Origin of the sequence: Streptomyces sp. NPDC020996 (assembly GCF_040641355.1) — a bacterium.
Lineage (GTDB): Bacteria > Actinomycetota > Actinomycetes > Streptomycetales > Streptomycetaceae > Streptomyces.
Map to the genome: position 1 here is coordinate 1 of NZ_JBFADM010000024.1, position 56,070 is coordinate 56,070.

Sequence of the window (56,070 nt, forward strand, 5' to 3'; positions counted from 1 at the left end):
GAACTCGCCCGGGAGGCACGCGCCTCCGGCGCCCTCGCCAACGTCGCCCGGCTGGTGGCCGCCGCGCACACCGCCGGGTCACAGCTCGTCAGAAGCCCCGGGCGTGTCGAGGCGGCGGTCCGTGCTCAGGCGGCGGCTCTGCGCGTGCGGCCGTGCAGCTTCAGATAGAACAGCTGGAGGGACTCCTCCGGGCTGCCCGTCTCGAACCGGTTGCGGACCTTGCCGAGCGGGTTCCACACCCGTCCGTCGGCCATCCGCACCCCGACCGGCTGCCCGGACCAGGCGCGCTGCCGGTCGTCGAAGTCCACCCAGTGCGCGCCCGCGCGGCGCACGAGCACCTCGCCGACGTACGCGCCGAGTCCGAGGAGCGTGTCGTGGGCCCGCTCCGGGCCGGCGCCGCCCTTGCGCAGTCCGTCGATCAGGAAGTCGACGACCCGCAGGCTGCGTTCGGAATAGTCCAGCGGCAGCCGGCCGCGGGCGGTCACCCGCGCGACGAGAGACGCCGCACACGACCGCATCTCGTCCGCGCACGGAACGCGCTCGTCCACCTCGGTCATGGAACCCCCACCTGGCTCGGCTCGCGGGAGGGACTGCACCCCTCCCCCTGAACCAGCGGATCGCCCGCCGTGAGCATCACGGGCTCGCCGCGTGTCGATCGACACACGGCTGATCCGCAGCCCGCGCACAACCTTTCCGCCGCTCGCGCGTCCCCCGGGCTCCGCGGCCGTGCAGTGACGTTCGTCCTGGACGCTGCGCTGTGTGTAGGTGCCACCTGTCGTGACGGGTGGGGCAGTTGAGCTTCTCGAACCGGTTTCCTTCCAGGGGTGGGACAAGTGAGTCCTCGCGGGACGCGTGCGTACAGGCCGCTGAGCATGAAACGACGGGCGTGGCTGACGCTCGGCGCGGTGCTCCTGGGCGGCGGGGGCGTGGTCACCTACGCCGTCGCCAGCCCGTCCGGCGACGGCGGGGCCGCGGGGCGGGCCAAGCGGCCGGTGCGCGTCCACGACCTGCCGCTGAGGGCCACCGCGGGCGGGGAGCGGGAGCTGCCGCGCACGCGGACCGAGCAGTTCTCGATGCTCGGCGTCTCCTGGGCGGACGCCGGCCAGCGGCTGCACGGCACGGCCCAGGTGCGCACCCGCGCCCTGGGGACCGGCGAGTGGAGTGCCTGGCAGGACCTGGAGACGGACGCCGACCCGCTGGAGGACCCGCGGGCGCGGGCCCGTGCGCGCGGCGCGTCCGAGCCGCTGTGGGTCGGCCCCTCCGACGGCGTGCAGGTGCGGGTCGTCCAGCGGGACGGCTCCGCCGGCTCCGCTCTGCCCAAGGGGATCGAGGTCAGCCTCGTGGACCCCGGGGTGGTGACGGACGCCGAGGCGAAGGCCGCCGAGCCGGCCGCGTTCGTGGCGGCCGGGACACCCACCGACAGCGCCGCGCCCACCGACAGCGCCGCACCGACGGACAGCGCCGCGCCCACGGACAGCGCCGCCCCGTCCGACTCGGCGCCGGCCTCCGACTCCGCGTCGCCGTCCGCGTCCGCGTCCGCGTCCGAGAGCCCGTCGAGCACCGCGCCCACCGCGCCCACCGCGCCGCCGTCCACCGTGCCCGAGCCGCCGATCGTCCCGCGCGCCGACTGGGGCGCCGACGAGTCGCTCAGCCCCGACCCGTCGGAGTACAACGCCGACGTGAAGGCCGTCTTCGTCCACCACACCGACGGCGCGAACGACTACGCGTGCTCCGACTCGGCGGCCATCGTGCGGGGCGTCTACGCGTACCACACGCAGACCAACGGCTGGAACGACATCGGCTACAACTTCCTGGTCGACAAGTGCGGCACCGTCTTCGAGGGCCGCAAGGGCGGCGTCGACCTGCCGGTGCTCGGCGCGCACACCTACGGCTGGAACCGGGAGTCCGCGGGCATCGCGGTGCTCGGCGACTACACCACCACCGGCGCCACCAACGCGGCCCTGGCCTCGGTCGCCCGCGTCGCGGCCTGGAAGCTCGGCCAGTACGGCGCCGACCCCGCCACCAGCGTGCAGCTGAAGGCGGGCGCGAGCCAGACGAACCACTCCGGCACGAGCTTCACCGCGGGCAGCTCGTACACCTTCCAGCGGATCTCCGGCCACCGGGACGGCTACAACACCCAGTGCCCCGGCGGCTCGCTGTACGCGCAGCTGCCGACCGTCCGCGCCTGGGCGTCCGGCCCGGTGCAGGACCTGAAGGTCACCTCGCTGTCCGGCGCGGGCCTGTCCGGCTCGACGTACTACACCAAGGGCGCCGTGACCGCCCACTGGTCCACCGCCACGCCGGGCTCGCTGATCTCCGGGTTCGAGCTGCTGGTCGACGGCAAGGCCGTCACCTCCGTCGCCGGCACCGCCACGTCCGCGAGCGCCACACTCCCGCCGGGCGGCCACACCGTCGCCGTGCGCGCCGTGCACCAGTCCGGCAGGGCCACCACCTCGGCCGCGCTGAACGTCGTGGCGGAGACCACCGCGCCGGCGTTCACCACGACCCCGAAGATCTCGCTGCGCACCGGCACCGTCGACACGAGCGCCGTCCCGGTCACCCTCGGCTGGAAGGCCACCGACAACACCGCGCTGAAGTCCGTGAAGCTGCTGTCGCCGACGACCGCCACCTACGGCCCGACGACCACCGCCTCCAGCCGCACGGCCCCGTCCGGCACCGCCACGACGTGGCAGATGCGGGCGTACGACCACGCCGGCAACTACCGCACGTCCTCGCCCTCGTACACGCCGGTGATCCTCCAGGAGACCTCCGCGGTCAAGTCCGGCAGCTGGACGGCCCGTTCCTCCACCGGCTACCTCGGCGGCAAGTCGTACTCCAGCGGTTCCACGGGCGCGAGCCTGAGCTGGACCTTCACCGGCCGCTCCGCCTCCTGGGTGGTCTCCCGGGCGTCGAGCTCCGGTCAGGCGTACGTCTACGTCGACGGCGTCAGGACCGCCACGGTCGACCTGAAGTCGTCGACCACGCTGTACCGCCAGGCGATCTGGACGAAGACCTGGTCCGGCAGCGCCCAGCGCACGGTGAAGATCGTGGTCGTCGGCACCAGCGGCCGGCCCACGATCACCACGGACGGCCTGGTCTACGTCAAGTAGCCGTCCGCCCGCCGGTCCACCGGGGCGGGCGCCCGGCCCTCGGGGCGGGCGCCCGGCCCGTCGTCACGCCTGACCGGCGGCGCCGGTCGCGTCGCGGCACAGCAGCCGCAGCGAGCCCTGGCCGGCGAAGCAGCGCCGGGCCTCGTCGATGGGGTCCCACAGCCGCCCGTCCGGCGTGCGGATCCAGTGGTCGCCGCCGGACGCCCACCACTCGGCGCCGGTCTGCCGCACGATCACCTCACCGGCGTACGCGCCGAAGCCGCGCAGTACCTGGTCCACGGCGGCGTACGGCGGCTGCTCCCGGCGTATCTCGTCGATCATCCGGTCCACCCGCCACAGGCTCTGCGCCGAGTAGTCGAGACGCACCCGCGCCCCCTCCCGCATGGCCGCCACCGCGTCCGCCGCCCACCGCACCGGCTTCACCGCGGCCGAGGGCCTCGTGTCCTGCTGCGTCTCCCGCTGTGTCATCGTCGTCACATCACCAAGAGCGTGGTGGTGCCACGAATCGTCACGCCGATCAAGGCCCCGGGAGTGTGACGGTCGGGCCTCCCGCTGCGCTCTGCTCACTGATGAGCATGCACTTCCACCTCCGCGCGGTGCCGCCCCCGGCCCTGCGCAACAGCGCCGCGTGGATGGCGCAGCCGTATCGGGCAACCCGTGCCCCAGCGGGCCGGCCCGGGCGGACCGAACCCGGCCGGTCAGCCCAGGCGGTCGGCCAGCGCCTTGAACCGCGCCCAGCTCTGCTTCGGCGGTCCGGGGTTCCACAGCTTCTGCACCGTCGCCCGCAGCGGCATCCGGATCCCGGCCGCGACCTGGGCCTCGCTCTGCGAGTTCGCGAGGTCGCACCACACCGCGAAGGACCCGCCGAGGATCTGCCCGTCGTACTTCGCCGGCACCGCCTGGGTGCCGCGCAGGACGCGCGGGGTCCACGCCTCGTAGATGCGCTGCCCGGTCGGGTAGACGAAGGCGTTCGGCTGCCCGAGGACGTAGTAGAGGAACTCGTCGTTGTAGTTGACGACCTCGCGGCCCGCGCTCAGGTACTCCAGCGGCTGCCGCGCGCCGTACTCCTTGCCGGTCCAGTACCCGACCCGGAGGTCCGCCGCGGGCCGCACGGACGAGCTGCGGAAGAAGCCGTCGTTCCACGCGCGCATCGTGCGGCCGTGCGCGCGGACGGTGTCGGCGCGGTCGTTGAGCCAGCCGGTGGTCAGGTCGGCGACGTTCGCGCCGGAGCCGTACCGCTGCCGGGCGGCCGCGGCCAGCTGCGGGTAGGCGGTCTCCGGGCTGGACGCCATCAGCGCCCGGTACTCGTCGCCGCCGAGGTTCCACTGATCGCCGGGGAAGAGGTCGGCGTACTCGTCGAGCAGGTCGTCGACGAGCCGGGCGGCGGCGGGCTTGGAGATGTCGACGGCCCCGCTCGCCGCCACGCCCTGCGCGTTGCGCAGCTGCAGCTCGGGGTGCGCGGCGATCACCGCGCCGAGGTGGCCGGGCGAGTCGATCTCGGGCACGACGGTGATGTGCCGGCTCCGGGCCAGCGCCACGATCTTCCTGACCTGCGCCTTCGTCAGGTGCTCGCGGGAGACGACCTCCGGGTGCGTGCCGGACTCGATCCGGAACCCCTGGTCGTCGGAGAAGTGCAGCCCCAGCTGGTTGAACTTCAGGTCGCCCAGCTCCCGGACCCGGGCCTCGATCCAGCCGGCCGTGAAGTGCTTGCGGGCGATGTCCAGCATGAACCCGCGCACCGGCTTGGCGGGCTCGTCCCGCACCACGCCCTCGGGCGCCGCGGAACCGCCGCGCACCTCCTGCTTGAGCGTGCGCGTGCCGTAGAAGACGCCCGCGTCCGCCGGGGCGCTGATGGTCACCCGCCCGCCGCGCACGGTCATGGTGTACGACTCCGGGTCCGCGCCGCCGCCGCGGTTCAGCTCGAGGCGCACGTCGCCGGGGCGCGCGTCGCCCTTCTCGCCCGCGTACGTCAGCCCCAGCTCGGAGGCGATCAGCCGGCCCTCGTCCGCGAGGCCCGCGGCGTTCACCACCACCCGCTGCCCGCGCGCCGGACGCCAGCCCGGCCCGTGGGCCGCGGTGTGGGAGCGGACGGCGGGAATGGTGCGCGGGGCCTGCGAGAGGGGATACGTGCGGCTCGGGCTCGGGGCCCGGCCGCCGCTGCCGGAGACAGTGGACGCGCCCGCGTTCCCGGCGTCCGACGGCTGCCCCGCCGCGCCCGCCGGCCCGCCGTCGTCGCCGGAGGCCCAGAGACCCAGGCCCGCCGCGAGCCCGACCGTCCCGGCGAACGCGCCCGCGACGATCATCCGCCTGTGCTTGACTGTCCGCGCCGGTGGGCGGCGCCTGTGCTGACTCACAGCGCCAAACCTAAGTCCCTCCGGGGGCGGCATGCGTCCACAAGGCGTTCCCAAATTTACCCGTGCGGGTGAAATTCGGGCATCCGTCGGACACGTCACGCCCCCTCTCGATAACGTTGCGCCACTCCCCTCACAGATTCCCCTGCCGAAACACGTGACGCCCACACACCTTCCCGGCCGGACCGCCATACCGGCGCTGCCCGAGCAGACCCGCATCCCGTCGTCCGCGACCGCGCTGGACGACTTCAATTCCGCGTCCGCGGACGAGGCACGGCGGCTCCTCCTCGCCTGCCTCCACAGCCCGCCCTGGGCCCGCCGCCTGACCGACCACCGGCCCTACCCGGACGCCGGGTCCCTGCTGGCCGCGGCCGACGAGGCGGCGTACGACCTGGCCCCCGACGATCTGGCGGCGGCCCTGGCCGCGGAGACGCCGGCCGCCCTCCCCGACGACACGTACTCCGCGGCCCACACCGCGCTGAGCGCGGCGTACGCCGCCTACCAGGCCCGGTTCGGCCACACCTTCGTCATCTGCCTGGCCGGTCTCGGTCCGGACGAGACGCTGGATCACGTGTTGGAGGGCATCCGGTCACGGTTGGCGAACGATCCGGAGGAGGAACGGACCGTCGCGGCGGACGAGCTGCGGCGGCTGGCCGGGCAACGGCTGGCGCAGTCCCTGGGGAACACCGGGCGGTGACCGGCGCGCGGCCCCGCCGCGCCGGCACGACCTGCCACAACGGCACAGCTTGCGACACCCGACAGCACAGGCCGCACCACAAGCCGTCGGCGCTCGCCCATCCGCGTGCCACTTCGATCACACCAGTAGACCCGGAGTAAGCACCGCGGCGAACGGTGGCTACGATGCTGGGGGCCGGTGGACCGTACCCGGCCGGGCCCGACCGACAGCACAAGCCGGCGCGGCCCCAATCCCCGCTCCCGGAGGGAATTCCGTGCCGGCTGGAACGCTGTACCGCGGCCGGGAAGGAATGTGGTCCTGGGTGGCTCACCGAGTCACCGGCGTCCTCATCTTCTTCTTCCTGTTCGTTCACGTGCTGGACACCGCTCTCGTCCGTGTCTCCCCCGAGGACTACGACAAGGTCGTAGCCACCTACAAGACCCCGATCGTCGCCGCGCTGGAGTACGGCCTCGTGGCCGCCATCCTCTTCCACGCGCTCAACGGCCTGCGCGTCATCGCCGTCGACTTCTGGTCGAAGGGCCCGCGCTACCAGAAGCAGATGCTCTGGTCCGTCGTCGGCATCTGGGTCGTGCTGATGCTCGGGGCGGTCTACCCCGTCCTCGGCCACGCCGCTCGTGAACTGTTCGGGAGCTGAGATCCATGGCGACCACTGAATCCACCGCTTCGGGCATCGGCCCCGTCGAGGGCGGCTCCGTCTACGGCGTCGACAACCCGGCGCCGCTCATCGAGGCGCCGCGCAAGCGCACCAAGAAGACCCCCAAGTCCACCCGGGGCAACTTCGAGCTGGCGGCGTGGCTGTTCATGCGCCTGTCGGGCGTCGTCCTCGTCGTCCTGGTCCTGGGCCACCTGCTGATCCAGCTCGTGCTGGACGGCGGCGTCTCCAAGATCGGCTTCGCCTTCGTGGCCGGCCGCTGGGCCTCCCCGTTCTGGCAGGTCTGGGACCTGCTGATGCTGTGGCTGGCGATGCTGCACGGCGCCAACGGCCTGCGCACGGTCATCAACGACTACGCGGAGCGCGCGAACACCCGGCTGTGGCTGAAGGGCCTGCTCTACACCGCCACGGTGTTCACCATCCTGCTGGGCACGCTGGTGATCTTCACCTTCGACCCGAACATCCGCTAGGCACGGGGCTGCGAGAATCATGAAGATCCACAAGTACGACACCGTAATCGTCGGCGCCGGCGGTGCCGGCATGCGCGCCGCCATCGAGGCCACCAAGCGCAGCCGCACCGCCGTGCTCACCAAGCTCTACCCGACCCGCTCCCACACGGGCGCCGCGCAGGGCGGCATGGCCGCCGCGCTCGCCAACGTGGAGGAGGACAACTGGGAGTGGCACACCTTCGACACGGTCAAGGGCGGTGACTACCTGGTCGACCAGGACGCCGCCGAGATCCTGGCGAAGGAGGCCATCGACTCCGTCCTCGACCTGGAGAAGATGGGCCTGCCGTTCAACCGGACCCCGGACGGCACCATCGACCAGCGCCGCTTCGGCGGTCACTCCCGCAACCACGGCGAGGCCCCGGTCCGCCGGTCCTGCTACGCGGCCGACCGCACCGGCCACATGATCCTCCAGACGCTGTACCAGAACTGCGTCAAGGAGGGCGTGGAGTTCTTCAACGAGTTCTACGTCCTGGACCAGCTGATCACCGAGGTCGACGGCGTCAAGAAGTCGGCCGGTGTGGTCGCCTACGAGCTGGCGACCGGCGAGATCCACGTCTTCCAGGCGAAGGCCGTGATCTACGCCTCCGGCGGCTGCGGCAAGTTCTTCAAGGTGACGTCGAACGCGCACACGCTGACCGGTGACGGCCAGGCGGCCGTGTACCGGCGGGGCATCCCGCTGGAGGACATGGAGTTCTTCCAGTTCCACCCGACCGGCATCTGGCGCATGGGCATCCTGCTGACGGAGGGCGCCCGCGGTGAGGGCGGCATCCTGCGCAACAAGGACGGCGAGCGTTTCATGGAGAAGTACGCGCCGGTCATGAAGGACCTCGCCTCCCGCGACGTCGTCTCCCGCTCCATCTACACGGAGATCCGCGAAGGCCGCGGCTGCGGTCCCGAGGGCGACCACGTCTACCTCGACCTCACCCACCTCCCGCCGGAGCAGCTGGACGCGAAGCTGCCCGACATCACCGAGTTCGCGCGGACCTACCTCGGCATCGAGCCCTACACGGACCCGATCCCGATCCAGCCGACCGCGCACTACGCGATGGGCGGCATCCCGACCAACGTCGAGGGCGAGGTCCTGGCGGACAACACCACCGTCGTCCCCGGCCTGTACGCGGCCGGCGAGGTCGCCTGCGTGTCGGTGCACGGCGCCAACCGCCTGGGCACCAACAGCCTGCTCGACATCAACGTCTTCGGGCGCCGGGCCGGCATCGCCGCGGCGGACTACAGCCGGCAGGCCGACTACGTCGAACTGCCGGAGAACCCGGCCGAGTTCGTCGTCTCGCAGATCGAGCGGCTGCGCGAGTCCACGGGCACCGAGCGGGTGTCGGTGATCCGCCGCGAGCTGCAGGAGACCATGGACGCCAACGTCATGGTGTTCCGCACCGAGCAGACGATCAAGACGGCGGTCGAGAAGATCGCCGAGCTGCGCGAGCGCTACAAGAACGTGGCGATCCAGGACAAGGGCAAGCGGTTCAACACGGACCTCCTGGAGGCGATCGAGCTGGGCAACCTGCTCGACCTGGCCGAGGTCATGGCGGTGTCCGCGCTGGCCCGCAAGGAGTCCCGCGGCGGTCACTACCGCGAGGACTACCCCAACCGCGACGACGTCAACTTCATGCGCCACACCATGGCGTACCGCGAGGTCGGCGCCGACGGGTCGGAAACCGTCCGTCTCGACTACAAGCCGGTCGTCCAGACCCGCTACCAGCCGATGGAGCGTAAGTACTGATGGCAACCCCTGTTCTGGACAAGGTGGAGGCGGGCGCGGCCGCGTCGCCCTACATCACGGTCACCTTCCGGATCCGCCGGTTCAACCCGGAGATCTCGGCCGAGGCGACCTGGGAAGACTTCCAGCTGGAGATCGACCCCAAGGAGCGCGTCCTCGACGGTCTCCACAAGATCAAGTGGGAACTGGACGGCACGCTGACCTTCCGCCGTTCCTGCGCCCACGGCATCTGCGGCTCGGACGCGATGCGGATCAACGGCAAGAACCGCCTGGCGTGCAAGACGCTGATCAAGGACATCAACCCCGAGAAGCCGATCACGGTCGAGCCCATAAAAGGCCTGACGGTCCAGAAGGACCTGGTCGTCGACATGGAGCCGTTCTTCCAGGCGTACCGGGACGTGATGCCCTTCCTGATCACGAAGGACACCAACGAGCCGACGCGCGAGCGTCTGCAGTCGGCCGAGGACCGCGAGCGCTTCGACGACACCACGAAGTGCATCCTGTGCGCCGCCTGCACCTCCTCGTGCCCGGTGTTCTGGAGCGACGGCCAGTACTTCGGCCCGGCCGCCATCGTCAACGCGCACCGCTTCATCTTCGACTCGCGTGACGAGGCCGCCGAGCAGCGGCTGGAGATCCTCAACGACCGCGACGGCGTCTGGCGCTGCCGCACGATCTTCAACTGCACGGACGCCTGCCCGCGCGGCATCGAGGTCACGAAGGCGATCGCGGAGGTCAAGCGAGCGCTGATCACGCGCCGCTACTGAGCCACCCCTGCGCCGTCCCCGCCACGGCGACACGGGCCCTGCCCCCGGTGACACACCGGGGGCAGGGCCTTTTCCGGCTGCGCCTCCCGACGGTGTTGCCCGGCGGCTACCGCGGACAGCCCGAGGGGCCGCGCCCATGCGGTGGCATGCGGTGGGAGCGGCCCCTCGGGCACGGAAACGACGGCGGTCAGCCGCGGAGCACGCGGCCCTGCGAGTCGGTGCGGTCGTTGCTGGTGAGGAACATGATGCCGTCGATCAGCGCCCAGACGCCCAGGCCGCCGCAGGTGAACAGCTGGGCGATCGCCACGCCGGTGTTGCCGACGTAGAAGCGTCCGGCACCGAAGCCGCCCAGGACGATCTGCAGGACACCCGCGACGATCTTGGACTTCTCGGAGTAGGGGCGGCCCTGCGGGTCGTTGCCGTAGGGGGACTGGGGAGTGGGGACGGTCATGGCACTGCTCCTGGCGTGTAAGTCGAGATGAGAGAACCGGATGGGATAGGTCCGGTCTTGACCCAGGAGGGATCACGTCACGACGTCACGATGCCCCCGCGCCGTTATTCCCCCCGTGACCAGCGAGCTTAGAGAGGCGGGAGCGCAAGAGGGGAGTGGTGGCGAAAATTCGTTCTTGTTCCGTGATCAAATTCCGTCACTGGCCTGGACCAGGCTCAGACGACGTTGCGCGCCACCGTCCACGCCACCGCCACCGCGAGGACCAGCAGTTGCGCCCGGCGGCTCAGGGCCGGCTGCCAGCGGCGGCCGCGCAGGCCCTCCAGGATCCAGCGGGCCAGCAGGGCGAGGGCGAAGGGCGAGGCGAGCAGGAGCGCCCTGTTGTCCAGCCAGGCCGCCGCGAAGTCACCGTGCATCAGGTCGTACGCCATGCGGGTCCCCCCGCAGGCGGGGCAGAGCAGACCCGTGACGAGACGGAAGGGGCAGCGGGGCAGCAGGTGGCCGGGCTGGTGCGGATCCACGCCGTAGAGGTAGGCGGCACCGGCCGCGCCCGCGACGAGCACCGCGAGCGGCGCCGTCGCCGGCGCGCGCAGCACGGATAGCGGGGCGGACGGTGTTTCAGCCACGCAGAACGCGTCCCTGGGCGTCGGTCTGACCCTCGCTCACCAGCAGCATGATGCCGTCGATCAGTGCCCAGATCCCCAGGCCGCCGCAGGTGAACAGCTGCGCGAGGCCCATGCCGACGTTGCCGATGTAGAACCGGCCGACCCCGAGGGTGCCCAGGGTGAGCTGGAGGACACCGGCGATGATCTTCGACTTGTCGGAGTACGGGCGCCCGTAGGGGTCGTAGCCGTACGGGGCGTTCGGGTCGAACGGGGCGGCGGCGCCGTAGGGCGGCTGGCCGTAGGCGTACGCGCCCGGCTGGCCGTACCCGGCCGCGCCGGGCTGGCCGTACCCGGCAGGACCGGGTCCGTAGGGGCCCTGGGGACCCGGTCCGTAGGGACCCGGTCCGTGCGGGCCCTGGGGGCCGGAGTCCTGCGGGCCCGGTGCGGGCGGCGTTTCACTCAAGGGAACTGCTCCTGTGGCGGGCGTGTCGTCCGGGGACACGCGAAGATACGATGACCTACCCGATCATCATGCCCGAGCGGCGCGCGGCACAGAAGCCGTGGTTAGGCTCTCCTACCGTGCCCGCGAAGAACGAGGGCCCCGAAGCGGGTCCGACGCCGTCCACCAAGTCCGAGCAGACCCGCACGCTCATCCTCGAGACCGCGATGCGGCTGTTCCGGGAACGCGGTTACGACCGGACGACGATGCGGGCCATCGCCCAGGAGGCCGGGGTCTCCGTCGGCAACGCGTACTACTACTTCGCGGGCAAGGAGCACCTGATCCAGGGCTTCTACGACCGGATCGCCGCCGAGCACCAGGTGGCGGTGCGGGAGGTGCTGGCGCGGGAGACCGACCTGGAGGCACGGCTCGCCGGCGTGCTGAAGGCGTGGCTGGACATCGCCACGCCGTACCACGAGTTCGCGGTGCAGTTCTTCAAGAACGCCGCCGATCCCGACAGCCCGCTCAGCCCCTTCTCCCCCGAGTCGGAGCACGCGCGCGTGGAGGCGGTCTCCGTCCACCGGCAGGTCCTGGCCGGCGCGACCAGGACCAAGGTGCCGGAGGACCTGCGGGACGTCCTGCCCGAGCTGATGTGGCTCTCCCAGATGGGGCTCGTGCTGTACTGGATCTTCGACCGGACGGAGGGCCGCGAGCGCAGTTACCGGCTGGCGGAGCGGGGCGCGCGGCTGACGGCCCGCGGGGTGTCGCTGTCCCGGTTCCGGGTGCTGCGGCCGCTGGTGCGGGAGGTGCACGAGCTGTTCACGGACTTCCTGCCGGGGATGACGAAGGTGATGCCGGATCCGGCGGTCAAGGCGCGGCAGGGCGAGTGATCACTTTCGGGTGAAGCGGTTCGAACGGGACGCCCGGTGCCGCGCCTGCCTACGATGATGTTCTCGACACCAGCCCCTAGGAGGCACGCGATGTCCGCTGCATCCGTCGAGCAGCCCTTCGACGACGACGAGCCGTTCTCGCTCACGGCCCTCGCCGACGAGATCATGGAGCGCCATCCGGGCTACCGCGTCGAGATCATCGGAGGCCACCTCCTCGTGACCCCATCCCCGGATGCCCCCCACGCCCGCGCCCTGACCGGCCTCATGATCCCCTTCATCGACGCCGGACTGCACGGCGCTGAGACCGAGGTCCTGCAGAACGTCGGGCTCTGGCTGCCGACCGGTGCCGAGGACTACGCCATCCCCGACCTCGTGGTCGTCGACGCCGACATCGACGACCACTACATCGAGAACAACGCGTACGACCCGGTCTGCTTCCGTCTCGTCCTGGAGGTCACCTCCGGAAACTGGAAGGACGACCTCAAGACGAAGGTCGCCGCCTACGCGGAGGCCGAGGTGCCGGTCTACGTCGTCGTCGACCGCAAACACCAGCGTCTTCACGTGCTCGCGGAACCCGTCGGGGGGGCGTACCAGTACCACCGCCCGCACGCCCCCGGGGACCTCGTAACCCTGCCCGACTCCATCGGCGCCAAGGTCACCCTCGACGTCGACCAGATCCTCAAGGCCGGGCAGAAGAAAGCTAGTTGACCGCGTCCACCTCGCCCTCGGTCAACTCCACGTCGTACACCAATGGTCCCTCCGTGACCACCACGTGCCTCGCCCGCGTCCCGTGCGAAGACGCCGTCACCGCGAGCAGGTACGCCCCCGGACCCGGCACCGACACGATGTACGAGCCGTCCGCCAGGGACGTCACGCGGTCCAGCTGACGGCCGCCCTTCGACATCAGCGTCACCGAGGCGTCCTCCACCGGCTCACCGTCCGGCGTGCGGACGAAGCCGTGGATCACCGAGGCGGGGCCCGGCTCGGCCGCCGCTTCCACGTCCTCCTCCTTGGGCTCCACCGCCAGGTGCGGCAGCCGCTTCTCCAGCCAGCCCGGCAGCCACCAGTTGGACGTGCCCACCAGGTGCATCACGGCCGGCACCAGCGCCGTACGCAGCACGAAGGCGTCGAGCGCCACCGCGGCGGCCAGGCCCACGCCCGCCATCGCCGCGCCCGAGTTGCCGCTGAGGACGAACGCCAGGAACACGCAGACCATGATCAGGGCCGCGGAGTTGATCACGCGGCTGGTCTCGGCCAGGCCGACGCGGACCGCCCGCGCGTTGTCGCGGGTGTGCACCCACTCCTCGTGCATGCGGCTCACCAGGAACACCTGGTAGTCCATGGACAGGCCGAACAGCAGCGACAGCATGATGACCGGCAGGAAGGCGTTGATCGGGCCCTCCTTGCCGAGGCCGAGCAGGTCCAGGCCCCAGCCCCACTGGTAGACCGCGACCAGCACGCCGAAGGAGGACGCCGCGGCGATCAGGTTCATCAGCGCGGCCGTCAGCGGCACCACCAGGGAACGGAAGGCGATCAGGAGCAGCAGGAAGCCCAGCCCGATGATCGTCGCGATGAAGAGGGGCAGACGGTCGCCGGTCACCGACGCGAAGTCCTTCGACACGGCCGTCACACCGCCCACGTGCGCCTGTGCGCCCGCCCGCGGGATCACGTCGTCGCGCAGGGTGTCGATCAGCCGGTCGGTCTCCTTGGACTGCGGTGACGTGGTCGGCATGACCTGGATCACCGTCACGCCCTTCGCGGGCGGCAGCGCGGTGACCCGGGCGACCCCGGCCGTGTCCTGGATGTCCTTGACCAGCGTGGCGGTGTCGCCGCTGACGGCGACCACCTGGAGCGGGCCGTTGAAGCCGGGCCCGAAGCCCTCGGCGAGCAGGTCGTACGCCTTCCTGGTGGTGCTGGACGCTTCGTCGTTTCCCTGGTCGGTGGCGCCGAGGCGCAGCGACAGCACGGGGACGGCGAGGACGGCCATCACGACCAGCGCGAGCACGGCGATGCCGACGGGGCGCTTCTCGACCTTCGACGACCAGCGGGCCGCGAGTCCGCTCGCCTTCTCCGGCTCGGCGGTTCCCTCGGCGGCGAGCCGGCGGCGCTGGCGGCGGCTGAGGACCCGCGGGCCGAGGAAGCCGAGCAGGGCCGGGAGCAGGGTGGTGGCCGCCAGCACGCTCAGCACCACCGTCAGCGAAGTGCCGACGACCACGCCGTCCAGAAACCGCAGACGCGTCACCAGCATGCCCGCCAGCGCGATGCACACCGTGCCGCCCGCGAACAGCACCGCGCGGCCGGAGGTGTTGAGGGCCGTGACCGCGGCGTCCTCGGGATCCATGCCGCGCAGGATGCCGCGGCGGTGCCGGGTGACGATGAACAGGGCGTAGTCGATGCCGACGCCGAGGCCGATCAGGGAGGCGAGCAGCGGGGCGATGTCGGGGATCTCGAACGTGTGGCTGAGGAGCTGGGTGGAGAACAGGCCCGTGCCGACGCCGAACACCGCGATCGCGATCGGCAGCAGCATCGCCACCAGCGAGCCGAAGGCCAGGAACAGCACCACGGCCGCCGCGACGATGCCGACCATCTCCGACAGGCCCTGCGGCGGCTCCTGCACGCGCCAGATCGCCTGGCCCCCCAACTCGACCTGGAGGCCGTCGCGCCGGGCCTCCTGCGCGGTGTCGACCACGTCCTGGACGAGTTCCTTGGGCACCTCGTTCGCGCGCTTGGCGAAGGTCACCTGGGCGTAGGCGATCTTCCCGTCGCGGCTGATCTGCGCCGCGCCCCGGGGCCCGGTGTACGGGCCGGTCACCGCGCCGACGCCGGGCATCTTCGCGATGTCGTCGAGGGCGGGCTGGATCCGGGACCGTACCGCCTGGTCCCTCACCGTGCCCTCGTCGACCTTCCACACCACCGTGTCGGTGTCGCCGGCGGTGTCCGGGAACGCCTTCTGCATCAGGTCGAAGGCGCTCTTGGAGTCCGTGTCGGGGAGGGAGAAGACGTTCGCGTAGTCCGTGCCCGCGGCCGAGGCCGAGAAGCCCAGCCCGAACAGCGTCCCCACCCACAGCAAAAGGACCACCAGCCGGTGCCGGTAGCACCAGCGTGCCAATGCCGCCAACTTCAACAGCTCCTCAGTCGCTCGGTCCGTCCCCCGGGGTCAGGGCAACAGCATCGGCGCCGCCACGCGCGCGTGGGCGCCGGCCCGCTCGACTCTCAAGGAACTCCAAAGAGGTATCACGCCCGGCCCCCGGCGCCCCGCCCGATACTGGTGGGCATGACGACGGTTCCCGGCACGGTACTGGTGGTGGAGGACGAGCCGAGCATCGCGGACGTCCTTGCCATCGCCCTGCGCTACCACCGCTTCGAGGTGCTGACGGCGGGCAGCGTCCGGGAGGCGCTCGCGCTCGTCGAGCGGGCCGGCTCCCCCGCCCGGCCGGGCCCGCGCGGAGCGGCCCCGATCGACGCCGCCCTGCTCGACGTCATGCTCCCGGACGGCGACGGCCGCGCCCTGGGCCGCCGCCTGCGCGCCGAGCGGCCCGAGCTGGCGCTGGTGTTCCTCACCGCACGCGACGCGCCCGCCGACATCGTCGGCGCGCTGGGCTTCGGCGACGACTACATCACCAAGCCGTTCAACATCGACGAGGTGGTCGCCCGGATCAGTGCGGTGCTGCGGCGCACCCGGCCCGCCGACGTGCTGCCGCAGCGGCCGCCGCTCCGGTACGGCGACCTGGAGCTGGACGAGACGACGTACAGCGTCCACCGCGCGGGACGCACCGTCGAGCTCACCCCCACCGAGTACGCGCTGCTGCGCTTCCTGGTGCGCAACGGCGGCCGGACCGTCTCCAAGGAGCAACTGCTGCGCCATGTCTGGCAGTACGAGCACGCCCCGACCGAGTCGACGGTCGTGGAGACCTACATCAGCTATCTGCGGCGCAAGCTGGACACCCTGGGGGCGCCGGTGATCACCACCCGGCGCGGGGTGGGATACGGGCTCGCGTGAGGGTCCCGCGGCCGCGCTGCAGACGGGGCCTGCACTCGCTGCGGGCCAAGCTGACCATGGCGAACGTGGCGCTGCTCGCGCTCGGCATCGTCGCGGCGACCGCGGTCAGCCTGATGGGCATGCGGTACTACCTGCTCGACCAGGTCGACACCGAGCTGACCAAGACCCGTGATTCGCTGGGCGGTTCGCAGCTGACGCTGCGCGAGATCGACTCTCTGAGCGTGCTGGGGTTCGTCCGTGAGCGGCTGGCGCCGGAGCACACCGACGAACGGTCGACGCCGGACTCGATCTTCGCGGCGGTCGACGGGCACGGGGAGCCGCTGAGCGTCATGGGGTTCAGGCCGACCGGGGCGCAGCGGGCCCTCGCGGAGGCCGTCCGCGACCCGGGCGGCCTGGCGCGGGGCGCCGGGCCGCACTCGGTGACCGTGCACGGCGCCTCCTACCGCGCCACCGCGACCCCGCTCGCCGACGGCACGTTCGTGCTGATGGCCAGCTCCACGGAGGCCCTGCACCGGGGCATCGCCAAGGCCCTCAAGCTCGACCTCACCATCGGCACGCTGCTGCTGATGCTGCTGGCCTGGCTGACGATGGTGTCGGTGAGCCGCCGGATGCGGCCGCTGGAGGACATGGTGGAGACCTCGTCGGCGATCGCCGAGGGCGACCTGACCCGGCGGGTGCCCTCCAGCCACCATCCGACGCAGGAGGTGGAACAGCTGCGGCTCGCCCTGAACTCGATGCTGCACCAGGTCGAGTCGGCGTACCGCACGCGCGAGGACAGCGCGGCCCAGCTGCGCCGCTTCGTCGCGGACGCCTCGCACGAGCTGCGCACCCCGCTGTCCGCGATCCGCGGCTACCTCCAGCTGTACGACAAGGGCATGCTGAGCGATCCGGCGGAGCGGCGGCGGGCCTGGGACCGGGTGCTGGCGGAGACCGACCGCATGGGGCGGCTGGTCGACGAGCTGCTCACGCTGGCCCGCCTCGACCAGCGGCCCGAGCTGCGGTTCCGCAACGTCGACGTCAGCCGCCTGATGCGGGAAGCGGCCGAGGACCTGCGGGTGCAGCAGCCGGAGCGGCCGATCTCGGTCGGCGCCGACGGCTCCCTGCTGGTGCGCGCCGACGAGTCGGGGCTGCGGCAGGTGCTCGGCAACCTGGTGGGCAACGTGCGCACGCACACGCCCGCCGACGTGCCGGTGCGGCTGGGGGTGGAGCGGACGGACGGGCTCGTACGGCTGTGTGTCGCGGACGAGGGTCCGGGGCTGGCGGAGGAGGACGCGGCCCGCGTCTTCGACCGGTTCTTCCGCGCCGGAGGGGGCGCGGGCAGCGGGCTGGGCATGGCGATCGTGCAGGGCGTGGTCCAGGCGCACGGCGGCGAGGTGACGGTGTCCACGGCCCCGGGCAGGGGCCTGACGGTGACGGTCACCCTGCCGGCCCAGGCGACGGCCCGGTCGTAGGGCTGTGGGGCTGTGGGGCCGTGGGGCCGTAGGGCTGTGGGGCCGTAGGGCTGTGGGGCCGTAGGGCTGTGGGGCCGTAGGGCTGTGGGGCTGTGAGGCTGTGAGGCTGTGAGGCCGTAGCGCCGTGGGGCTCGTCGCGGAGCAGGGCCTCAGACGCCGCCGCGCAGGCTGCGGGACAGGCCCAGGGCCGCTGTTCTCACGGCTGGGGCCAGTTGGGCGGGGCGGAAGCGGGAGCGGGGGACGGCGACCGAGAGGGCGGCCACGGCCGTGCCGCCGGCGAACACCGGTGCCGCGATGCAGCTCACGCCGAGGGCGGCCTCCTGCTCCTCGTAGGCCAGGCCGGAGACCTGGATCTTCTCCAGCGTCATGCGCAGCCGCGCCGGGTCGGTGATCGAGTGCGGGGTGAGGCTCGGCAGCGGGCTGGAGAAGACCTCGTCGGCGAGTTCGGCGCCGGAGAAGGCGAGCAGGGCCTTGCCCACTCCGGTGCAGGTCAGCGGGAGGCTGCCGCCGATGCGGGAGGGCAGTTGCAGGGCCTCGTGGCCGTGGATGCGCTCCAGGTAGACCACCTCCAGGCCCTCCCGGACGCCGAGGTGGACGGTCTCGCGGGTGGCCTCGAAGAGGTCCTGCAGGAACGGCAACGCCGCCTCCCGCAGATCACGCCGGTGCGGGACCAGCGAGCCGAGTTCGAACAGCTTCGCGCCGAGCCGGTAGTGGGCGCCCGAGCGCTCCAGCCAGCCGAGGGCCACCAGGTCCGCGGCGAGCCGGTGGACGGTCGGCTTGGGCAGGCCCGACCGTTCGGCGAGTTCCGTCAGACGGTACGGGCCACCGGTCGGCGGGAAGCATTCCAAGATCCGGGCCGCCTTCTCCAGCATGCTGCCGCCCATGTTGTTCCGTGTCACGGAACAAAGTTTGTCGCGACGGCGCCGCACTGTCTATACCGGTCGGCAGACACCGGGGCGCCGAGCCCCACCCGGTCCCATCACTCCCCTCCTGGAGGTAGCCCGTGCCGACCGTCCCCGACAGCGTCCTGGCGGACGCCGCGCCACCGGACGTGGCCAAGGCCGCCGACGCGCTCGCCGAGGCCGCCCGTACCGGTGCCGCCTGTCCGCCCGTGCGCACCCTCTTCGCGGACGGCGACATCGACGCCGCCTACGCCGTGCAGCGGCTGAACCTGCGCCGCGGCCAGGCCGCCGGCCGCCGCGTCGTCGGCCGCAAGATCGGCCTGACCTCCCCGGCCGTGCAGCGTCAGCTCGGCGTGGACCAGCCGGACTTCGGCGCCCTGTTCGCGGACATGGCCGTGCCGGACGGCGGCGAGGTGCCCGCCGGGCGGCTGCTGCAGCCCAAGGTGGAGGCCGAGGTCGCGCTCGTGCTCGGCCGTGACCTGCCGCACCGGGAGTGCACCGTCGTCGACGTGCTGCGCGCCGTGGACTTCGCGCTGCCCGCGCTGGAGATCGTGGACAGCCGCATCCAGGACTGGGACATCTCCATCGTCGACACCGTCGCCGACAACGCCTCCTGCGGGCTGTACGTCCTCGGCGGCACCCCGGTCCCGCTGACCGCGGTCGACCTGCGGGCGCTGCGGATGACCCTGACCCGCAACGGCGAACCGGCCTCGGAGGGGACCGGCGCCGACTGCCTCGGCGGCCCCCTCAACGCCGCCGTCTGGCTGGCCTCCGCCCTGGCCGCCATGGGCGACCCGCTGCGGGCGGGCGACCTGGTGCTGACCGGGGCCCTCGGCCCGATGGTCCCCGCCGCCCCGGGCGACGTGTTCGAGACCAGCATCCCCGGCCTGGGCTCCGCGCGGGTCGGGTTCGCCGCAGCAGGAGCAGCAGGAGCCGCAGCAGGAGCAGAAGGAGACGACAAGTGAGCAGCGAGACGAACGCCCGTACCAAGGTCGCCGTCATCGGATCGGGCAACATCGGCACCGACCTCCTGATCAAGGTGCTGCGGCTGTCCGACAGCCTGGAGATCGCGGCCATGGCGGGCATCGACCCCGACTCCGACGGACTGGCCCGCGCCCGCCGCCTGAAGGTGGCCACCACCCACGAGGGCGTCGACGGCCTGGTGGCGATGGACGAGTTCGCCGACATCGAGATCGTCTTCGACGCCACCTCCGCCGGCGCCCACAAGCGCCACGACGAGGTGCTGCGCCCCCTGGGCCGCACCCTCGTCGACCTCACCCCGGCCGCCATCGGCCCCTATGTGGTGCCCCCGGTCAACGGCGACGCCCACCTCGACGCGCCGAACGTCAACATGGTCACCTGCGGCGGCCAGGCCACGATCCCGATCGTGGCCGCGGTCTCCGCCGTCACCCCCGTCCACTACGGGGAGATCGTCGCCTCCATCGCCTCCCGCTCCGCGGGCCCCGGCACCCGGGCGAACATCGACGAGTTCACCGAGACCACGTCCTCCGCCGTCGAGCGGGTCGGCGGCGCCGCCCGCGGCAAGGCGATCATCATCCTCAACCCGGCCGAGCCGCCGCTGATCATGCGCGACACCGTGCACTGCCTCGTCTCCGACTGCGACACCGAGGCCGTCACGGCCTCCGTCGAGGAGATGGTCGGCCGCGTCCAGGCGTACGTGCCCGGCTACCGCCTCAAGCAGAAGGTGCAGTTCGACCGGGTGCCGGCCGACGACCCGCTGCGCGCCCTGCTGCCCGCCACGGCGCGCGGTGAAGGCGCCGAGGCGCTGAAGGTCTCGGTCTTCCTCGAGGTCGAGGGCGCCGCCCACTACCTCCCGGCCTACGCCGGAAATCTCGACATCATGACCTCGGCGGCGCTGCGCACCGCGGAGCGCATGGCCGCACACCGCTCCACCGAGGGGGCCGCACGATGACCACGACCCAGACCGACACGACCACCGGCGCCGGCGCGTCCGTCCCGCCCGCCCTGTACGTGCAGGACGTGACCCTGCGGGACGGCATGCACGCCGTACGCCACCGCTACACCGTCGAGCAGGCGTCGGCCATCGCCGCCGCGCTGGACGCGGCCGGCGTCTCCGCGATCGAGATCGCCCACGGCGACGGCCTGGCCGGCTCCAGCATCAACTACGGCGTCGGCGCCCACACCGACTGGGAGTGGATCGAGGCCGTCGTGGGCGCCGTGCGGCAGGCGGTGCCCACCACCCTGCTGCTGCCCGGCATCGGCACCCTGCACGACCTGCGGCAGGCGCACGCCCTCGGCATCCGCTCGGTGCGCGTCGCCACCCACTGCACCGAGGCCGACATCGCGGCCCAGCACATCGCCGCCGCCCGCGAGCTGGGCATGGACGTCGCCGGGTTCCTGATGATGTCCCACATGGCCGAGCCCGCCGAACTGGCCCGCCAGGCCAAGCTGATGGAGTCCTACGGCGCCAACTGCGTCTACGTCACCGACTCCGGCGGCCGGCTCACCATGGACGGCGTGCGCGACCGGTTCCGCGCCTACCGCGACGTCCTCGACCCGGCCACCGAGCTGGGCATCCACGCCCACCACAACCTGGCCCTGGGCGTGGCCAACACCGTCGTCGCCGTCGAGAGCGGCGCCGTGCGCGTCGACGCCTCCCTCGCCGGGCAGGGCGCGGGCGCGGGCAACTGCCCGCTGGAGGCGTTCATCGCCGTCGCCGACCTGTCGGGCTGGAAGCACGGCTGCGACCTGTTCCCGCTGATGGACGCAGCCGACGACCTCGTACGGCCGCTGCAGGACCGGGAGGTCCGGGTGGACCGCGAGACGCTGAGCCTCGGCTACGCGGGCGTGTACTCCAGCTTCCTGCGGCACGCGGAGACCGCCGCCGCCCGGTACGGCCTGGACACCCGCTCGATCCTGGTCGAGGCCGGCCGACGGGGCATGGTCGGCGGCCAGGAGGACATGATCACGGACATCGCCCTGGACCTGGTCGCGGCCACGAAGGGCTGACCCCAACCCCAGATGCCGCCGACCCCGGCCCACGGCGCCGATCCCGGCGCGTTGCCGATCCCGGCGGGTTGCCGATCCCGGCGCGTTGCCAATCCCGGCGGGTTGCCAATCCCGGCGGGTGTGCCGATCCTCCCCGGGGCCTGCCGGTCCGGCTCGCGCTGCCGGTCCCGATCCTGCGGGTCCCGGCTTGGGGTGGCGCCCCCGGTGGGGCCGGCCGATCCGGCTCGCGCTGCCGATCCTGACCGGGCCTGCCGGCCCCGGTCCAGGGACGGCGATCCTGGCTGGAGCTGCCGGGCCCGGTCAGGCCTGGCGATCCCGGCCAGGGCCACCGGTCCCGACGGGGCTACCGATCCAGCTGAGCCCGCCGATCCAGCTGGGCCCGCCGATCCGGCTGGGCCCGCCGGTCCGGCTTGGCCTGCCGCCCCTGGGCGGGGACCGCCGGTCCCGGGCAGGGGAGGGCAATCCCGGCTGGAGGCTGCCGGGCCCGGTCAGAGCCACCGGTCCCGACAGGGCTTCCGATCCAGCTGGGCCCGCCAGTCCGGCTTGGCCTGCCGATCTGGGCGGAGCCTGCCGGTCCCGACCCTGCTAATCCCAGCTTGGACTGGCGACCCCGGATGGGGCCGGCCGATCCGGCTCGCGCTGCCGATCCGGCTCGGGCTGCCAATCCGGCTCGGGCTGCCAATCCTGGACCTGCTGGCCCCGGCTTGGGCCAGCGATCCCGCCTGGAGCTGCCGATCCAGATAGGCCCGCCAGCCCGGCTCGGCCTGCCGACCCCAGGCGAGACTTGCTGGTCCCGGCCAGGTGCCGCCCCTCCCGAGCCGAGGCGGCAATCCCGCCTGGAGCTGCCGGTGCCAGTCAGGCCTGGCGACCCCGGCCAAGGCCACCGAGCCCGACAGAGCTGCCGATCCAGCTGGGCCCGCCAGTCGGGCTTGGGCTGCCGACCCCAGGTGGGACTGCCGATCCCGAGCTGGGACCTGCCGATCCCGGCCAAGGCCGCCGGACTCGACGGAGCTGCCGATCCCGGCCGGAGCCTGCCAGTCCGGCCTGGGCTGCCGGTCCCGGCCAGGGCCTGCCAGTCCGGCAAGGTGTCGCCGATCACGGGCCGGTGCCCGCCGTTCCCGGCGCGCTGGCTCAGGCCCGGGTCGAGGCCAGCTGGATCACCGTGATGTCGGAGGGGGCCGCCACTCGGGTGGGCGGTCCCCAGGCGCCCGCGCCGCGGGTGACGTACAGCTGGGTGTCGCCGTAGCGCTCCAGACCGGCCACGGTCGGGTTCGCGGCGGCCGCGAGGAAGTTGCCCGGCCAGAGCTGGCCGCCGTGCGTGTGGCCGGACAGTTGCAGGTCGACGCCGTGCCGGACGGCCTCGTGGATCTGCACCGGCTGGTGGGCCAGCAGCACGCACGCGCGGGACGGGTCCCGGTCCCCGAGCGCCTTGCCGAAGTCGGGGCCCCGGCCCTCCCGCTCGCCCTGGAGGTCGTTGACGCCGGCCAGGTCGAACCACGGCAGTTCGGTACGGGCGTTCTCCAGCGGGTGCAGGCCCAGCCGCCGCACCTCCTCGACCCACTGCTCGGCGCCGGAGAAGTACTCGTGGTTGCCGGTGACGAAGTAGGCGGGCGCCGTCAGCTGCCGCAGCGGGGCCGCCGCCGGGCCCAGGTCCCGCACGCTGCCGTCCACCAGGTCGCCGACGACGGCGACGAGGTCGGGCCGGGTCGCGTTGACCGTGTCGACGACCTTCTGGGCGAAGCCGCGGCCCAGCACCGGTCCCAGGTGGATGTCGCTGACGACCGCGATGCGGTAACCGTGCGCCGCGCGCGGGAGCTTGGCCAGCGGGACGGTGACCCGTTTCACCCGCGGTCCGCGCAGGACGCCGTACGTGCCGTAGCCGACGGTCCCGGCGGCGGCCGTGGCGGCGGCGCCCGCGACGACGCGGGAGACGAAGAGGCGGCGGGAGGGGCCGGCCGCCTCCGCCACAGGCTCGCAATCCCCGACTTCCCCGGGTGCCCCAGGTGCCCGCGCGGCCGGTGGCGCCCCCGCGGGCACCGGCTCCGCCTGCGGTACGGCCGCCGCGGTGCGCGCCCGCCGGGTGGGGAGACGGCGCAGCAGGGGCCGTACGGCCTCGCCCGCGACCACCGCCAGCAGCAGGTAGAGCGACAGCGGCAGCCACAGGAAGCCCGGCCAGGCCAGGGTGCGCTGGAGCCAGAAGGGCGCCCCGGCGCGCTCGGCGACGAGGGCGCCGACCGCCAGCAGCCAGCCGCCGGCGATCACCGCCGCGCCCGCCCGGCGGGCGAGGCCCGGGCCGCGCGTCGTGTCGCGGAACAGCCGGCGCCACAGGTACCAGTTGCCCGTCACCAGGACGCCGAGGACGAGCAGCGCGAAGACGATGCCGATGACCACCGTGCCGTGACCCCCGTTGCCGGTCGTGTCCGTCCCCGCGGGCCGGTGCGCGGGGCGGTGCTGCGGGTTGCTGCGTGCGGGTTGCGGGTCGGTGCGTGCGGGTTATGAGGTGCGGCGCAATGCGCGCAGTCCGCGCAACCCGATGCCCCCGATGACCGTCCCCAATACGAAGGAGACGACGGCCAGCGTCAGGTGCACCCAGAAGAACGCCGTCGGGTGGCCGTCGTCGAAGGCCTGCCCGCTGCTGTCCTTGATCAGGTTTTTGACGAAAGTGACCCAGATGACCCAGCTCCACACCCCGAAGGCGAGCAGGAACCAGGAGACCGGGCGGCTGAGCTTCATGCGTTCAGTATCGCCATACCGGTTCCGGTCCGGTGCGCGGGGTGGGCGGGGTGGTGGGACTTCACGGCGGACGGCCGGTACCTTCTCGGTCGTGCCCGCACCCATGAAGACCGCCCGGCGTTCCCTGCTGGCCGCCTCCGCCGTCCTGTCGTCCCTCGCGCTGACCGCGCCCGCCGCCCTGGCGGCGCCCAGCCCCTCCACGAGCCCGTCGGCCACTCCCCCGGCGAGCATGTCCAGCATGGGCGGCGCCCGGCTCGGGCGGCCCGGCACCCAGGCCGACCTGGGCAGCGACGCCCCGGTGCTGCCCAAGGGGCTGACCGCGCGCTCGTGGATCGTCGCGGACGCCGAGTCCGGCGAGGTGCTCGCCGCGCACAACGCGCACTGGCGGCTGCCCCCGGCGAGCACGATGAAGATGCTGTTCGCGGACACGGTGCTGCCGAGGTTCCCGAAGACGATGGAGCACAAGGTGGTCCCCACCGACCTGGCGGGCGTCGGAGCCGGTTCCAGCATGGTCGGGATAAAGGAGGGCGAGACCTACACCGTCCGGGACCTGTGGCTGGGGGTCTTCCTGCGCTCCGGCAACGACGCCGTGCACGTGCTGGCGGCGATGAACGACGGCGTCGACAACACCGTCGAGGAGATGAACGAGCACGCCGAGGAGTTGCAGGCCCTCGACACACACGTGGTGACGCCGGACGGCTACGACGCGCCGGGGCAGGTCTCCTCCGCCTACGACCTGACCCTGTTCGCCCGCTCCGGGCTGCAGAAGAAGGACTTCCGCGAGTACTGCTCGACCGTGCGGGCGCAGTTCCCGGGCGAGACGACGAAGAACAAGAAGGGCAAGAAGGTCCGCGGGTCCTTCGAGATCCAGAACACCAACCGGCTGCTGACCGGCGACTCGGACGTCTCCGTCTACCAGGGCATCGCCGGCGTCAAGAACGGCAACACCACGAACGCCGGCGCCACCTTCACCGGCGTCGCCGAGCGCGGCGGGAGGGTGCTGCTCGTCACCGTCATGCACCCGGAGAAGGAAGAGCACAACGAGGTCTACAAGGAGACCTCCCAGCTGTTCGACTGGGGCTTCAAGGCGGCCGGGAAGGTGCGGCCGGTCGGTGAGCTGGTGCCGCCGAGGAGCGCCGCGCAGGCCAGCGCGCAGCCGGGCGCCAACGCCACGCCCGGCCGGACGGGCGGGGCCGGCGCGGTACCGGCGACGCCGGCCGTGAACGCCTCGGCCGGGGGCCGCTCCGGCGGCATGGGGACGGCCCTGGCGATCGCCGGCGGGCTGCTGGTGCTGCTCGCGGGGGCCGCGTTCCTGGTCAACCGCCGCTGGCCGCTGCCGGACCTGGTGCGTCGCCGTCCGCGTCCGTGACCTCGGCGACCTCGGCGTCCTCGGCGTCCTCGGCGTTCTTGCTCCGCGTCGCGGTCCACGCGGCGCTGAACAGGACCAGCTTCGAGGTGAAGTTGATCCACAGCAGCAGGGCGACCGGCGTGCCGAAGGCGCCGTACATGCTCTTGGCCGCCACGCCCTGGAGGTAGCCGCTCATCAGCGCCTTCAGCACTTCGAAGCCGACCGCGCCGATCAGCGCGGCCACCAGCAGACGGTGGCGCGGCGGTTCGACGCCGGGCAGCAGGGTCAGGACGTACAGCAGGAGCAGGAAGTCGGCGAGCACCGCGACGGCGAACGCGGCGGCGTACAGCAGGACGCCTCCCCAGCCGCCCTCCCGGATGCCGAGCTGCCGGATGATCCAGCCGACCATCGCGGAGGCGACGGCGGAGGCGGCGAGCGTCACCAGGATCGCGCCGCCGAGGCCGAGCAGGATGCCCAGGTCCTTGGCCTTGCGCAGGAGGGCGTTCTCCTCCTCGTCCGGCAGCTCCCACACCGCCCGCAGGCAGTCCCGTGTCGCGCCCGCCCAGCCGATGCCGGTGAACAGCAGGAGGGCGCCCGCGATGAGGCCGACGGTGCCGGCGTTGCGGACCAGCCCCTCGATGTCGAGCTGGTCGGAGATGCCGGGCACCTGCTCGGCGAGCTTGTTCTGGATCTCCTTCTGCCGGCTCTCGCTGAGCGTGGCGGCGGCGACGGCGGCGGCCACGGTGAGCAGCGGGAACAGCGCGACGAAACTGGTGAAGGTCATCGCGGCGGCCAGCCGGGTCCACTTCACCCGGTCCAGGCGCTGGTACGAGCGCCACGCGTGCGTGGTCGTCAGCCATGCCATCAACGGCCCGACGACGGGGAGTTTCTTCAGCCAGTCCATGTCCCGACTCTGCCCTCGGTGGAGAAGACCAATGTCCGGGTGCCCCAGAAGCGCAGCACGGTGGCGAGCGCCATGCCGATCCCGGCGCCCGAGACGGTGTCCGCCCGCTGCGAGGTGAGACCGAGGCCGTAGTGGCTGACGGCGAGGCAGAGCAGCTGGACGAGGGCGCCGGCGGCGTTCACCGCGAAGAAGACGGCGCACGGGCGCGGGCCGCGGGGTCCGCGGCCCCGGTAGGTGCCGAGCGCGTTGCCCGCGTACGCCACCGCGCAGCCCGCGGCGAACGACAGCGCCTTGGCGGTGATCGGGCCGAGTCCCGCGGGGCCGCGCAGGCAGGTGAACACGGCGAGGTCGGCGGCGTAGGCGAGGAGGCCCACGGCGGCGAAGCCGGCGAGTTCGTGTCTCCACGCGCGCGTGGACGCCGCGGGGCGGCCGCGCGGGAACAGGCGTGCGCTCACCAGTTGGCCACCGCCAGGCCGTACATCGCCAGCCACACCACGCCGATGAGGGTGAGCGCGCGGTCGCGCAGCACGACCTCCTCGGGTTCGCCGGCGGTGCCGCGGTCGGCGAAGACCGCGTAGCGCAGGATCGCGAGGATGAAGGCGACCATGGACAGCTGGCGCCAGGGCAGCACGCTGGTGTTCGGGACGCCGCCCTCCTCCAGCGCCCACAGGCAGTAGCCGAGGACGGCGACGCCGGCCGCGAGCTGCCATACGAAGCGCAGGTAGCCGGTGGTGTACTCGGTGAGCAGCGCGCGCGTGGCGCCCCCCTTCCCGGCCATCTGGACGGCCTCGGAGTACCGCTTGGCCGACACCATGAACAGCGCGCCGAAGCCGGTGGTGATGAGGAACCAGCGGGAGAGCGGGATGCCGAGCGCGAGTCCGCCGACCATCGCCCGCATCAGGAATCCGGTCGTGACGACCACCAGGTCGACGACCAGGACGTGCTTGAGGCTGACGCAGTACGCCAGTTGCATGCCGAGGTAGGCCGTCAGCAGCGCCGCGACGGCCGGCGAGACCAGCAGGGCCGCGACGGCCGGCGCCAGCACGCCGAGGGCGGCACCGACGGCGTAGGCGACGGGCACCGGGACCTGTCCGGCGGCGACCGGGCGGCGGCGTTTGGTGGGGTGGGCGCGGTCGGCCGTCACGTCGCGGGCGTCGTTGATCAGGTAGACGGCCGCGGCGCAGGCGGTGAACAGCGCGAAGACGAACGCGAGTTCGGTGACGGCGTGCCACGAGAACAGCCTGCCCGCGGCGGCGGGAGCGGCGACGACCAGGACGTTCTTGACCCACTGCTTGGGGCGCGCGGTCCTCAGCAGTCCGCCGACGAGGGTGCCCTTCGGGGGTGGCTCGGGCCGGCGGTGGGGCGTGCGCTGTCCGTGCAGCGCCGGGCCGCGGGTGCGCGCGCCGCCCGTGAGGGGCGCTGTCTCAGTCATGAGCGCCTCCCCGCATCCAGCGCGCCCCGACGCAGGCCGTGAGCGCTCCGAGGAGGGCGCCCGCCGCCACGTCCGAGGGGTAGTGCACGCCGACGACCAGGCGGGAGAGGCACACCGCGGCGGCGAGCGGCGGGATCACGTACGCGCCGAGCGCGCCGTAGGCGACGGCGGCGGCCACCGCGGAGCTCGCGTGCGAGCTGGGGAAGGAGTGCCGGCCGGCGGTGCGCACGAGCGGTTCGACGTGCGCCGGGCGTGGGCGGCGCACCACCCTCTTCACCCCCATGCTGACGGCGTGCGCGCCAGCGGTGAGCGCCGTGCCGCGCAACCAGGCGCCGCGCCGCGCGCCGTCCACGGCGGCTCCCGCGAGGCCCGCCGCGAGCCAGACCGCGCCGTGCTCGCCGGCCCACGACAGGGCGCGCGCGGTGGCGGCGACGCGCGGGTCGCCGCCGCGGGCGCGGAGCGCCGTGAGCATCCGGTGGTCCATGCCGTGGGGTGCGCCGGGTGCGCCGGGTGCGTCGCTCGTGTCGGGACCGTCGCGGCGGCCGAGGTCGTCGTGCTCGTCCAGGTGGTCCAGGTGGTCCAGGTGGTCCATGACGACTCACTGTTCACGCCGACCCGGCCGGAACTCCGTCAATATTGAGCGACATCCCATTAATCACCCATTTCGGGGAGAGAATCCATGTTTCTGAACTAATGGGCCACATAGGGGCGATACGGTCACCGGCATGTCTGTCGAGACCGTTCCCGTCACCGGCTGGGGCCGCACCGCGCCCACCGCGGCCCGTCTGATCCGCCCACGGACGTACGAGGAGGCCGCCGCCGCCGTCCGGGAGTGCGGGGCCCGCGGGGGCATCGCCAGAGGTCTGGGGCGGGCTTACGGGGACGCGGCGCAGAACGCCGGCGGCGCCGTCCTCGACATGACGGCCCTGGACCGGATCCACGCCATCGACGCCGACGGCGGGACCGTGCTGTGCGACGCGGGCGTCTCCCTGCACCGCCTGATGGAGGTGCTGCTGCCGCTCGGCTGGTTCGTGCCGGTGACGCCCGGCACCCGGTACGTGACCGTCGGCGGCGCGATCGGCGCGGACATCCACGGCAAGAACCACCACGTGTCGGGCTCCTTCGCCCGGCACGTGCTGTCCTTCGAACTCCTCACCGCCGACGGCACGATCCGCACGGTGGGCCGCGGCACCCCGCTGTTCGACGCGACCGCCGGCGGCATGGGCCTGACCGGCGTGATCCTGACCGCGACCGTCCGTCTGCTGCCCGTGCGGACGTCCCTGATGGCGGTCGACACCGAACGCGCGGCGGACCTCGACGACCTGATGGCCCGGCTGACCGCCACCGACCACCGCTACCGCTACTCCGTCGCGTGGATCGACCTGCTCGCGCGCGGCGCGGCGACCGGCCGCGCGGTCCTCACCCGCGGCGACCACGCGCCGCTGGACGCGCTGCCGGCACGCGCGCGCAGCGCCCCGCTCGCCTTCCGCACCCCGCGCTTCCCGGCGGCGCCCGCCTTCCTGCCGGAGGGGCTGCTCAGCCGCACGACCGTGGGCCTGTTCAACGAGCTGTGGTACCGCAAGGCGCCCCGCGCGCGCACCGGCGAACTGCAGCGGATCTCCACCTTCTTCCACCCCCTCGACGGGGTCCCCCACTGGAACCGGATCTACGGCCGCGGCGGCTTCGTGCAGTACCAGTTCGTCGTCGGCCACGGCCGGGAGGACGCCCTGCGTTCCATCGTGCGGCGCATCTCCGAGCGCCGCTGCCCGTCCTTCCTGGCCGTACTCAAGCGGTTCGGCGAGGCCGACCCGGGCTGGCTGTCCTTCCCGGTGCCCGGCTGGACGCTCGCCCTGGACGTCCCGGCGAACCTGCCCGGCCTGGGCGCGTTCCTCGACGAGCTGGACGAGGAGGTGGCCGCGGCCGGCGGGCGCGTCTACCTCGCCAAGGACTCCCGGCTGCGCCCCGAACTGCTCGCCGCGATGTATCCGCGCCTGGACGACTTCCGCGCACTGCGCGCGGAGCTGGACCCGCGCGGGGTGTTCATCTCCGACCTCTCCCGCCGCCTCACCCTCTAGGAGTCGCTGTCGTGAAGGACGCCTTCGGCATCCCCCAGTCCCTGCTGGTCCTCGGCGGCACGTCCGACATCGGGCTCGCCACCGCACGCCGCATGATCGCGCGCCGCACCCGCACCGTCTGGCTGGCCGGACGCCCGTCGCCCGCGCTGGAACGGTCCGTGGACGGCCTGCGCGCGCTGGGCGCGGAGGTGCGCGCCGTCGCCTTCGACGCGCTCGACCCCGACTCCCACGAGACGGTGCTCGGCAAGGTCTTCGCCGAGGGCGACATCGACATGGTGCTGCTGGCCTTCGGGATCCTCGGCGACCAGGCGCACGACGAGCGCGACCCGTCCGCCGCGGTGCGCGTGGCGCAGACCAACTACACCGGCGCGGTGTCGGCGGGCCTGGTCAGCGCACGCGCCCTGCAGGCGCAGGGCCACGGCTCGCTGGTGGTGCTGTCCTCCGTCGCCGGGGAGCGGGCCCGCCGCGCCAACTTCATCTACGGCTCCAGCAAGGCGGGCCTGGACGCCTTCGCGCAGGGCCTGGGCGACGCGCTGCACGGCACCGGCGTGCACGTGATGGTCGTACGCCCCGGCTTCGTGCGGTCGAAGATGACCGCGGGCCTCGCCGAGGCGCCGCTCGCGACCACGCCGCAGGCGGTCGCCGCGGCCGTCGAACTGGGGCTGCGGCGGCGCTCGGAGACGGTGTGGGTGCCGGGGACCCTGCGCCTGGTGATGTCGGCGCTGCGGCACGTGCCGCGGGCGGTGTTCCGGCGGCTGCCCGTGTAGACGCGGTAGCCGCGGCAGACCCGGCGGACGCGGCTAACGGGTGGGCAGGGGCCCGTGCTCCACGTGTCCCGCCTGCGGGGGCACCACCGCGCCCTTGAAGGCGTACTCGCGCAGCTTGCGCCACACGCCGTCCGCGCCCTGCTCGTACAGCGCGAACCCGGTGCAGGGCCAGGCGGCCTCGTAGTCGGCGAGTTCCTCGAAGGCGCGGTCCATCGACGCGTCGTCGATGCCGTGCGCGACGGTGACGTGGGGGTGGTAGGGGAACTGGAGTTCCCGCGCCACGGGGCCGGAGGCGTCACGGACCTGCTTCTGCAGCCAGGCGCACGCCTCGGCGCCCTCGGCGACCCGCACGTAGACCACCGGCGAAAGGGGCCGGAAGGTGCCGGTGCCGGACAGCCGCATGGGGAACGGCCGGCCGGCCGCGGCGACCTCGGTCAGGTGCGCCTCTATGGCGGGCAGCGCCGCGCTGTCGACCTCCGTCGGCGGCAGCAGCGTGACGTGCGTGGGGATGCCGTGCGCCGCGGCGTCGCCGAAGCCCGCGCGCAGCTGTTGGAGCAGGCTGCCGTGAGGCTCCGGGACCGCGATCGACACACCGATCGTTACGGTCCCCACGTCGTCTCCTGTCGTCGTGACGGGTTGGTGTCTGAAGCCGTCCGGTTATCGACTGTACGGCCACGGCCGGGGTGCGGGCAGGCGCAACCGGAGTGATGTGCGGCGCTCTGGCGCGTGCCGCGTCCGCGCGGTGGTGCGCGTCAGTGCTTGGCGGGCAGGAAGCCCACCCGGTCGTACGCCCGGGCGAGTGTCTCCGCGGCGACCGTGCGCGCCTTGTCCGCGCCCTTGGCCAGGATCGAGTCCAGCGTCTCCGGGTCGTCCAGGTACTGCTGGGTGCGCTCCCGGAACGGCGTCACGAACTCGACCATGACCTCGGCGAGGTCCGTCTTGAGCGCACCGTAGCCCTTGCCCTCGTACTTCTGCTCCAGTTCGGTGATTCCCGTCCCGGTGAGCGTCGAGTAGATGGTGAGCAGGTTGCTGACGCCGGCCTTGTTCTCGGTGTCGTAGCGCACGACCGTGTCGGTGTCGGTGACGGCGCTCTTGACCTTCTTGGCGGTGGCCCGCGGCTCGTCCAGAAGGTTGATCAGACCCTTCGGCGTGGACGCCGACTTGCTCATCTTGATCGACGGGTCCTGAAGGTCGTAGATCTTCGCCGTCTCCTTGAGGATGTACGGCTTGGGGATGGTGAAGGTCTCGCCGAAGCGGCCGTTGAAGCGCTCGGCGAGGTCGCGGGTCAGCTCGATGTGCTGGCGCTGGTCCTCGCCGACCGGCACCTCGTGGGCCTGGTACAGCAGGATGTCCGCGACCTGGAGGATCGGGTACGTGAACAGGCCGACGGACGCGCGCTCGGCGCCGTGCCGGGCGGACTTGTCCTTGAACTGGGTCATGCGGGAGGCCTCGCCGAAGCCGGTGAGGCAGTTCATGACCCAGGCGAGCTGGGCGTGCTCGGGGACATGGCTCTGGACGAACAGGGTGCAGCGGTCCGGGTCGAGGCCGGCGGCCAGCAGCTGCGCGGCGGCCAGGCGCGTGTTGGCGCGCAGCTCGGCCGGGTCCTGCGGAACGGTGATCGCGTGCAGGTCGACGACCATGTAGAACGCGTCGTGGGTCTCCTGCAGGTCCACCCACTGGCGGACGGCGCCGAGGTAGTTGCCGAGGTGGAAGGAGCCTGCGGTGGGCTGGATTCCGGAGAGCACTCGCGGACTGCTCGGCATGGCGGAGCCATTCCCCTGAGGGTGGTGGTGGGCGACGGGCGGGCGGTCAGAAGCCATGCTCACCATTCTCTCAGGTACCGGGGGCTGATCCGGAACCGGCCGGAAACAGGTGTGATCCGGTTTCTTCCCGACGGTGTGACGACGGCGGCCCGGCACCGGGCCGGGCCGCCGTCGAGCGGATCACACGGTCGGGCGTCAGCCCAGGTCGATCTCCGGGTACAGCGGGAAACCGGCCACCAGGTCGGTGGCGCGGCGGGAGATCTCGTCGGCGGTCTTCGCGTCGAGGACGTGGGCGGCCTTGGACGGGGCGCCGGACTTGGTGGTGCCGGGCTCGGTCGTGGTCAGCACCCGGTCGATGAGGCCGGCGACCTCGTCCATCTCGGCGGTGCCCAGGCCGCGCGTGGTCAGGGCCGGGGTGCCGACGCGGATGCCGGAGGTGTACCAGGCGCCGTTCGGGTCGGCCGGGATGGCGTTGCGGTTGGTGACGATGCCGGAGTCGAGCAGCGCGGCCTCGGCCTGGCGGCCGGTGAGGCCGTAGGAGGTGGCGACGTCGATCAGGTTGAGGTGGTTGTCGGTGCCGCCGGTGACGAGGGTGGCGCCACGGCGCGTCAGGCCCTCGGCGAGGGCACGGGAGTTGTCGACGATGCGCTGGGCGTAGTCCTGGAAGGCGGGCTGCCGGGCCTCGGCGAGGGCGACCGCCTTCGCGGCCATGACGTGCGGGAGCGGGCCGCCCAGCACCATCGGGCAGCCGCGGTCGACCTGGTCCTTGAGGGAGTCGTCGCACAGGACCATGCCGCCGCGCGGACCGCGCAGCGACTTGTGCGTGGTGGTGGTGACGATCTGGGCGTGCGGAACCGGGTCGAAGTCGCCGGTGAGGACCTTGCCGGCGACGAGGCCGGCGAAGTGGGCCATGTCGACCATGAGCGTGGCGCCGGCCTCGTCGGCGATCTCGCGCATGATCCGGAAGTTCACCAGGCGCGGGTAGGCGGAGTAGCCGGCGACGATGATCAGCGGCTTGAACTCGCGGGCCTGGGCGCGCAGGGCGTCGTAGTCGATGAGGCCGGTCGCCGGGTCGGTGCCGTAGGAGCGCTGGTCGAACATCTTGCCGGAGATGTTCGGGCGGAAGCCGTGGGTGAGGTGGCCGCCGGCGTCCAGGGACATGCCGAGCATGCGCTGGTTGCCGAAGGCGTGGCGCAGCTCGGCCCAGTCGGCCTCGGAGAGGTCGTTGATCTGGCGGACGCCGGTCTTCTGCAGGAACGGGACCTCGACCCGGTCGGCGAGGACGGCCCAGAAGGCGACCAGGTTGGCGTCGATGCCGGAGTGCGGCTGGACGTAGGCGTGCCGGGCGCCGAACAGTTCGCGGGCGTGCTCGGCGGCCAGCGACTCCACCGTGTCGACGTTGCGGCAGCCGGCGTAGAAACGGCGGCCGACGGTGCCCTCGGCGTACTTGTCGCTGAACCAGTTGCCCATCGCCAGCAGGGTGGCCGGGGAGGCGTAGTTCTCGGAGGCGATCAGCTTGAGCATCTCGCGCTGGTCGGCGACCTCCTGGCCGATGGCGTCGGCCACCCGCGGCTCCACGGCGCGGATCACGTCGAGGGCGGCGCGGAAGGCGGTGGACTCGGTGGACAGGGGCGCAGAGTTGTCGGGCATGAGGACCTCCGGACGTGGCGTTCGGCGTTCACGGTACGGCCCAGGCGCACGGCACACATGTTCTGCTCGGGCCGCTTCCCGATGGTCGGTCCCATCCTCGGACCCTGCGACGGGGGTCCAGCGCGCCAGTCACGGCCCGCCGGCCAGCCTACCGGGCGGGCCGGACGGCCCAGGCGCGGCGTCCAGCATGCGAGCGACGATGGGAGAGGATCCCCTCGTCCTCCGGGAGCCGCCGTGACCACCGCGCGAGAGATGATCGCCGCCGCCGACGCGTACAGCGCGCACAACTACCGCCCGCTGCCCGTGGTGGTCGCCACCGCCGAGGGCGCCTGGGTGACGGACGTGGCGGGGCGGCGGTATCTCGACCTGCTGGCCGGATACTCCGCGCTCAACTTCGGTCACCGCCATCCGCGGCTGGTCCGGGCGGCGAAGGCGCAGCTGGACCGGGTGACGCTGACGTCGCGGGCGTTCCACCACGACCGGTTCGCGGCCTTCTGCGCGCAGCTCGCCGAGCTGTGCGGGATGGAGATGGTGCTGCCGATGAACACCGGCGCGGAGGCGGTGGAGACCGCGGTGAAGACGGCCCGCAAGTGGGGCTACCGGGTCAAGGGCGTGCCCGCGGAGACGGCGAAGATCGTGGTCGTGGGGAACAACTTCCACGGCCGTACGACGACGCTGATCAGCTTCTCCACCGACCCGGAGGCGCGGGCGGACTACGGGCCGTACACGCCGGGCTTCGAGATCGTGCCGTTCGGGGACCTGACGGCGATGCGGGGCGCGCTGACGGAGAACACGGTGGCCGTGCTGCTGGAGCCCGTGCAGGGCGAGGCGGGGGTGATCGTGCCGCCGGCCGGTTACCTGCCGGGGGTGCGGGAGCTGACCCGGGAGCGGAACGTGCTGTTCGTCGCCGACGAGATCCAGTCGGGGCTGGGGCGCACGGGACGGACCTTCGCGTGCGAGCACGAGGGCGTCGTACCGGATGTGTACGTGCTCGGCAAAGCGCTCGGCGGCGGGGTGGTGCCGGTGTCGGCGGTGGTGTCGTCGGCCGCGGTGCTCGGGGTGTTCCGGCCCGGGGAGCACGGGTCGACGTTCGGCGGGAACCCGCTGGCGTGCGCGGTGGCGCTGGAGGTGATCGCGATGCTGCGCACCGGCGAGTTCCAGGCGCGGGCGGCGGAGCTGGGCGGACGTCTGCTGCGGGAGCTGGGCACGCTGAAGGGCACGGGCCGGGTGACGGCGGTGCGGGGGCGCGGACTGTGGGCGGGCGTCGACGTCGCCCCGGCCTGCGGGACCGGCCGTGAGGTGTCCGAGCGGCTGATGCGGCGGGGAGTGCTGGTGAAGGACACCCACGGCGCGACGATCCGGATCGCGCCGCCGCTGGTGATCGCCGAGGAGGACCTGGACTGGGCGCTGGGCCGGCTCCGGGAGGTGCTGGGGCTGTAGTCGGGTGGTGGGACCGTGGTCAGAGGATGACGTGCGGCAGGAAGCGGGCGTACTCGTCGGTGACCGGGCCGGAGGACTCGCGGATGCCGAGGCCGGCCGCCTCGTCCTCGACCACCCACGCGCCCAGCACCACGCGGTTGCCGTCGAAGGACGGCAGGGGCGCCAGCTCCTGGTAGCAGCAGGGCTCCTCGCGGATCACCGGGTCGGCGCCGGGTTCGTGCAGCGTGATACCGGCTCCCTCGCGGCCCAGCAGCGGCTTGGCGGCCCAGCCCGTGGTGCGGGCCAGCTCGCGCGGGCCGTCGAGGTGGGCGGCCAGCAGGTTGGGGTGGCCCGGGTACAGCTCCCACAGGATCGCCAGCAGCGCCTTGTTGCTCAGCAGCATCTTCCAGGCGGGCTCGATCCACAGGGTGGAGCCGGTGCCGCCGCCGTTGTCGAGGGTGTCCAGGACATGGCCGCCGAAGCGGTCGGTGGTGAGCCACTCCCAGGGGTAGAGCTTGAAGCAGCTGCGGATGAAGCGGAGCCGGTTGTCGACGAAGCGGCCGGTCAGCGAGTCGAAGCCGATCTCCTCCATGGAGATCCAGTCGGTGTCGAGGCCGGCCTGCTCGGCGGTCTCCTTCAGGTAGGCGACCGTCATCAGGTCCTCGCCGAGTTCGTCGGCCGAGGAGTGCGCGAAGTGCAGCGGGCTGCCGGGCGGCAGCAGGGGCGCCTGCTTGCGCCAGGCGGCGACGAGGCGTTCGTGCAGCGAGTTCCACTGGTCGGCGCCGGGGAAGCGGTCCCGCATCCAGAACCACTGGGGTGAGGCCGCCTCCACCAGTGAGGTGGGGGTGTCGGCGTTGTACTCCAGCAGCTTGGCGGGGCCGGCGCCGTCGTAGCGCAGGTCGAACCGGGCGTAGACGGAGGGGAGTTCGGCACGGCGGTGCCAGGACTCGGCGACCGCCCGCGCGATCCGCGGGTCGGTGATGCCGAGGTCGGCGAAGCGTCCGGCGGTGACGATGTGGCCGGCCGCGGCGAGGCACATGCGGTGCAGTTCCTCGACGGTCTCCTCCAGGGCCTCGACCTCGGGGAGCGTGAAGGAGTAGTAGGCGCTCTCGTCCCAGTAGGGGCGCAGGGAGCCGTCGGGGTGGCGGGTCAGCGGGTAGACGAGCCCCTGCTCCTCGACCGTGCGCTGCCAGTCGGGGCGCGGGGTGATCGGGTGTCTTTCCACGGGTGTTCAGCCGCCCGAGCTGCCCTTGCCGCTGCCGAAGCCGCCGCGGTCGACGCCGCCGTGGCTGCCACCGCTCGAACTGCCGCCGCTCGAACTGCCGCCGCCCTTGCCCGGCTTGGTGAAGGAGCCGCCCTCGACCCAGCCGCCCTTCTTCTTCCCGCCGTAGTACCAGACGCCGTTGGCCGGGGACTTGGTGGACTTGCAGTTCTTGTCGGCGACGACCTTGTAGCCCTTGGCGAGGGTGTAGCTGTCGCGGTCGACGCAGCGCTTGTCGGGGTCGGAGGAGCAGGCGGTGAGGGCCGCGGCGAGCAGTCCCATGCCGCCGAGCACGACCGTGCCCGAACGGAGTTGCCGTCGTGTGTCCGCCATGGTGCGTCCCCCTGGTGTTGCCCTGATGTCCGGCGCACAGCCTAGAGACCGGCCGGACGGGACGCGAGGGCGGGGCCGCGCCCTGTCTACGGCAGCACCCGGCACAGCGCCTCCAGCGTCCCGGTCCACCCGTGCTCCGGCGGTGTGCCGTAGCCCACGACGAGCGCGTCCAGGGGCGCCGCGACCGCGTCGGCGTGGCGGAAGCCGGACAGGCCCTGCAGGGCGAGGCCCTGCCAGGCGGCAGCCTGCACCACCGGCCGCTCGGTGCCGGGCGGGAGGCGCAGGACGGCGTGCAGGCCGGCCGCGATGCCGGTGACCCGCACGTCGGGGGCGCGGGCGGCGAGGGCCGCGACCAGGGCGTCCCGGCGGCGCCGGTAGCGCAGCCGGGCGGAGCGGACGTGGCGGTCGTAGGCGCCGGAGGTGATGAAGTCCGCCAGGGTGAGCTGGTCCAGCACGCCGCAGGTGTCGGTGCCGCCCTTCGCCGACGCCGCTTCCTCGGCGAGGCCGGGCGGCAGCACCATCCAGGCCAGCCGCAGGCCGGGGGCGAGGGACTTGCTGGCGGTGCCGAGGTAGACGACGCGGTCGGGGTCCAGGCCCTGGAGGGCGCCGACGGGCTGGCGGTCGTAGCGGAACTCGCCGTCGTAGTCGTCCTCCAGGACCAGGCCGCCGGTGCGCCGCGCCCAGTCCAGGACGGCGGCCCGCCGGTCCCGGTGCAGGGGCACGCCCATCGGGAACTGGTGGGCGGGGGTGAGCAGGACGGCCGCGGCGTCCGTCAACGCCGTGGGATCGGTGCCCAGTTCGTCGAACGGCAGCGGCGCGGTGCGCAGTCCGGCCGCTTCGAGCACGCTCCAGCTCGGCGGGAGGCCGTACGACTCCACGGCGACCGTCCGCGCCCCGCGCGCCCGCAGCACCGGGCCGATGATGCGCAGGGCGTGCACGAATCCGGAGCACACCAGGACCCGGTCGGGGTCGGTGCGCACACCGCGTGCCCGGGCGAGGTAGCCGGCGAGCGCGGTGCGCAGTTCGGCGCGGCCGCGCGGGTCGCCGTAGCCGAGGGCGTGGTACGGGACCGCGTTCAGCACCCGGCGGGCGGACCTGAGCCACTCCGCGCGCGGGAACGCGGACAGGTCGGGGCTGCCGGCGCGCAGGTCGAAGGCGGGGCGGTCGCGGTCACCGGCGTGCGGGCGCGGCGCCGGGCCGGGCCGCCCGCTCTCCCGCCGCCGCGAGGGCGTGGACGGCACCCCGGGGGCGACCCGCGTGCCCGAGCCCTGCCGGGCGGTCAGCCAGCCCTCGGCCACCAGGTCGGCGTACGCGCCGGCGACCGTGTTGCGGGCGATGCCCAGGTCGGCGGCGAGCGCGCGGGAGGACGGCAGGCGGGTGCCGGGGGCCAGCCGGCCGGTGCGGACGGCCTCGCGGAGGGCGTCGGTGAGGCCCTTGCGCGGGTGCGGGCCGGCCGGTTCCAGATGCAGGTCGACACCCGGAGTGGCCCAAGGTTTCGCCATGGAAGTGGACCATACTCCTGGGCTGCCTCGCTCCTAGGGTCGAGGCATGACCACAGAGGAAGCCACCGCCCGGTACGCCCCCGAGCACACCCCCCGCCTGCGCTGGGCGCAGCACGCACCCGAGGTCTACAAGGCGATGGTCCGGCTGGACGCGGCCGCCCGGCAGGGCCTGGACCCCGCCCTGTACGAGCTGGTGAAGATCCGCGCCTCCCAGATCAACCACTGCGCGTTCTGCCTCGACATGCACACCAGGGACGCGCTCGCCGCGGGCGAGAGCGTGGAGCGGATCGTGCAGCTCAGCGCGTGGGAGGAGTCGCGGCACTTCTACACGGAGAAGGAACTCGCGGCGATCGGGCTGACCGAGGCGATCACGGTCCTCACGGACGGGTTCGTGCCGGACGAGGTCTACGACCGCGCGGCCGAGCACTTCGAGGAGGCCGAGCTGGCGCAGCTGATCGCCGCGATCACGGTGATCAACGCCTGGAACCGGTTCGGGGTGACCACCCGCATGGTCCCGGGCCACTACCGGCCGGGGCAGCACAAGTGAGCCGTACGGAACTCCTGGACCGCGAGGTCGGCAAGGCGCTGTCCGCGCTCAGCGCCGCCGCGAAGCACGGCCTCGGCGACCCCGCGCTCGCCGAGCTCGTGGTGATCCGGGCCTCGCAGATCAACCACTGCGCGTTCTGCCTCGACATGCATCTGGCCATCGCCCGCAAGCACGGCGTGAGCGAGAAGCAGCTGGATCTGCTGAGCGCCTGGGAGGAGGCCGGGGACGACGTCTTCGACCCGCGCGAGCGGGCCGCGCTGGCGCTGACGGAGGCGGTGACCGTGCTGACCGGGGACGCCTCCCGGGGAGGTTTCGTGCCGGACGCGGTGTACGAAGAAGCCGCCGGGCACTTCGACGACGTACGCCTCGCCCACCTGATCGCGCTGATCGTCGCCATCAACAACTGGAACCGGGTGATGGTCAGCCGCCGCATCGAGCCCGGCGGGTACACACCGTGAACAGGGCCGACGTCTTCCGCGCCCTGCACCGCCGCCGGGATCCCGCGGACCCGCTCGTGCTGCCCGGCCCCTGGGACGCGGCCAGCGCCCGGGCGTGCGCCGGGGCGGGGTTCCCGGCGCTGGCGATCCCCAGCGCGGGGGTCGCGGCCTCGCTCGGGTACGAGGACGGGCAGACCCCCGCCGACGAGATGTTCGCCGCGGTGGCCCGGATCGTGCGGGCCGTGGACGTGCCGGTGTCGGCGGACGTCGAGGGCGGGTACGGGCTGGCGCCGAAGGAACTGGTGGAACGGCTGCTGGAGGCCGGGGCGGTCGGCTGCAACCTGGAGGACTCCGCGGACGGCGTGCTGAAGGACCCGCGGGAGCACGCCGAGTGGCTGGCCGAGGTGCGGTACGCGGCCGGCGGGGAGTTGTTCGTCAACGCCCGCGTGGACACCTTCCTGCGGGGCGAGCAGGATCCCGGACCGGCCATCGAGCGGGCCGCGTCGTACGTCGCCGCGGGCGCCGACTGCGTGTATCCCATCGCCGCGCCGGTGAAGGTGCTGCCGCTGCTGCGGTCCGGGATCCAGGGCCCGCTCAACGTGTTCGCGCGGCTGGACGGCGAGGGCCCCTCGCCCACCGAACTCGGTGAACTCGGGGCCACCCGCGTCACGTTCGGGCCGGGGCTGCAGCGCCGGGCGGCGGCTGCCGTCGGGGAGATCGCCGCCGGGCTCGCCCGCTGAGGACGCCGCGGCATCCGCGGCCGTGCGGCCCGTCCGGGTTGCCGTGCGGCCCGTCCGAGACGCCGTGCGGCCCGTCCGAGACGCCGTGCAGCCCGTCCGAGGTGCCGTGCAGCCCATCCGGGGTGCCGTGCAGCCCGTCCGGGGTCACGACAGCCACGCCTTCCAGGTGGAGGAGTGGCCGTCCACCCACTTCTTCGCCGCCTGCTCGGGCGTGAGCTTCCGGTCGGCGATCATCAGGGAGACCTCGTTCTGGTCCTCGGTGGTCCACTTGAACTTCTTCAGGAAGGCCGCCGCCCGGCCGCCGGACTTCGCGAAGTCGGCGTTGAGGTATTTCTGCAGCGGGGTGTGCGGGTAGGCGCAGGCGACCTTCGCCGGGTCCGCGTCGCAGCCGTCCTGGTACGGCGGCAGTTTCACCTCGGTCATGGGGACCTTCTCGAACAGCCACTGCGGCGAGTACCAGTACGTGAGGAAGGGCTTCCGTTCCTTGGCGAACTGCCGTATCTGGGTGATCTGCGCGGCCTCGGAGCCGGCGAACACCACCTGGTAGTCCAGCTTCAGGTTCTTCACCAGCGCCTTGTCGTTGGTGACGTAGGACGGGGAGCCGTCCATCAGCTGGCCCTTGCCGCCGCTCTCCGCGGTGCGGAGGAGGGGGGCGTACTCGTCGAGGTTCTTCCAGTCCGTGATGTCGGGGTGCTGTCGGGCCAGGTAGGCGGGCACGAACCAGCCGATGTGCCCGGTCACCCCGAGGTCGCCGCCGCGGGCGATGGTCTTCTTGTCGTCGATGTACCGCTTCTCCTGGTCGGGGTGGCCCCAGTCCTCCAGGATCGCGTCCACCCGCCCCTGGCTGAGCGCGTCCCAGGCGGGGATCTCGTCGACCTGGACGGTGTCGACGCGGTAGCCGAGTTCGTGCTCCAGCAGGTACCGGGCGACGGCCACGTCGGCCTGCGCGCCGACCCAGGACTGCACGGAGAGGGTCACCGTCCTGGCGCCCCGGGCACCCGCGAACGGGGACGCCTGCCTGGTCATGTCGGCGGCGCCGCAGGCGGTGAGGAGGGAGAGGGCGGCGGCCGCGGCGGCGAGGGCGGCGGCCCTGCGGTTCGCTGCCATGTCACGCACCGCCCTTCTCGTGCCGCTCCACCGGCTGGGTCACCCGGTCGAGGACCAGCCCCAGGCACACGATCGCCGCGCCCGCCACCAGCCCGGTGGCCAGGTCGCCCTGGGCCAGCCCGGACACGACCTCGTACCCCAGCGCACCCCCGCCGACCAGGCCGCCGATGATGACGACGGCCAGGACCAGGACCACGCCCTGGTTGACGGCGAGCAGCAACGACCGCCGGGCGAGCGGGAGCTGGACCTGGCGCAGCTGCTGCCCCGGCGTCGCGCCGAGCGAGCGGGCCGACTCCAGCGCGGCCGGGTCGACCTGGCGCAGGCCCTGCGCGGTGATACGGACGACGGCCGGCAGCGCGTAGACGACGGCCGCCGCGACGGCGGGGGCGCGGCCCACGCCGAACAGCGCCACGACCGGGATCAGGTACACGAACTGCGGCAGTGTCTGCAGGACGTCCAGCACCGGCCGGAGCAGCCGGTCGAAGCGGGCGCTGCGGGCCGCGGCGACACCGGTCGCCACCCCGAGGACGAGGGTGACGGCGACGGCCGCGAGGACCTGGGAGAGGGTGTCCAGGGACGGCTTCCACACGCCCAGCACGCCGGTCGCGGCCATGGCGAGGACGGCGGTGAGCGCGGTGCGCCAGGTGCCTGCCAGCCAGGCCGGGGCGGCGACCAGCAGCAGCACCGACCACCAGGGCAGCCACTGCAGGCCGCCGCGGACCGGGTCGAGGACCCAGGCGGTGAAGCGGCCCGCCCAGTCGGCAGTGCCGCCGACGACCGGCACGCCCGAGTACAGGTGGGCGGTCATCCAGTCGACGGCCCGGTCGACGGGGCCGGCGATGTCGAGGGTCCAGGCGTCGGGCCAGTCGAGGCGGCCCGCCAGACGCCCGGCGACGGCGACGGCCGCGACAGCCGTGACGGCGGCGGCCGCGTACGGCCGGCGTGCCCGCCGGTGCGTTGTCGTGCCGGAGCCCGCCGCCTCCCCCGCCGCGCCCGTCACCCGGTCCAGGACGACGGCGAGCAGCACGATCGGGATGCCGGCCGCCAGCGCCGCGCCCACGTCGACCGAGGCGAGCGCCTGGTAGACGCGGTCGCCGAGGCCGCCGGCGCCGATGACCGAGGCGATGACGGCCATGGACAGCGCCATCATGATCGTCTGGTTGACGCCGAGCAGGAGTTCCTTGCGGGCCAGCGGCAGGCGTGCGGTCAGCAGGCGCTGGCGGGCGGTGGCGCCGAGCGACTCGACGGCCTCCAGCACCTCCTTGTCGGCGCCGCGCAGCCCGAGGGCGGTGAGCCGGGCCATCGGCGGGGCGGCGTAGACGACGGTGGCGAGGACCGCGGCGGGTACGCCGATACCGAAGACCAGCACGACGGGGAGCAGGTAGGCGAAGGCGGGCAGCACCTGCATGGTGTCCAGGACCGGGCGCAGGGCGCGGTCGAGCCGGTCGGACAGTCCGGCGGCGAGGCCCAGCAGGGCGCCGACGGCGACCGACACGAGGACGGCGACCGTCATCAGCGCCAGGGTCTGCATGGCCGGCACCCACATGCCGAGCAGTCCGCAGGCGAGGAACGCGGCGGCCGTGCCGAGGGCGAGCCGGACACCGGCCACGCGCCCGGCGAGGAGCGTGCCGGCGACGGTGACGCCGGCCCAGCCCGCGCCGAGCAGCACCAGGTAGACGGCGCGTACGGAGACGACGACGGCGTTGCTGAGGTGCCCGAGGAAGTACAGGAACAGGGGGTGGCTGTCCCGGTTGTCGACGATCCAGTCGCCGGCCGAGGTCAGCGGACCGGAGAGGTCGACGGTCAGCGCGTGCGGCCAGCTGCCGCTGGCCCAGCGGGCGTCGGCGAGCGGGACGAGGACCGCCGCGGCGAGCGCGAGCAGCAGGAGTTTCCGGGCCGCGCGGTGCCTGAGCAGGCCGTCGGGGAGGACGCGGGGGGCGGATGCGGTGATCGTCGCCATCAGGCCGCCTCCCCGATCGGCTCCGTCCCGGCCACCACGCCGAGGAGCCGTTCGTGGTCGACGACGCCCAGGCAGCGGCCGTCCTCGACGACGCAGGCGGGCGCGCCGCGGCGGGCGACGGCCTTGATGGCGTCGGAGACGACCTCGTCGGGCGCGAGCGCGCCGGGGTGGCCGGGTCCGCCGCAGTCGCCGGGGCGCATGGCCGTGCGGACGGTCATGACCTGCTCGCGCGGGACGTCGCGGACGAAGGCGCGCACGTAGTCGTCGGCGGGCGAGCCGACGATCTGCTCGGGGGTGCCGAGCTGCACCACCCGGCCGTCGCGCATCAGGGCGATGCGGTCGCCCAGCTTGAGGGCCTCGCTCAGGTCGTGGGTGATGAAGACCATCGTGCGGCCCTCCTCGCGGTGCAGCCGGGCCACCTCCTCCTGCATTTCGCGCCGGATCAGCGGGTCGAGCGCGCTGAACGGCTCGTCGAACAGCAGCACTTCCGGATCAACCGCCAACGCCCTTGCCAGACCGACGCGTTGGCGCTGGCCGCCGGACAGCTGGGCCGGCCGGCGCTGTTCCATGCCCTCCAGGCCGACCTTGGCGACGACCTTCTGGGCGCGGGCGCGGCGTTCGGCCTTGCCGACGCCCTGGATCTCCAGGCCGTAGGCCACGTTGTCGAGGACCGTGCGGTGCGGGAGCAGGCCGAAGTGCTGGAAGACCATCGCGGCGCGGTGGCGGCGCAGTTCGCGCAGGCGGGCGCGGTCCATGGCGCGTACGTCCTCGCCGTCGATGGCGATGCTGCCGGCGGTCGGCTCGATCAGCCGGGTCAGGCAGCGCACCAGCGTGGACTTGCCGGAGCCGGACAGGCCCATGACGACGAAGACCTCGCCCTTGCGCACGTCGAAGGAGACGTCCCGGACGGCGGCCGTGCAGCCGGTGCGGGCGCGCAGGTCGGCGGGTTCCAGGGCGGCCAGTTCGGGGTCGGCGGGGACGCGCTCGGCCTTGGGACCGAACACCTTCCACAGGCCGTCCACGGAGAAGACGGGTGCGCTCATCGCGCGTCACCTCCGATCAGGTCGGCGGCCTTCTCGCCGACCATGAGCACGGTGACCATCGGGTTGACGGCGGTCATTGCCGGGAAGACGGACGCGTCGGCGATCCGGATGCCGTCCAGGCCGCGGATCCGCAGCTCGGGTTCGACGACGGCGAGTTCGTCGTCGGCGGCGCCCATCTTGCAGGTGCCCGCGGGGTGGTAGACGGTGTGCGCCGCCCGGCGGGCGTACTCGCTCAGTTCCTCGTCCCCGGTGACGTCGGGGCCGGGGCACACCTCGCGCCGGAGCCAGCCCGCGAGGGGTTCGGTCTTCGCGATCTCGCGGGCGATGCGGATGCCGTCGACCAGGGTGCGGGCGTCGTAGTCGTCCTCGTCGGTGAAGTAGCGGAAGTCCAGGGCGGGTTTGACGGACGGGTCGGCGCTGGTCAGGTAGAGCCGGCCGCGGCTCCTGGGCTTGGGGATGTTCGGGGTCATCGACACGCCGAACTCGGGCCGCCGGTAGCCCAGTCGCTCCGGATTGTCGGTGAACGGGATCTGGTAGAAGTGGAACATCAGGTCGGGGCCCCGGTGCGCGGGGTCGCGGCGCACGAACAGGCCCGCGTCGGAGTCCATCGCGGAGTTGTCGGGGATCGGGCCGTTCGTCTCCCAGACGATCACCGACTCGGGGTGGTCGAGCAGATTCTCGCCGACGCCGGGCAGGTCGTGGACGACGGGGATGCCGAGCGCCTCCAGATCCCGGCGGGGACCGATGCCGGAGTGCAGCAGCAGACGCGGGGAGTCGACGGCGCCCGCGCACAGGATCACCTCGCGCCGGGCCCGTATCAGCGTCTCCGTGCCGTCCTTCGCGCGCACGTGCACGCCCTCGGCCCGTCCCGCGGACACCTGGAGCCGGTAGGCCCAGGTCTCCAGCAGGATCGTCAGGTTGGGCCGCTCGTCCATCACCGGGTGCAGATAGGCCACCGACGCCGACGAGCGCTTGTTGTCCTCGGGGTGGTAGGCGAGGTCGAAGAAGCCGGCGCCCTCGTCGAACGGCCGCTTGTTGAAGCCCTCGACGCGCGGGACGCCGAGCGCCGCCCGCGCCGCGTCGACGAAGTCGCGGGCGATGGCGTTCCGGTCCTTCTCGTCGACCGGGACGATGTTGTTCTTCAGGCGGGAGTAGTACGCCTCCATGGGCGCGGATCCCCAGCCCTTGGCGCCGGCCGCCTCCCACTCGTCCCAGTCGGAGGGCAGCGGCTTGAAGGCGATCAGGGTGTTGTGGGAGGAGCAGCCGCCCAGCACGCGGGCCCGGCTTTGCCGGATGTGGGAGTTGCCGCGGGGCTGCTCGGTGGTCGGGTAGTCGTAGTCCAGTTCGCCGCCGAGCAGGCCCATCCAGCGGCGCAGGGTCAGCACGTCGTCGCGGCCGACGTCGCTGGGGCCGCCCTCGATGACGGCGACGGTGACGGCGGGGTCCTCGGTGAGGCGGGAGGCGATGACGGAGCCCGCCGTGCCGCCGCCGATGACGACGTAGTCGTAGACATGGGGTTCTTCGGGCATTGAGGGGTACTCCAGGGGGACTTGCGGGTGGGGGGATCGGCCGGGGTGGGGGGATCGGCCCGGGTGGGGGTCGGCCGGGGTCGGGGGGCGGCCGGTGGGGGGATCAGCCGGTGAACCAGCGGACGGGCCGGGGGGCGAGGTTGTGGTAGACGTGCTTGGTCTCCCGGTACTCGGCGAGTCCGGCGGGGCCGAGTTCGCGGCCCACTCCGCTCCGGCCGAAGCCGCCCCACTCCGCCTGCGGGAGGTAGGGGTGGAAGTCGTTGATCCAGACGGTGCCGTGGCGCAGCCGGGCGGCGACCCGGCGCGCCCTGGCGAGGTCCGCGCTCCACACGGCGCCCGCGAGGCCGTACTCGGTGTCGTTGGCGAGGGCGACGGCCTCGTCCTCGGTGCGGAAGGTCTCCACGGTCAGGACCGGCCCGAAGACCTCCTCGCGCACGATCCGCATCTCGCGGTGGCACCCGTCGAGGACGGTCGGCTCGTAGAAGTAGCCGCCGGCGGGGCGCGCGTCGCCGGGGTCCGGGCGGCGTCCGCCGGCGCGCAGCACCGCGCCCTCGGCGAGCGCGGCGGCGACATGGTCCTCGACCTTGGCGCGCTGCTGCTCGGAGACCAGGGGCCCGCACTCGACGCCGTCCTCGGTGCCGCGGCCGAGGCGGATACGGCCCGCCCGACTGGCGAGTTCCGCGACGAAGCGCTCCCGGACGGACTCCTCGACGACGAGGCGGGAGCCGGCCGAGCAGACCTGGCCGCTGTGGATGAAGGCCGCGTTGAGGGCCTGGTCGACGGCGGTGTCGAAGCCCTCTTCGGTGGCGCAGGCGTCGGCGAAGACGACGTTGGGGTTCTTGCCGCCCAGTTCGAGGGCGACCTTCTTGACGGTCGGGGCGGCGGCCTGCGCCACCTTGACGCCGCTGGCCAGGCCGCCGGTGAAGGAGACCAGGTCGACGTCGGGGTGCTCGGCGAGACGGGCGCCGACCGTGTGGCCCGGCCCGGTGACGATGTTGGCGACGCCCGCGGGCAGCCCCGCCTCGGCCAGCAGCCCGATCAGGGCGACGGTGGTCAGCGGGGTGATCTCGCTGGGCTTGACGACGAAGGTGTTCCCCGCCGCGAGGGCCGGCGCGATCTTCCAGCTCGCTTGCAGCAGCGGGTAGTTCCAGGGCGTGATCAGCGCGCACACGCCGACCGGCTCGTGCCCGACGACGCTGTGGACGTCGGGCGAGCCGGCGTCGACGACCCGGCCGGGTGCCTCGGCGGCGATCAGGCCGGCGAAGTAGCGGAAGGCGTCGGCGACGCAGTCGACGTCGACGCGGCCCTCCTCGACGGTCTTGCCGGTGTCACGGCTCTCCAGCAGGCCGAGCCGTTCGCGGTCGCGTACGAGGAGATCGGCGACCCGGCGCAGCAGGGCGGCGCGCCCGACGGCCGTGGTGTGCGGCCAGTCGCCGTGGTCGAAGGCGTCGCGGGCGGCGGCGACCGCGAGGTCGGCGTCCTTCTCGTCACCCTCCGCGACCAGGGCGAACGCCCGGCCGTCGGCGGGGTCCAGGATCTCGCGGGTCGCGCCGGAGACGGCCTCCCGCCACTCCCCGGCCGCGTGAATGGTGTGCTGCGGCTGCTGTCGGTCCTGCGTCTGCCGTGCCTGATGTCCGGTCATGATCGGTGTGTTGCCTTCCGTTCCGGTTCAGCGCCCCGGTGAGGATGTGCGCCGTCCGGGGACCGGGAGCACATGCCCTCCGGTCCCTGATGCATGCGCGATCCATGGCCGGAAGTGCGCCGTGTCACGGAGCGTGCGGGCGAATGGGGGCGAACCGCACGCCGGAGGCGTGACGCGTGTCACGGAGACGAAGTCGCCTTCGCGCCCGCACAGGTTGACGGCGGGCGCGAAGGCGAAGGGCGGGCTGCCGTCCGGTCAGTCCAGCGCCGGGTCGGCGTCGCAGGTCGTGTACGGCGGGCAGAACCAGTCCAACGCCGTGGTGAGCACCTTCAGTTCGTCATCGCGGCCGTCGGATTCGGGGCCGTAGGAGGCGATGGCGTAGATGTTGCCGTCCGGGGCGAAGAAACGCTCGTCCACGACGTGCCAGGTGCCGACGTCGGGCTCGCCCCTGATCCTGTCGGCCAGGTACTCCAGGCGCGAGCCCCTGAACTCGCCGTCGTCGAGGGTCTTCAGGTCCAGCTTCTCGAAACCTGCGGGCTTCGGGGTCTGGTCGGAGAGGTACAGCTGGAAGGAGGCGGCCGGGGAGGACTCCTGCACCTGGTAGACCTGCAGCCGGTGCTCGCGGTCCGGGCTGCGGTAGTTGACCACGGCGATGCCGTAGAGGGAGGGCACGGTGCTGCGCGTCCAGCCCTCGCGGACGGCGACCCTGAACCCCTCCTCGTCGTCGTACGACTCGTAGCCGGCGGGCGGCGCGGTGGCCGACGGGGAGGCGGACGCCGTGGACGCGGACGCCGTGGAGGCGGGCGGTCCGGACGACGTCGGTCCGGAGGGCTCGGGACCGGCGGACGTGCTCGCCGCGGCCCGGCCGTGGCCCGGGTCGTCGTTCTTGCCGACCACCAGGGTCAGTACGAGGCTCACGACGACGCCGACGGCGGCGGCCCCGACGATCACGGACCACACGAGCCGCCGCGAGGACCGGCCGGCCGGCGCGTCCGACGACAGCTCCACGGGCGGCGGCCAGCCGACGCCACCGGCACCGGCACCGGCACCGAGTCCGCCGTACGGCCAGCCGGCGCCGCCCGTACCCGGCCCGTAGGCAGGCCAGCTGCCGGCGCCGGCTGCCGGCGCCGTCGGCGGCGCCGCGGGCACGGCCGCGCCGCCGTCCACCACGGTTCCCCCGGCGCCCGGGCCGTGCCACCCGTTCGCCGTGCCGCCCCCGGGCCAGCCGCTCGCCTGCGCCTCGCCGCCGCCCGTCGCACGGGCGGCTTCGGCCGCTCCGGCGGCTCCGGCAGGCGCGCCGGCTCCCCCGGCCGTGCCCTGGCCGTCCGCGGTCCCCGCGCCCTCCGCCGCCGGGCCCGGGACGAAGTCCGGCCGGGCCGGCGGCGGCGCCGTCGGCTGTGCCGCCGGAGGGCTTCCCGGGGCGCCGTCCTCCCAGCGCTGGGTGTCCTCGTTCCAGTACCGTCCCCCGCTCATGGTGTTCCTCTCACATCCCCAGCAGCCCGGCCACGGCGCCCGCCGAGGCGAGGACGCTCAGCAGCGCCTGGGAGTCGGAGAGGAGGGCGCGCAGACGCTCCCGGCGGGTGGGGTCCGCCTGCCCGGTGCGGGCGAGCTGGTCCTCGGTGTCGGCGAGCGCCTCGTCCAGCGCGGCCGTCTGCTCGGTGCCGCGCACCCGCTCCAGATCGGCGCGCAGCTCGCGCACCGCCTTCAGCAGCGCCTCGGCGTCCTCGTCGCGCAGCGCGCCCGGCCCGTGCCGGTGGTGGCTCTCGGCGTGCGCGTGGCTGCCGACGGCGAAGGTGCTGTGCGAGACGTTGCCGAAGCTGACGGTGGGTTCCTCACTGGCCATTGCTGTCGGCTCCCTTCTGCGGCGCGGTGCCGCCCGAGACGCTGAAGGCGGTGGAGGCGGTGGATGCGGTGGATGCGGTGGCGTGGCTGCCGACGGCGAAGGTGGAGTTGTCCACCCGGCCGATGTTCACGTCCCCGTTGCTGATGTTCACGACCTTCTGGACGAACTCGCCGGTCTCGTAACCGCATTCGGCCAGCGCGGCCCGTACCCCGTTCGCCACCCGGTCCTGCAGACTGCGCAGGTAGCGGGCGACGTCCATGTCCTGGAAGAGGGAGCCGGCCGGGGCGGAGCCCAGCTCGCGCACCGACAGCTCGGGCCCGTCGGGCAGGGCGCCCGCGTAGCCGCCGGTCAGCAGCCGCCACACATAGACCAGGCCGCGGCCGAGCTGGGCCAGCGAACGGCCGGCGGACGCGGGCACCAGGACGCCCGCCCCGGCGGCCTTGCCGAGGGCGTTGTTGTTGCGGAACCGGTGCGCCGAACGGTCGGCGTCCTTGAAGTCCTGGCGGACCGGCGTCAGCACGTGCGGGGCGACCTCCAGCATCAGCATGCGGCCCTGGGTGTGGATGCGCACGAAGACGGTGACGACCAGCTCCTCCTCCCAGCCGCCGACCCGGATGCGCAGGAAGTGCCGCCGCTTCTCGGCGCCCTCCTCGACCGCGCGCGCCCTGTGCTCCTCGAAGGCGGCCGCGGTGTACGGCGCCTGGTCGCGGCTGAGCAGACCCTCGACGGGCAGGAACACGCACTCGTCGATCTCCAGCCGGCGCAGCCGGTCGCGGACACCGGGGCCGGCGTGCGCCGACGGCACCCGGAGCTGTTCGAGCAGCGGCCGGATCTTCTCCAGGACGGTGCGGTTGCTGAGCGGCTGCTGGTGCTTGGTCAGCTCGTCGCGTTTGAGTTCCACGGCGAGCACCCAGGTCTCGTGCGCCGTCCCCGCCCCGCAGAACGGGCGCGCCTCGTGGTACATGACCAGCGGCGCGTGCTGTTCGAGCCGGATGCGCTGCTTCAGCCGCTGGAAGCGGGGGTTGTCGGACTGCTCGGCGGGGTCGCCGGCGGCGTCCGGGAAGCGCTGCGGGGAGAGTTCGGCGGCCAGCGCGCGGCCGAACTGATTGCGCTGGGCGTGCACGCACCACGCGATGAGCGCGAACACGCCGAGGGCGAGCCAGGCCTGCCAGGGCTTCGCCAGACCCTGGAGGGCGTCGGCGCTGGGGACGAGGAAGTCGGTGGCGCTCCCGGAGCCGGAGGAGCCGTAGTAGCCGTCGTACGACGAACCGTAGGAGGAGCCGCCGTCCGAACCGGCGCCGAACGCCTCGTAGACCGTCAGGCCCAGCAGCACCGCGAAGGCGATACGGCCCCACCAGCGGACGAGGAACGCGGCGGCCAGCCGGTACAGCGGCGGCTGTGCGGCACGGCCCCTGATCCAGGGGGCGACGGCGAGGGCCACGCTGGGCCACAGGAAGAAGAGCAGCAGCCCGCCGCTGAGCGCCGCGCCGGCCGCCCACAGGCCGGTGACCGCTCCCGCCCACAGCAGTTCCTGGCGGCGGGCGCGCAGGGCGTGGGCCAGGACGCGGGCGGCGTCGAAGCCGAGCGACGGCGCGACGATCCGCTGCTCGTTGAGGTGGAGCTGCTCGATGACCCGGTCGCGGTAGCCGGAGTCCAGGTAGGCGCCCGCGCACAGCAGCCGGGTCGCCTCGCTGGCGTGCGGCGGGGTGGGCGGTGTCGGCGGCGCTCCCGCGGGCGTCGTCGGCTGCGGTTGCTGCGGCACGTAGGCGGTGCTCACGCCAATCCCCCGATGCGTGGAAAGACCGTTTTCAGACGTCCGGCTGACAGGCCATCAGCATAGGGGGGCGGGCAGCTCCCGCGACACCGGAATCCCCGCGGACCGCCCTCGCGGGTGCCGCTGCGGGCAGCGGCGGGCAGCGGCGGCGGAAACGGGCGCGGGCCCCGTCCGGACAACACCGGGAACGGGGCCCGTGCGGGCTGCGCGGCTCGTGGCGCGCGGGGTGTGCGGGCTCGGCGCGCGCGGGGAGCGCCGGGGCCGCGGAGCCGTCAGACGAGGCCGAGCGAGCGGACCGCCTCGCGCTCCTCCTCGAGCTCCTTGACGGAGGCGTCGATGCGGGTGCGGGAGAACTCGTTGATCTCCAGGCCCTGGACGATCTCGTACTTGCCGTCCTTGCAGGTGACCGGGAAGGAGGAGATGAGGCCCTCCGGGACGCCGTAGGAGCCGTCCGACGGGATGCCCATGGAGGTCCAGTCGCCCTCGGCGGTGCCGTTGACCCAGGTGTGGATGTGGTCGATGGCGGCGTTGGCGGCGGAGGCGGCGGACGACGCGCCACGGGCCTCGATGATCGCGGCGCCGCGCTTGGCGACGGTCGGGATGAAGTCCTCGGCCAGCCACTTCTCGTCGTTCACGGCCTCGGCGGCGTTCTTGCCGGCGACCGTGGCGTGGAAGATGTCCGGGTACTGGGTGGCGGAGTGGTTGCCCCAGATGGTCAGGCGCTTGATGTCGGCGACCGTGGTGCCCGTCTTCTTCGCGAGCTGGGTGAGCGCGCGGTTGTGGTCGAGGCGGGTCATGGCGGTGAAGCGCTCGGCGGGTACGTCCGGCGCGGCGGCCTGGGCGATCAGCGCGTTGGTGTTGGCCGGGTTGCCGACGACGAGGACCCTGATGTCGTCCGCGGCGTTGTCGTTGATGGCCTTGCCCTGCGGCTTGAAGATGCCGCCGTTGGCCTCCAGCAGGTCACCGCGCTCCATGCCCTTGGTGCGCGGGCGGGCGCCCACGAGGAGGGCGACGTTGGCGCCGTCGAAGGCCACGTTCGGGTCGTCGGTGATGTCGATGCCCTGCAGGAGCGGGAACGCGCAGTCGTCCAGCTCCATGGCCGTGCCCTCGGCGGCCTTCAGCGCCGGGGTGATCTCCAGCAGGCGGAGCTTGACCGGCACGTCCGCGCCGAGCAGCTGGCCGGAGGCGATGCGGAAGAGCAGGGCGTAACCGATCTGGCCGGCCGCGCCGGTGACGGTGACGTTCACGGGAGTGCGGGTCATGGCGTTCTCCGTATGACAGCTGGCGGTGGGCGTCCTTGCCCGGGGTGCGGACGTGCGAATGATCGATCTCTTGGTATCAAGAGATCCACCGGTCAGGCTATCGCGCATCCGGGATCCCGGACGTCCGGGGTTGTGTGGCCCGTCCCACAGAGTGACGCCGCAGCGACAGGGGACGGCGCCGCGACACGGGAAGGCGGCGCGGGCCGGGCCCGGTGGCGGTGGCGCGCGGCATGGGGCGGCGCGCGGCATGGGACGGCGGCCGCCCGTCCGGGAGAGGAGGGACGGAGACGGCCGCCTGGTGGGGGGTCCCGACTGTGCCGGACTCCCGTGGGGGTACGGTTCGCGTGCCCGGGACGCGGGCGCCTAATCCTGGTGCCGGAATTTTCTTTCGCGGACGTCCCCCGCCCGGCTCACTTCGTGCAGCCCTGCTGCCCCGACGCGAGCGTCGCGCACGCCGTCGCGTCGCCCGCGTCCTTCACGCCCACCATCGGCGTGTACGCGATCGTGTCGCCGGCCGTGCTGATGCTGTCGGTCTGCCGGACCTTGCCCGCCGACACCTGGACCTGGTCGCCCTGGACGCCCTGGGGGATGCGGCCCCAGGCGGCCTCGCAGGTCTTGCTGTAGCGGACCTCGACGGTGGTCGTGCCGACGGTTGCGGTCTTGGCGGTGGTCACCGCGGTGGCGTCCTTGGTGCAGCCCATGCTCTCCGCGTCCTTGCCGGTGCAGGAGCCGCCGCTGCACTTCACGCCGGGCGGCAGGTCGGTGGCGACGCCGGCGGAGGGCGAGGGGGACTTCTTCTCGCCCTCGTCGTCCTTGCCCCCGCCGTCGGCCAGGAAGAACCCGCCCGCGATCACGACCAGCACGCCGACGGCGCCCGCGAGGAACATCGTCAGCCGCCGCTTGCCGCCGCTCCCGCCGGCGGAACCCCCGTCGCCGTGCCGCGGACCCTGGGCGGGCTCGCCGTACGGGCTCGGGGTGCCCGGCGTCCGGCCGGCACCGCCGGGGGCCGGCGTCCCGGCACCCGGACGGCGTCCGCCGGACGCGGCCGGACCCCGGTAGCCGGCCATGTTCCACGAGTTGGTGCCGTGTCCGCCGGAGGACGGCCCGGCGGACACGGCACCGCCGGCGGGCCGCGGGCCCGTCCTGTCGTCCGCCGGGTACGGGGCCGCCGGACGCGGCGGCACCGTCGGGGCGACGCCCGCCGGTCCGGCGACGCCGGGTGTCGCCGCCGCTCCGCCGCTCCTGCGGGACTGCTTGCCCTTGGCGTTCGCCGGGGGCGTGGCCAGTTCGCTGAGCGCGTCGCGCGCCTGCGAGATCCGGATCGCCTCCATGGTCATGTCATGGCGCATCTCCGAACGGCTCCAGGCACGCTCGGCGAGCTCCCACATCGTCGTCAGGTGGATCGGATTGGTGCCCGTGACCTCGGCCAGCGCGACGGTGGCGCCCTTGGGCGCGAGCAGCCGGCCGTTCAGGTAACGCTCCCAGGACGTCTTGCTGTAGCCGGTGCGGTCGGCCACGGACGCGATGCTCAGTCCACTGCGGTCCACGAGCCGCCGCAACTGGCTCGCGAACTCCCTGATCTGGGGATCCAGGTCCTCCGGCAAGGCCTTCCAACGAGGCATCGCTTCCCCCCTCTTCCCCCGGTTTGGTGCTGTTCTCCGCCCCCGCGCGGGGTGCCCTCTGCCGAGACCCCCGCTGGCTACCCGCAGGGATGCGCCGACTCAGGATCTCAGTTCCCGGGGTGGGGGGGCGCACGGGTGCGTCGGGGCCGGGGCATGCACCGTCGCACGCCGGCCGGACCACGGTCCAGGCTCCCACTGACCGCCCCCTGCGGCCGACCCCACCGGTACCGCCGGTTCCACTGGTCCCGACGGTCCCGCCGGCTTCGTGGGTCCCGTCGGTTCCGCTGGTCACACCGGTTCCGCTGGTCACGCCGTCATGCCAGTCACGCCCGCCTTGCAGGCGTCGGCGCTCCAGTCGGTTGCCCGGTCGGTGCGAGGGACGGCGCCGGGCGGTGCGCGGTTCCCGCGTCCGTGGCGAAGCGCGGACACCGTAGCGAAACGGTCACCTCCGTGCCACAGCGCGCGGACAGCCGTTGAACAGGCGGTTCACGGCGGGAGAGGGTTGATCCGTGCGGCGGCCCGTCCTTGCTCGGGGGAGGGGACGGGCCGTCGCCGCGTGGCGCGTCGCCGCGTGGCGCGTCGCCGTGCGGGCGGGCCGGGAGGCCGCGCGGGCCGTTCGGCTAACCGCTGACCGTGAAGTGCAGGGTGTCCTTCAGGAACGGGATCTGCAGCAAGGGGTGCGGCTGGACCATCAGCGCCAGCAGCACGATCGCCAGCCCGAGGGCCCCGTAGGTGACGATGTCCGTGAAGCGGGAGCGCACGGCGAGCATGCCGACGTCGGGCAGCAGCCAGCGCAGGACACCGCCGGCGACCAGCGCGATGCCGATCAGCAGCGTGCCGTACCGGAAGGCGTCGAGGGCGGTCAGCAGCAGGCCGCACGCGACCAGGCCCAGCACGGTGAGGACCGGCCACTGCCGGGCGGGCGCCGGGGCGTCGCCCGGCGCGGCCCGGCCGCCGCCCTCGGGGCGGGCGGTGTCCCGGGTGAACAGCGGGAAGCGGCGGGTGACGCGGCGCGGCCTGCCCTCGGCGTCCGGCGCGCTGACCGCGTCCCGCACCTGGAGGTCGTCGGTGTCCTCAGCCGGCACGGCGCTCCGCCGCCTCGACCACGTTGACGAGCAGCTGGGCCCGGGTCATCGGACCGACGCCGCCGGGGTTGGGGGAGATCCAGCCGGCCACCTCGGCGACGTCCGGGTGGACGTCGCCCACGATCTTGCCCTCGGCGCTGCGGGAGACGCCCACGTCGAGGACGGCGGCACCCGGCTTGACGTCCTCGGGACGGATCAGGTGGGCGGAGCCGGCGGCCGCGACGATGATGTCGGCACGCTTCAGGTGCGCCGACAGGTCGCGCGTCCCCGTGTGGCACTGGGTCACCGTCGCGTTCTCGGAGCGGCGGGTGAGCAGCAGCGGCATCGGCCGGCCGATGGTGACACCGCGGCCGACGACCACGACCTCGGCGCCCTTGATCTCCACGCCGTAGCGGCGCAGCAGGGTGAGCACGCCGTTGGGGGTGCAGGGCAGCGGGGCCCGCTCGTTCAGGACCAGGCGGCCGAGGTTCATCGGGTGCAGGCCGTCGGCGTCCTTGTCCGGGTCCATCAGCTCGAGGATGCGGTTCTCGTCGATGCCCTTGGGCAGCGGCAGCTGGACGATGTAGCCGGTGCAGGCCGGGTCCTCGTTCAGCTCGCGAACGACCGCCTCGATCTCCTGCTGCGTCGCCGTGGCCGGCAGCTCGCGCTGGATGGAGGCGATGCCGACCTGGGCGCAGTCGCGGTGCTTGCCGGCGACGTACTTCTGGCTGCCGGGGTCGTCCCCGACCAGGATGGTGCCGAGGCCGGGCGT

Annotated in this window: 52 protein-coding genes and 1 riboswitch (1 of these 53 only partly in view); of the genes, 20 read left to right on the plus strand and 32 right to left on the minus strand. The window is 73.1% G+C overall.

Features of this window, described 5'->3' with window-relative positions; translation table 11 throughout:
- Nucleotides 1-125: 125 nt before the first annotated feature.
- Nucleotides 126-557 (minus strand): hypothetical protein, encoded by a 432-nt coding sequence (locus AB0G63_RS18305; protein WP_360751048.1) that lies wholly within the window; start codon nt 555-557, stop codon nt 126-128.
- Between the two features lie 315 nt (nt 558-872).
- Between AB0G63_RS18305 and AB0G63_RS18310 the strand changes: the two genes are divergently transcribed.
- Nucleotides 873-3,110, plus strand: a complete 2,238-nt coding sequence (locus AB0G63_RS18310; protein ID WP_360751050.1) for a peptidoglycan recognition protein — start codon at nt 873-875, stop codon at nt 3,108-3,110.
- Between the two features lie 63 nt (nt 3,111-3,173).
- Here AB0G63_RS18310 and AB0G63_RS18315 read toward each other — a convergent pair whose 3' ends face one another.
- A complete protein-coding gene (locus AB0G63_RS18315) occupies nt 3,174-3,578 on the minus strand; it encodes a hypothetical protein (protein WP_360751194.1) in 405 nt (134 codons plus the stop codon).
- A 230-nt stretch (nt 3,579-3,808) separates the two neighbouring features.
- Entirely contained in the window at nt 3,809-5,413 is a 1,605-nt protein-coding gene (locus AB0G63_RS18320; RefSeq protein WP_360751052.1) for a glycoside hydrolase family 20 protein, read from the minus strand.
- A gap of 205 nt (nt 5,414-5,618) precedes the next feature.
- On the opposite strand from AB0G63_RS18320, the gene AB0G63_RS18325 reads away from it, so the two are divergent.
- The 5 genes from AB0G63_RS18325 (at nt 5,619) to AB0G63_RS18345 (ending at nt 9,815) form a co-directional block, all read left to right on the plus strand.
- Complete coding sequence (locus tag AB0G63_RS18325; RefSeq protein ID WP_360751054.1) at nt 5,619-6,158, plus strand: 2-oxo-4-hydroxy-4-carboxy-5-ureidoimidazoline decarboxylase; 540 nt, start codon at nt 5,619-5,621, stop codon at nt 6,156-6,158.
- 253 nt (nt 6,159-6,411) lie between these two features.
- A complete protein-coding gene (gene sdhC / locus AB0G63_RS18330; RefSeq protein WP_324789028.1) occupies nt 6,412-6,792 on the plus strand; it encodes a succinate dehydrogenase, cytochrome b556 subunit in 381 nt (126 codons plus the stop codon).
- 5 nt (nt 6,793-6,797) lie between these two features.
- The gene (locus AB0G63_RS18335) at nt 6,798-7,280 is read left to right on the plus strand and encodes a succinate dehydrogenase hydrophobic membrane anchor subunit (RefSeq protein WP_324789029.1); all 483 of its coding nucleotides are present in this window, start codon (nt 6,798-6,800) and stop codon (nt 7,278-7,280) included.
- A 19-nt stretch (nt 7,281-7,299) separates the two neighbouring features.
- Nucleotides 7,300-9,054, plus strand: a complete 1,755-nt coding sequence (gene sdhA, locus AB0G63_RS18340; protein WP_360751057.1) for a succinate dehydrogenase flavoprotein subunit — start codon at nt 7,300-7,302, stop codon at nt 9,052-9,054.
- On the plus strand, nt 9,054-9,815 hold the full coding sequence (locus AB0G63_RS18345; protein WP_360751059.1) for a succinate dehydrogenase iron-sulfur subunit: 762 nt from the start codon (nt 9,054-9,056) through the stop codon (nt 9,813-9,815). The genes sdhA and AB0G63_RS18345 overlap by 1 nt, the downstream gene beginning before the upstream one ends.
- Before the next feature lie 187 nt (nt 9,816-10,002).
- On the opposite strand, the gene AB0G63_RS18350 is transcribed toward AB0G63_RS18345, so the two are convergent.
- From AB0G63_RS18350 to AB0G63_RS18360, 3 genes are all read right to left on the minus strand, one after another.
- Complete coding sequence (locus AB0G63_RS18350) at nt 10,003-10,266, minus strand: TM2 domain-containing protein (RefSeq protein ID WP_324789032.1); 264 nt, start codon at nt 10,264-10,266, stop codon at nt 10,003-10,005.
- Between the two features lie 215 nt (nt 10,267-10,481).
- The gene (locus AB0G63_RS18355; RefSeq protein ID WP_360751061.1) at nt 10,482-10,889 is read right to left on the minus strand and encodes a DUF2752 domain-containing protein; all 408 of its coding nucleotides are present in this window, start codon (nt 10,887-10,889) and stop codon (nt 10,482-10,484) included.
- Nucleotides 10,882-11,331, minus strand: coding sequence for a TM2 domain-containing protein (locus AB0G63_RS18360; RefSeq protein ID WP_360751063.1), 450 nt, complete (start codon nt 11,329-11,331; stop codon nt 10,882-10,884). The genes AB0G63_RS18355 and AB0G63_RS18360 overlap by 8 nt, the downstream gene beginning before the upstream one ends.
- Nucleotides 11,332-11,447: 116 nt before the next feature.
- On the opposite strand from AB0G63_RS18360, the gene AB0G63_RS18365 reads away from it, so the two are divergent.
- Together AB0G63_RS18365 and AB0G63_RS18370 are read left to right on the plus strand one after the other, a co-directional pair.
- A complete protein-coding gene (locus tag AB0G63_RS18365) occupies nt 11,448-12,197 on the plus strand; it encodes a TetR family transcriptional regulator (protein WP_360751065.1) in 750 nt (249 codons plus the stop codon).
- Between the two features lie 90 nt (nt 12,198-12,287).
- Complete coding sequence (locus tag AB0G63_RS18370; protein ID WP_360751067.1) at nt 12,288-12,905, plus strand: Uma2 family endonuclease; 618 nt, start codon at nt 12,288-12,290, stop codon at nt 12,903-12,905.
- On the opposite strand, the gene AB0G63_RS18375 is transcribed toward AB0G63_RS18370, so the two are convergent.
- Nucleotides 12,898-15,306 carry an MMPL family transporter gene (locus tag AB0G63_RS18375; protein WP_360751196.1) on the minus strand — a complete coding sequence of 803 codons (2,409 nt, stop codon included), beginning with the start codon at nt 15,304-15,306 and terminating at the stop codon, nt 12,898-12,900. The two genes, AB0G63_RS18370 and AB0G63_RS18375, sit on opposite strands and share 8 nt — an antisense overlap.
- 165 nt (nt 15,307-15,471) lie before the next feature.
- Between AB0G63_RS18375 and AB0G63_RS18380 the strand changes: the two genes are divergently transcribed.
- Nucleotides 15,472-16,197: a response regulator transcription factor gene (locus AB0G63_RS18380; protein WP_360751069.1), complete on the plus strand. Its 726-nt coding sequence runs from the start codon at nt 15,472-15,474 to the stop codon at nt 16,195-16,197.
- Nucleotides 16,198-16,253: 56 nt separating this feature from the next.
- Nucleotides 16,254-17,648: a HAMP domain-containing sensor histidine kinase gene (locus AB0G63_RS18385; RefSeq protein WP_360751197.1), complete on the plus strand. Its 1,395-nt coding sequence runs from the start codon at nt 16,254-16,256 to the stop codon at nt 17,646-17,648.
- A gap of 149 nt (nt 17,649-17,797) precedes the next feature.
- On the opposite strand, the gene AB0G63_RS18390 is transcribed toward AB0G63_RS18385, so the two are convergent.
- Nucleotides 17,798-18,520, minus strand: a complete 723-nt coding sequence (locus tag AB0G63_RS18390; RefSeq protein ID WP_360751200.1) for an IclR family transcriptional regulator — start codon at nt 18,518-18,520, stop codon at nt 17,798-17,800.
- A gap of 131 nt (nt 18,521-18,651) precedes the next feature.
- Here AB0G63_RS18390 and mhpD point away from each other — a divergent pair, with 131 nt between their 5' ends.
- The 3 genes from mhpD to dmpG are packed head-to-tail and all read left to right on the plus strand — an operon-like array spanning nt 18,652 to nt 21,541.
- A complete protein-coding gene (gene mhpD / locus AB0G63_RS18395; protein ID WP_360751071.1) occupies nt 18,652-19,515 on the plus strand; it encodes a 2-keto-4-pentenoate hydratase in 864 nt (287 codons plus the stop codon).
- Nucleotides 19,512-20,483 (plus strand): acetaldehyde dehydrogenase (acetylating), encoded by a 972-nt coding sequence (locus AB0G63_RS18400; RefSeq protein ID WP_360751073.1) that lies wholly within the window; start codon nt 19,512-19,514, stop codon nt 20,481-20,483. Before mhpD ends, AB0G63_RS18400 begins: the two co-directional genes overlap by 4 nt.
- Nucleotides 20,480-21,541: a 4-hydroxy-2-oxovalerate aldolase gene (dmpG, locus tag AB0G63_RS18405; protein ID WP_360751075.1), complete on the plus strand. Its 1,062-nt coding sequence runs from the start codon at nt 20,480-20,482 to the stop codon at nt 21,539-21,541. Before AB0G63_RS18400 ends, dmpG begins: the two co-directional genes overlap by 4 nt.
- 1,131 nt (nt 21,542-22,672) lie before the next feature.
- Here dmpG and AB0G63_RS18410 read toward each other — a convergent pair.
- Both AB0G63_RS18410 and AB0G63_RS18415 read right to left on the minus strand, forming a co-directional pair.
- Nucleotides 22,673-23,926: a metallophosphoesterase gene (locus tag AB0G63_RS18410; protein WP_360751203.1), complete on the minus strand. Its 1,254-nt coding sequence runs from the start codon at nt 23,924-23,926 to the stop codon at nt 22,673-22,675.
- 108 nt (nt 23,927-24,034) lie between these two features.
- On the minus strand, nt 24,035-24,274 hold the full coding sequence (locus tag AB0G63_RS18415; protein WP_351888132.1) for an SCO4848 family membrane protein: 240 nt from the start codon (nt 24,272-24,274) through the stop codon (nt 24,035-24,037).
- A gap of 91 nt (nt 24,275-24,365) precedes the next feature.
- On the opposite strand from AB0G63_RS18415, the gene AB0G63_RS18420 reads away from it, so the two are divergent.
- Nucleotides 24,366-25,643 carry a D-alanyl-D-alanine carboxypeptidase gene (locus AB0G63_RS18420; RefSeq protein WP_360751077.1) on the plus strand — a complete coding sequence of 426 codons (1,278 nt, stop codon included), beginning with the start codon at nt 24,366-24,368 and terminating at the stop codon, nt 25,641-25,643.
- Here the strand turns inward: AB0G63_RS18420 and AB0G63_RS18425 are convergent.
- The 4 genes from AB0G63_RS18425 to AB0G63_RS18440 are packed head-to-tail and all read right to left on the minus strand — an operon-like array spanning nt 25,591 to nt 28,442.
- Nucleotides 25,591-26,526, minus strand: a complete 936-nt coding sequence (locus AB0G63_RS18425; protein ID WP_360751079.1) for a YihY/virulence factor BrkB family protein — start codon at nt 26,524-26,526, stop codon at nt 25,591-25,593. The two genes, AB0G63_RS18420 and AB0G63_RS18425, sit on opposite strands and share 53 nt — an antisense overlap.
- Nucleotides 26,514-26,981, minus strand: coding sequence for a GtrA family protein (locus AB0G63_RS18430; protein ID WP_360751081.1), 468 nt, complete (start codon nt 26,979-26,981; stop codon nt 26,514-26,516). Before AB0G63_RS18430 ends, AB0G63_RS18425 begins: the two co-directional genes overlap by 13 nt.
- The gene (locus AB0G63_RS18435) at nt 26,978-27,958 is read right to left on the minus strand and encodes a decaprenyl-phosphate phosphoribosyltransferase (protein WP_360751083.1); all 981 of its coding nucleotides are present in this window, start codon (nt 27,956-27,958) and stop codon (nt 26,978-26,980) included. The genes AB0G63_RS18430 and AB0G63_RS18435 overlap by 4 nt, the downstream gene beginning before the upstream one ends.
- Nucleotides 27,951-28,442 (minus strand): phosphatase PAP2 family protein, encoded by a 492-nt coding sequence (locus AB0G63_RS18440; RefSeq protein WP_360751206.1) that lies wholly within the window; start codon nt 28,440-28,442, stop codon nt 27,951-27,953. The genes AB0G63_RS18435 and AB0G63_RS18440 overlap by 8 nt, the downstream gene beginning before the upstream one ends.
- Nucleotides 28,443-28,683: 241 nt before the next feature.
- On the opposite strand from AB0G63_RS18440, the gene AB0G63_RS18445 reads away from it, so the two are divergent.
- Nucleotides 28,684-30,033 (plus strand): FAD-binding oxidoreductase, encoded by a 1,350-nt coding sequence (locus AB0G63_RS18445; protein WP_360751085.1) that lies wholly within the window; start codon nt 28,684-28,686, stop codon nt 30,031-30,033.
- A gap of 11 nt (nt 30,034-30,044) precedes the next feature.
- Nucleotides 30,045-30,800, plus strand: a complete 756-nt coding sequence (locus AB0G63_RS18450; protein WP_360751087.1) for a decaprenylphospho-beta-D-erythro-pentofuranosid-2-ulose 2-reductase — start codon at nt 30,045-30,047, stop codon at nt 30,798-30,800.
- Nucleotides 30,801-30,833: 33 nt separating this feature from the next.
- Here AB0G63_RS18450 and AB0G63_RS18455 read toward each other — a convergent pair whose 3' ends face one another.
- The 3 genes from AB0G63_RS18455 to AB0G63_RS18465 all read right to left on the minus strand — a co-directional run bounded on the left by AB0G63_RS18455 (nt 30,834) and on the right by AB0G63_RS18465 (nt 34,213).
- Nucleotides 30,834-31,412: a 2'-5' RNA ligase family protein gene (locus AB0G63_RS18455; RefSeq protein WP_360751089.1), complete on the minus strand. Its 579-nt coding sequence runs from the start codon at nt 31,410-31,412 to the stop codon at nt 30,834-30,836.
- A gap of 140 nt (nt 31,413-31,552) precedes the next feature.
- A complete protein-coding gene (gene trpS, locus AB0G63_RS18460) occupies nt 31,553-32,563 on the minus strand; it encodes a tryptophan--tRNA ligase (protein WP_360751209.1) in 1,011 nt (336 codons plus the stop codon).
- 195 nt (nt 32,564-32,758) lie between these two features.
- Entirely contained in the window at nt 32,759-34,213 is a 1,455-nt protein-coding gene (locus AB0G63_RS18465) for a glycine hydroxymethyltransferase (protein WP_360751091.1), read from the minus strand.
- Nucleotides 34,214-34,244: 31 nt separating this feature from the next.
- A riboswitch (ZMP/ZTP riboswitch) is annotated at nt 34,245-34,356 on the minus strand.
- A gap of 109 nt (nt 34,357-34,465) precedes the next feature.
- Between AB0G63_RS18465 and rocD the strand changes: the two genes are divergently transcribed.
- Nucleotides 34,466-35,653: an ornithine--oxo-acid transaminase gene (gene rocD, locus AB0G63_RS18470; RefSeq protein WP_360751211.1), complete on the plus strand. Its 1,188-nt coding sequence runs from the start codon at nt 34,466-34,468 to the stop codon at nt 35,651-35,653.
- Between the two features lie 19 nt (nt 35,654-35,672).
- Here the strand turns inward: rocD and AB0G63_RS18475 are convergent, their stop codons facing one another.
- The 3 genes from AB0G63_RS18475 to AB0G63_RS18485 all read right to left on the minus strand — a co-directional run bounded on the left by AB0G63_RS18475 (nt 35,673) and on the right by AB0G63_RS18485 (nt 38,728).
- On the minus strand, nt 35,673-36,857 hold the full coding sequence (locus AB0G63_RS18475; RefSeq protein ID WP_360751093.1) for a glutathionylspermidine synthase family protein: 1,185 nt from the start codon (nt 36,855-36,857) through the stop codon (nt 35,673-35,675).
- A gap of 6 nt (nt 36,858-36,863) precedes the next feature.
- Nucleotides 36,864-37,226, minus strand: a complete 363-nt coding sequence (locus AB0G63_RS18480) for a hypothetical protein (RefSeq protein ID WP_360751095.1) — start codon at nt 37,224-37,226, stop codon at nt 36,864-36,866.
- Between the two features lie 86 nt (nt 37,227-37,312).
- Nucleotides 37,313-38,728 carry a PLP-dependent aminotransferase family protein gene (locus AB0G63_RS18485; protein ID WP_360751097.1) on the minus strand — a complete coding sequence of 472 codons (1,416 nt, stop codon included), beginning with the start codon at nt 38,726-38,728 and terminating at the stop codon, nt 37,313-37,315.
- Nucleotides 38,729-38,774: 46 nt separating this feature from the next.
- Between AB0G63_RS18485 and AB0G63_RS18490 the strand changes: the two genes are divergently transcribed.
- From AB0G63_RS18490 to AB0G63_RS18500, 3 genes are read left to right on the plus strand one after another with little or no spacing between them, the layout of a single operon-like run.
- Nucleotides 38,775-39,275 (plus strand): carboxymuconolactone decarboxylase family protein, encoded by a 501-nt coding sequence (locus AB0G63_RS18490; protein WP_360751099.1) that lies wholly within the window; start codon nt 38,775-38,777, stop codon nt 39,273-39,275.
- Nucleotides 39,272-39,733 (plus strand): carboxymuconolactone decarboxylase family protein, encoded by a 462-nt coding sequence (locus AB0G63_RS18495; protein WP_360751101.1) that lies wholly within the window; start codon nt 39,272-39,274, stop codon nt 39,731-39,733. Before AB0G63_RS18490 ends, AB0G63_RS18495 begins: the two co-directional genes overlap by 4 nt.
- Nucleotides 39,730-40,452 carry an isocitrate lyase/phosphoenolpyruvate mutase family protein gene (locus tag AB0G63_RS18500; RefSeq protein WP_360751103.1) on the plus strand — a complete coding sequence of 241 codons (723 nt, stop codon included), beginning with the start codon at nt 39,730-39,732 and terminating at the stop codon, nt 40,450-40,452. Before AB0G63_RS18495 ends, AB0G63_RS18500 begins: the two co-directional genes overlap by 4 nt.
- Nucleotides 40,453-40,596: 144 nt before the next feature.
- Here AB0G63_RS18500 and AB0G63_RS18505 read toward each other — a convergent pair whose 3' ends face one another.
- From AB0G63_RS18505 to AB0G63_RS18560, 12 genes are all read right to left on the minus strand, one after another.
- On the minus strand, nt 40,597-41,559 hold the full coding sequence (locus AB0G63_RS18505) for an ABC transporter substrate-binding protein (RefSeq protein ID WP_360751105.1): 963 nt from the start codon (nt 41,557-41,559) through the stop codon (nt 40,597-40,599).
- A gap of 1 nt (nt 41,560) precedes the next feature.
- Nucleotides 41,561-43,519, minus strand: a complete 1,959-nt coding sequence (locus AB0G63_RS18510; RefSeq protein WP_360751107.1) for an ABC transporter permease subunit — start codon at nt 43,517-43,519, stop codon at nt 41,561-41,563.
- Complete coding sequence (locus AB0G63_RS18515) at nt 43,519-44,562, minus strand: glycine betaine/L-proline ABC transporter ATP-binding protein (RefSeq protein ID WP_360751108.1); 1,044 nt, start codon at nt 44,560-44,562, stop codon at nt 43,519-43,521. The genes AB0G63_RS18510 and AB0G63_RS18515 overlap by 1 nt, the downstream gene beginning before the upstream one ends.
- On the minus strand, nt 44,559-46,091 hold the full coding sequence (locus AB0G63_RS18520) for a GMC oxidoreductase (protein WP_360751110.1): 1,533 nt from the start codon (nt 46,089-46,091) through the stop codon (nt 44,559-44,561). The genes AB0G63_RS18515 and AB0G63_RS18520 overlap by 4 nt, the downstream gene beginning before the upstream one ends.
- 103 nt (nt 46,092-46,194) lie before the next feature.
- Nucleotides 46,195-47,733, minus strand: coding sequence for an aldehyde dehydrogenase family protein (locus AB0G63_RS18525; protein WP_360751112.1), 1,539 nt, complete (start codon nt 47,731-47,733; stop codon nt 46,195-46,197).
- Between the two features lie 255 nt (nt 47,734-47,988).
- Nucleotides 47,989-49,206 carry a hypothetical protein gene (locus AB0G63_RS18530; protein ID WP_360751114.1) on the minus strand — a complete coding sequence of 406 codons (1,218 nt, stop codon included), beginning with the start codon at nt 49,204-49,206 and terminating at the stop codon, nt 47,989-47,991.
- A gap of 10 nt (nt 49,207-49,216) precedes the next feature.
- Nucleotides 49,217-49,576 (minus strand): hypothetical protein, encoded by a 360-nt coding sequence (locus AB0G63_RS18535; RefSeq protein ID WP_360751115.1) that lies wholly within the window; start codon nt 49,574-49,576, stop codon nt 49,217-49,219.
- Complete coding sequence (locus AB0G63_RS18540) at nt 49,566-51,353, minus strand: hypothetical protein (RefSeq protein WP_360751117.1); 1,788 nt, start codon at nt 51,351-51,353, stop codon at nt 49,566-49,568. The genes AB0G63_RS18535 and AB0G63_RS18540 overlap by 11 nt, the downstream gene beginning before the upstream one ends.
- Before the next feature lie 269 nt (nt 51,354-51,622).
- Nucleotides 51,623-52,612: a malate dehydrogenase gene (locus AB0G63_RS18545; RefSeq protein ID WP_360751119.1), complete on the minus strand. Its 990-nt coding sequence runs from the start codon at nt 52,610-52,612 to the stop codon at nt 51,623-51,625.
- Nucleotides 52,613-53,022: 410 nt separating this feature from the next.
- Nucleotides 53,023-54,234, minus strand: coding sequence for a DUF2690 domain-containing protein (locus tag AB0G63_RS18550; RefSeq protein WP_360751121.1), 1,212 nt, complete (start codon nt 54,232-54,234; stop codon nt 53,023-53,025).
- Between the two features lie 620 nt (nt 54,235-54,854).
- On the minus strand, nt 54,855-55,319 hold the full coding sequence (locus AB0G63_RS18555) for a DUF3017 domain-containing protein (protein WP_360751123.1): 465 nt from the start codon (nt 55,317-55,319) through the stop codon (nt 54,855-54,857).
- Nucleotides 55,309-56,070, minus strand: the 3' portion of a protein-coding gene (locus AB0G63_RS18560) for a bifunctional methylenetetrahydrofolate dehydrogenase/methenyltetrahydrofolate cyclohydrolase (protein WP_360751125.1). It continues 93 nt past the right edge of the window; only the last 762 of its 855 coding nucleotides appear in the window; its start codon lies off the right edge, out of view; the stop codon is at nt 55,309-55,311. The genes AB0G63_RS18555 and AB0G63_RS18560 overlap by 11 nt, the downstream gene beginning before the upstream one ends.

Coding starts and splice junctions, on each gene's coding strand:
- AB0G63_RS18510 (WP_360751107.1), bottom strand. CDS start 43,519: ATGGCGACGATCACCGCATCCGCCCCCCGCGTCCTCCCCGACGGCCTG.
- AB0G63_RS18520 (WP_360751110.1), bottom strand. CDS start 46,091: ATGCCCGAAGAACCCCATGTCTACGACTACGTCGTCATCGGCGGCGGC.
- sdhA (WP_360751057.1), top strand. CDS start 7,300: ATGAAGATCCACAAGTACGACACCGTAATCGTCGGCGCCGGCGGTGCC.
- AB0G63_RS18545 (WP_360751119.1), bottom strand. CDS start 52,612: ATGACCCGCACTCCCGTGAACGTCACCGTCACCGGCGCGGCCGGCCAG.
- AB0G63_RS18335 (WP_324789029.1), top strand. CDS start 6,798: ATGGCGACCACTGAATCCACCGCTTCGGGCATCGGCCCCGTCGAGGGC.
- AB0G63_RS18315 (WP_360751194.1), bottom strand. CDS start 3,578: ATGACACAGCGGGAGACGCAGCAGGACACGAGGCCCTCGGCCGCGGTG.
- AB0G63_RS18415 (WP_351888132.1), bottom strand. CDS start 24,274: ATGAAGCTCAGCCGCCCGGTCTCCTGGTTCCTGCTCGCCTTCGGGGTG.
- AB0G63_RS18480 (WP_360751095.1), bottom strand. CDS start 37,226: ATGGCGGACACACGACGGCAACTCCGTTCGGGCACGGTCGTGCTCGGC.
- AB0G63_RS18490 (WP_360751099.1), top strand. CDS start 38,775: ATGACCACAGAGGAAGCCACCGCCCGGTACGCCCCCGAGCACACCCCC.
- dmpG (WP_360751075.1), top strand. CDS start 20,480: ATGACCACGACCCAGACCGACACGACCACCGGCGCCGGCGCGTCCGTC.
- AB0G63_RS18320 (WP_360751052.1), bottom strand. CDS start 5,413: ATGATCGTCGCGGGCGCGTTCGCCGGGACGGTCGGGCTCGCGGCGGGC.
- AB0G63_RS18370 (WP_360751067.1), top strand. CDS start 12,288: ATGTCCGCTGCATCCGTCGAGCAGCCCTTCGACGACGACGAGCCGTTC.
- AB0G63_RS18435 (WP_360751083.1), bottom strand. CDS start 27,958: ATGACTGAGACAGCGCCCCTCACGGGCGGCGCGCGCACCCGCGGCCCG.
- AB0G63_RS18380 (WP_360751069.1), top strand. CDS start 15,472: ATGACGACGGTTCCCGGCACGGTACTGGTGGTGGAGGACGAGCCGAGC.
- AB0G63_RS18485 (WP_360751097.1), bottom strand. CDS start 38,728: ATGGCGAAACCTTGGGCCACTCCGGGTGTCGACCTGCATCTGGAACCG.
- trpS (WP_360751209.1), bottom strand. CDS start 32,563: ATGCCGAGCAGTCCGCGAGTGCTCTCCGGAATCCAGCCCACCGCAGGC.
- AB0G63_RS18505 (WP_360751105.1), bottom strand. CDS start 41,559: ATGGCAGCGAACCGCAGGGCCGCCGCCCTCGCCGCCGCGGCCGCCGCC.
- AB0G63_RS18310 (WP_360751050.1), top strand. CDS start 873: ATGAAACGACGGGCGTGGCTGACGCTCGGCGCGGTGCTCCTGGGCGGC.
- AB0G63_RS18535 (WP_360751115.1), bottom strand. CDS start 49,576: ATGGCCAGTGAGGAACCCACCGTCAGCTTCGGCAACGTCTCGCACAGC.
- AB0G63_RS18425 (WP_360751079.1), bottom strand. CDS start 26,526: ATGGACTGGCTGAAGAAACTCCCCGTCGTCGGGCCGTTGATGGCATGG.
- AB0G63_RS18350 (WP_324789032.1), bottom strand. CDS start 10,266: ATGACCGTCCCCACTCCCCAGTCCCCCTACGGCAACGACCCGCAGGGC.
- AB0G63_RS18440 (WP_360751206.1), bottom strand. CDS start 28,442: ATGGACCACCGGATGCTCACGGCGCTCCGCGCCCGCGGCGGCGACCCG.
- AB0G63_RS18385 (WP_360751197.1), top strand. CDS start 16,254: ATGGCGAACGTGGCGCTGCTCGCGCTCGGCATCGTCGCGGCGACCGCG.
- AB0G63_RS18390 (WP_360751200.1), bottom strand. CDS start 18,520: ATGCTGGAGAAGGCGGCCCGGATCTTGGAATGCTTCCCGCCGACCGGT.
- AB0G63_RS18550 (WP_360751121.1), bottom strand. CDS start 54,234: ATGCCTCGTTGGAAGGCCTTGCCGGAGGACCTGGATCCCCAGATCAGG.
- AB0G63_RS18525 (WP_360751112.1), bottom strand. CDS start 47,733: ATGACCGGACATCAGGCACGGCAGACGCAGGACCGACAGCAGCCGCAG.
- AB0G63_RS18305 (WP_360751048.1), bottom strand. CDS start 557: ATGACCGAGGTGGACGAGCGCGTTCCGTGCGCGGACGAGATGCGGTCG.
- rocD (WP_360751211.1), top strand. CDS start 34,466: ATGATCGCCGCCGCCGACGCGTACAGCGCGCACAACTACCGCCCGCTG.
- AB0G63_RS18345 (WP_360751059.1), top strand. CDS start 9,054: ATGGCAACCCCTGTTCTGGACAAGGTGGAGGCGGGCGCGGCCGCGTCG.
- AB0G63_RS18530 (WP_360751114.1), bottom strand. CDS start 49,206: ATGAGCGGGGGACGGTACTGGAACGAGGACACCCAGCGCTGGGAGGAC.
- AB0G63_RS18465 (WP_360751091.1), bottom strand. CDS start 34,213: ATGCCCGACAACTCTGCGCCCCTGTCCACCGAGTCCACCGCCTTCCGC.
- AB0G63_RS18445 (WP_360751085.1), top strand. CDS start 28,684: ATGTCTGTCGAGACCGTTCCCGTCACCGGCTGGGGCCGCACCGCGCCC.
- AB0G63_RS18515 (WP_360751108.1), bottom strand. CDS start 44,562: ATGAGCGCACCCGTCTTCTCCGTGGACGGCCTGTGGAAGGTGTTCGGT.